Here is a 55527-nt window from a genome sequence, read left to right on the forward strand (position 1 = left end):
GGCAGCCGCGAGCGGCGGCCGCAGATGATGGTTGACGCGACGGAGCAGCTCGGCGCCCACGGCGCCCAGCGACTCGTTGACGCGCGGGACCTGGACGTCGATCGCGACCTCGCCGACGCCGCAGGCGCCCGCGAAGCGGCGCCACAGCTCGGAAGGGTCGGCCGCGGACCGCGGCACGGTGACGAGGTGCACGTGGTCCGCGGGCAGGGTCCTCCCCCACCGGTCGGCGACCTCGGCCGGGTCGGTGGTGCGCCAGCCCCACTCGCTCCGGCGGGCGTGCGGCGGCGGCGGCTCCCAGGCCTCGAGCGGGACGGTGAGGCCGAACTTGAGGCGCTCCTGCCAGGCCGAGGGAACCGAGCGCGCGAGATCGCGCGAGGTGATCACCACGTGCACGTCGATGCCGGCCAGGTCGGCCAGGGCCCGCTCGGCCTGCTCTGCCGACGCCGCCGAGAACAGCTCGTAGCTGAGGATCGCGGTCGGGCCGTTCCATGCTCGGATCTCCGCCACGAGGCGGCCCCACATGTCCTTCCGGTTCTCCGGCAGCTTGGACCACCGAGGGTCCTCGCGGACCTGGAGCGCGGCCTGCACCCGATCGGCCTGGTGGCGGCCCACGACGAGCACGCCCGCGTCCTTGAGCCGGCGGCGGTTGCCGTCCAGGATCCGCTGCACGTACGTGGTCCCCGACTTGGGGGCGCCCACGTGAAGGTAGAGGGTGCGGGTCACGCGGAGCTCTCCGATCGGTCGTCGGTCGTGGTGGACTGCGCGGCGGCTCCACGGGCAGGCCAGGAGATGGTCATGGCCCACGTCGTCGGCGGGACCGCCACGGTCGACGCGACGGTCCGCTCGGCCTCGGCGATCCCCTCGGCCCGTCGTACGACGCCGCCGGCAGCCTTCGCGGCCTCCACCATGTCACGGGGCGACACGGCCCAGAACCGGCCACCGGTCTCCTCACGGCGTCGGGCGATCGCGGGCCGGGCCCAGGCCTGGGACTCCAGGTGGAGCTCGCCGCCCCGCCGCAGCGCGAGCGGGACGAGCCGCCAGAAGTGGTCCCGGCCGTCGGGCGCCAACGACTCCAGAAGCTGCCGCGCGTACACCGCTTGGGGTCCCGAGTGGCGGGCGAGCAGCGCACCGCGGCTGAGGACGTCTCGGCCGTCGTACAGGTTGACGTATCCCCGGTCGAGCCGCTCGTGGGAGGGCCACCGCCGCGGGCCGGGCAGCGCGTAGTCGAGCGCCACCACGCTGAAGCCCTGCTCGGCGAGAAAGCGGGCATCCGAGCCGTCACCGGCGCCGATGTCGATCACGCGGGTGCCCAGTGGGAGCTGCTCGGCGACGGACGCGGCGAACGCCGAGGGGCGTCGCGCCTGCCCGGCGCTGGCCTTGTTGAACGCCGCCCATTCCCGGCGCTGGCGCCAGAGCTTCCCGAACCACTGGTCGAACCGGTCCTCGATCTCCCGGCCGGGCTGGTGCTGGAACGACGGGTCCGGGACCCGCCAGTTCGGTCCGTAGGAGATCTCCAGCAGCCGGGCCGGATCCGCAGGCCCCGGCAGCATGCGGCCCTCGAACTCGATCGGGGTGATCGGCAGGACCGCTGACCGCGGGACCGGCGCCCGGACGGTGGCGGTCTCGTAGAAGAGGCCGTCGAGGAAGAACGTGGTGTAGACGTCGATCCCGGCGCCGGCCCCGTCCGGCGTCGGCACCTGCACCGTGAGGAAGCTGCCGCTGCGGATCAGCACCCGCATGCCTGCCGCCCGCAGCGCGCGGCCGATGGCCCAGAGCTCTCGCTGGGCCTCGGCCGGCGTCCTCTTCTCGGTCAGGTAGCAGAGGTCGACGTCGGAGTCGTGACCGATCGCCCTGCCGTTGCGTGCTGCGCCGAGCAGGGTGCCGAACGAGATCCAGGCCGGCACCTGGCAGGTGTCCTGGAGGATGTCGAGGATCCGCTGCGACTCGTCGGCGAGCAGGCCCAGCAGGCCGTCCATCCGGGAGTCGAAGGGCCGCTGCAGCAGTCCCCACTTGTCGATGATGACCGGCAGGCCGTGCCGGTCGCGCAGCTCGACCTCGCGGTCGGAGTCGCTGAACACGATCCGCCCGTCGAAGAGCTCCTCGTCGCCGGCGACGACCCGCACCACCGACCACCCGTCGAGGAACGGGTGCATCCGCTTGGGCCAGCGGACGAGCAGGGCGCCCGGCTTGTCGACGGAGAAGGACCAGCCGCGGTGGTCCCCGAAGTACACGTCGGCGGCGCCGGAGAACGGATCGTGGAAGTGGATGCCCTCGCGGTCGACACGGATCCCACTGCCCTGCATGACCACCTGCGGAGAATAGCCGACGGGGCTCCGCTGACGCGGAGCCCCGTCGATGTCGGTGTCGGTCAGAGACCGGACTCCTTCATGAAGGAGTACGGGTCCACGCGGATCGCACGGCCGGCGACGTAGGTGCTCGCCACCGGAGCGAGGTTCACCGGCCCCCAGACACGCGGCCGGTTCTTGAACATGAAGTCGATCCAGTTGATGTAGGCGTTGGTGATCCCGCGGCCCGCGAACTCACCGACGACCTCGTCACTCACCAGCGGGACGGCGCTCCAGTTCGCGCTGCCGTTGACCACGACGCGGGCGTTGGTGCGGCCGGCGTACACGCCGCTGACGGCCATCACCTTCATGTGGACGTAGATGTCGTAGACGCCGTCGCGGTTGCGGTCGTAGGCGTACTGCAGGATCGGGACCCGGTTGGCCTTCAGCAGGCTGTGCACCCGGTTGCCCATGAGGGCGTAGACGACTCGGATGTCGCAGCCGGCACGGCGGAGCCGGACGAGCTTCTGTGCGAGGCGGATGCCGCGGTCCCCGTGGATCGCGGTCTGGGCGATCCGGATCTTGGTCCGTCCGTTGTAGCCCGCACCTCCGGTGGCACCCGTGCAGCGGATCCGGTTGAGGCGCCGCATGTCGGGATCGCCCATCTCCCGCGGGAGTGCGCCCTTGTAGGGGTAGAAGTCGATCGTGTTGGCGCCGAACTTGATCCGGCGGAAGCCCGCGCTGCCGACGTTCCGATCCTTCTTCATCTGGTCGAAGACGTACTTGAACCCGTCGTACATCGCCTTGTTGTCGACGAAGGTGTAGAGGTCGTTCCACTGGTCCTTCGCGGCCACGTCGGTGGCGTTGTTGGAGCCGTACATGGTGACGTAGCGGCGGGTCCGGACGTGGTCGAACAGGAAGAACTTCGAGTGCGGGATGCCCCGGGTGCCACGGCAGGAGCTGCGGCACGGCTTGAGCCAGCTCTGGTTCCGCCGGTTCTCCACGCCCTTCAGGGCACGAGACAGGCGCGCCGCGTCGGGGTTGGGGTGCTCGGAGGTCCAGTTGCTCCGGTCGATGATCACCTGGACGGAGACGCCTCGACGGTGCGCACGGATCAGCGCGTCGGTGTAGTTGCGGCCGCGGATGTTCCAGGCGGCGATCTTGATCTGGTCGCGCCGGACCGTGCTGTCGATGCTCCGGAGGATGTGCCGCCGGATCCGCGACGGGGAGGTGTTCTTGCGGCCGTACGGCTCGTTGAACCGCAGCCCGGGGCGCGGGCTGTAGTTGTCGGGCGCGGCCGCCGCGGCGGCGCGCGCGGGATCGGCCACGGTGGGCGTCACGGACGCCTCACTGGCGCCGGGCAGAGTGCCGAGGCTGACCACGACTGCGATCGTCGTGAACCAGAGCCCGAGGCCACGTGCGACTCGCCGCATCAAACATCTCCCTTGAGTAGAACCTCTGGGTCGCGCCCCAGATCGCGGCCCGCGCTACAGGAGAGGCGTTCGTGCCCCGACGCTCGCGAACCGGAACAGCCTAACCTGATGGGGGGACTGATTCGTGACTTCGGGCCGGTTCCCCGGTCAACCTGTGCAGGTGGCGAGCAGGTCCAGGTAGGTCTGGTCGTGGTTGCGGTCGGGGGTCGCCCGCACTGCCGGGCGGCCGGGGATCCCGTAGAACCGCTTGCCGTACTGCGCGAGGCTGGCGCCCATCGAGCAGCCGTGCAGGCTCTTGGAGACCCGGCCGTCGTCCTCGAGGCAGCCCCGGTAGGGCTTCGGGATCCGCTTGCCCTCGACCCAGACCTCGGCGCAGTCCGGGAGTGCGGGGGCGGCGGACGTGGTCTCGGCAGGAGACGAGGTGGCGGCGGTCGGGGTGTCGGTCCCGGCCGAGGAGGAGGGGGTGCTCGATGACGCCGTCGGTCCGCCGGCCTCGCCGGTGGTGTCGCCTCCGCATCCACTGAGGGCCAGGCTGCTGGCGAGGACCGCCGCGGGGACGACCCGCCACATGAGTCGCCGCATCATGGGCGGGACCCTATCAATCGCGGCGGCGCGCAGTACGGGTTCCGCGGTCGGTGATGGTGGCGTCGGCGTAGATCAGGTAGTGGTCGCTCATGCCGGTCGACTTGGTCGTGCCGTCCTGGTGGTATCCGGAGAACCTCACGTCGGCGGCGGTGCCGAGGATCCAGTCGATGCGCAGCGGACCGCCGGGGACGGTGCAGCCGCCGGAGTAGCCGCCGCCGTTGGCGGCGGTCATCCCGGCATCACGCGCCACCTCGCAGAAGAAGGTGGCCTTCTCGTTGAAGTCGCCCATCAGGAGCACCGGGTGTCCCGTCGCCTTCAGCTCGTTGACCAGGTCGACCTGGATCCGGGTCGACACATCTCGCTGGGCCTGCAGACCGTTGGGCGAGTGGTGGCTCACGATCACCCAGAACTGGCTGCCGGTGTTCTTGTCGCGCAGCAGCACGTAGGGGATCGGGACGCTCGGGATGCCGTTGAACGTGTGCGACCGACCCCCGCTGTCGACGAGCTCGAAGCGGTCGGTCCGCCACATGATCTGGACCCGGTAGCCGTCGCGACCCAGGGCGTCCTGCGGCCACATCTGCATGTTGCTCAGGCCGCTGATGAAGACCCCCCGCTGGTCGCGCTGGACCTCCTGGAGGCCCACCAGCTGGATGCCGCGGCTCTTGAGGAGCCCGACCTCTCGCGCGGCGCGGCTCAGTCCGCCACCGGCGTGGTTGCTGCCAAGGATGTTCAGGGTGGCGATGCGGAAGGACGACGTGGCGGAGCGGGACCGCTTCACCTCGGTCTCGACCTTCTCCACGAGCTTCTCGACCTGCGCCTGGTCGTAGCGGGCGGTCCCAACCTCGCCGTCGGCGCGGGCGGGTTCCTTCTCGGCGGCGACCGGCTCCTCGGCCGCGTCGCCCTCCTCGGTCGAAGCCTCCGCCGCCGGCGACGTCCCCACCTCGTGGGGGTCGTTCGCGCTGGTCGCCGCGGGCGAGGTGTCGACGAGGGTGCCGAAGGTGAGAGCCACGAGGCCGGCAACGACGGCGAGCGCCACGACGATCATCTCGGGCATGCTCATCGGATGGGCCTTGCGTGCCCGCACGCGATGCTCACCCACCCTGAACCCACCTCCATGTTCCGACCTGACGGTGTCCCCTCGGCCGGCGCCGTCGCAGGATAACCGCTGCGATTCGCCTCACACCAATCAGGCGGCCCGTCGTAACCGGCCCCGGCGACCGCTCACCGGTAGCGTGGTGCTTCGTGAGCACCACTCCCTCCCGCGTGTTCGCGGCCAGGCTGGTCGGGCTCCCGATCTTCGACCCCCAGGGGGATCAGGTCGGGAAGGTCCGCGACCTGGTCGTCACCATGCGCACCGAGGGCACCCAGCCGCGAGTGCTCGGCATGGTCGCCGAGGTGTTCGGCCGCCGCCGGATCTTCGTGCCGATGACGCGGGTGACCAACATCGACAGCGGTCATGTCTACACGACCGGCCTGCTCAACATGCGGCGGTTCGAGCAGCGCTCGACCGAGACCCTCGTGATCGGCCAGATGCTCGACCGGACGGTCACCATCAAGAGCACCGGCGTCACCGGCACCGTGTACGACGTCGGGATGGAGCCCGCTCGCACCCGGGACTGGGTGCTGAGCCGCGTGGCGGTGCGGGAGCCGGCCAAGGGCTTCCGCCGTCGCGGCCAGACCCACGTCGTGGAGTGGAGCGAGGTCGTCGGCCTGACCCGCGCCGACGAGCGGCAGGGGGCGACCCACCTCGTCGCTGCGCTCAACGAGATGCGACCTGCGGATGCGGCGAGCATCCTCCACGACCTGCCGCCCGATCGCCGCACCGCCGTGGCGCTGGCACTCGACGACGAGCGGCTCGCGGACGTGCTCGAGGAGCTGCCCGACGAGGACCAGGTGGAGATCCTGAAGGGCCTGGACTCCGAACGGGCCGCCGACGTTCTCGAGGAGATGTCCGCCGACGACGCAGCCGACCTGGTCCGCGACCTGCCGCCGGAGACCGCTGAGATCCTCCTCCAGCTCATGGAGCCGGACGAGGCCGAGGACGTCCGCCGGCTGATGAAGTACGTCGAGAACACAGCCGGCGCGATGATGACTCCGCAGCCGGTGATCCTCGGGCCCGACGCGACGATCGCCGACGCGCTGGCCCACGTCCGCAACCCCGATCTCACCCCGGCGCTGGCGGCACTGGTGTACGTCTGCCGTCCCCCGCTCGAGGCCCCCACCGGCAAGCTGCTCGGCATCGCGCACATCCAGCGGCTGCTCCGCGAGCCGCCCTCGACCCTGGTCGCCGGCGCCCTCGACGACTCGCTGGACTGGCTGCGGGCCGACGCGTCGATCGACGAGGTGGCCGCCCACCTGGCGACCTACAACCTCGTGGCCGCGCCCGTGATCGACGACAACGGCCGCCTGATCGGCGCGGTCACGGTGGACGACCTGCTCGACCACATGCTCCCGGCCAACTGGCGGGACCGCGCGCCCGGACGTCCGGGGAGCAGGTCGTGAGCGAGACCCGCCGCACTCGCGAGCGGCTCGACACGCCACGCGACGAGCGTCGGCACCTGGTCCGCCGGCCGTCGTACAACAAGGACGCCTTCGGGGTCTTCGCCGAGCAGTTCGCCCGGTTCATGGGCACCGCGACGTTCCTGCTCTACATGACCCTCTTCGTGATCGTCTGGGTCACCCTCAACGTGGTCGGCCTGTTCGGCCTGCACTGGGACCCCTATCCCTTCATCCTGCTCAACCTCTTCTTCTCCACGCAGGCGTCCTACGCGGCACCTCTGATCCTGCTCGCGCAGAACCGCCAGGAGGCGCGGGACCGCGTGATCGCCGAGCAGGACCGGCAGGCGGACGCGCGGGCGCACGCGGACATGGAGTTCCTCGCCCGCGAGGTGGCCTCGCTGCGGATGGCGGTGGGCGAGGTCGCCACCCGCGACTTCCTCCGCAGCGAGCTTCGGACGCTGCTCTCCGACCTCGACGACCGCGCCGACGAGCGTGCGCAGTCTCACGAGGACGGCGACGACGAGGACCAGCGGGGATCTGCCTAGACTCGGGTGTTGTGAGCACTGTGCAGCACGCCCCGACCGTCGAGCAGGTCATGACCGCGCTCGGCGGCGTCAACGACCCCGAGATCAAGCGGCCCATCACCGAGCTCGGCATGGTCGAGAGCGTCGACATCGCCGAGCGTGACGGCGCCGCCGTGGTGACGGTCAATGCGCTGCTCACCGTCGCGGGCTGCCCGCTGAAGGACACGATCACCCGCGACGTCACCGCCGCGGTGGTCGCCCTCGACGGCGTCGCCGACGTCAGGGTGAACCTGGGCGTGATGTCGTCCGAGCAGCGCTCCGGGCTGCACGAGACGCTCCGTGGCGGCCAGGCCCAGCGCGAGATCCAGTTCGCGCAGCCGGGCTCGCTCACCAAGGTCTTCGCGATCGCCTCCGGCAAGGGCGGCGTCGGCAAGTCCTCGGTCACGGTCAACCTCGCGCTCTCGCTGGCCAAGGCCGGTCGGAAGGTCGGCGTGGTCGACGCCGACATCTACGGTCACTCGGTGCCGGCGATGCTCGGCGTGGCCGACGCACGCCCCACTCAGGTCGACGACCTGATCATGCCCGTGCCGACATCGTCGGGAGTCTCCGTGATCTCGATCGGCATGCTCAAGCCGCGCCGCGACCAGGTGGTGGCCTGGCGCGGGCCGATGCTGGACCGAGCGCTCGTCCAGATGCTCTCCGACGTCTATTGGGGAGACCTCGACGTCCTCCTGCTCGACCTGCCGCCGGGCACCGGCGACGTGGCGATCTCGATGGGCCAGCACCTGCCGGGCGCCGAGGTCGTGGTGGTCACCACCCCGCAGGAGGCGGCAGCCGAGGTGGCCGAGCGTGCCGGCACCATGGCCTCGATGATGCACCAGCGGGTGGTGGGCGTCGTCGAGAACATGAGCTACCTGCCCTGCCCCCACTGCACCCCCGAGGGCAAGGAGCACCGGCTCGAGGTCTTCGGGTCCGGCGGCGGCGACCGGGTCGCGCAGACGCTGTCACAGCGGTTCGGGTACGACGTGCCGGTCCTCGGCCGGATCCCGCTCGACCTGTCGCTGCGCGAGGGAGGTGACTCGGGCAAGCCGATCGTCGAGTCCAACCCGACCGCCCCCGCGGCGGAGGCGCTCACCTCGATCGCCGACCGGCTGGACGGGCGGGGCCGTGGTCTGGCGGGCCTGCAGCTCGGCCTCACCCCCACCAGCAAGTTCTGATCGCGGCCTGAGCCGGCTGAGCGCGAGAGACGTCCAGTGTTCGACATCGGGTTCGGGGAGCTGGTGATGATCGCCTTCGTGGCGATCTTCGTCTTCGGGCCGGACAAGCTGCCCGAGCTCGCCAGGCAGGCCGGCAAGTTCCTGCGGCAGCTGCGGAACTTCGCCACCAACGCCCGCGACGAGCTGCGCGCCGAGCTGGGACCCGAGTACGCCGACCTGGACCTGGCCGACCTCGATCCGCGCGCCATCGTGCGCAAGCACCTTGCCGAGGCGATGGCCGAGCTCGACGAGATCGAGGACGCCATCAAGTCCGACGCCGACGACGACGCGCAGGTCCCCCTCGGGACAGGTGAGCTGCCGCCGTACGACGTCGACGCGACCTAGGGCGCCTCGGGGTCAGACGCGGGACTGGGCAGCGGCGAGGCCGCTGAACGCGATCAGGATCATCCGCCGGTCCTCGCCCTCGACGAGCTCGCAGAAGTCGCCGCCGACGCGCCGCAGGGTGCCCTCGTGCCGGCTCCCGTCGCGCAGGTGGACCAGGCAACGCTCCCCCGCCTCGGCGATCCGGCGCAGCGCCGAGCCCAGACCCAACCGGGTCAGCGGTGACCACGCCACCTCCGGCACCGATCGCACGGAGGCACCCTCGACGGTCCGGACGGCGTCGAGGTTGACGACCCAGTCCTGCTCGCCGGAGGACACCAGAACCCACTCCTCGGCCACCCGTTCGACCGTCCCGGTGACCGGGCCGCCGATGCCATGCACGCCGAGCGTGGCCTCGGTGCCGAGCGTAGCCATCAGCCGGCTGGCGAGTGTCACCTGCTGGTACTCGGCCCGGCTGCGGTCGGCCAGCTCGACGTCCCGCTCGGCTGCGTAGAGGGCGGAAGCCTGGCCTTCGAGGTCGTCGAACAACGCGAAAAGATCGTGCTCCCAACCCATGCCCCCACCCTCGCACGCTCGTGCCCGGCGACGCACAGCAGCAGCCTGTGGAGAGCCCGTTGCATTGGTCGTCAAATGCGGACAGACTGCGTCAAACAGAAGCAAACGCAAGGATATCTCGGGATGGGTCTGTTCGCACATGCCGCTGCGGTGCGCCTCCGGGCCGCACTGCTCTGGCTCACGGTGACCACGGTGACGCTCGGCCTGGGCCGGCTCTGCCTGCCGGAGGCTCGCCTCCTGCGGAGCCGGCTCGGGACGGACTTCACCACGCTGCTCGTCCAGCTCTGCGCGACGGCCACGATCGGTGCCGCCGTGTGGCTCTGGCTGGTGACCACCCAGGTCGTCCTCGCCGTTGCCCGGACCCCCGGACGGGTGGGCTCGCGACGGGCGGGGCGTGTCCGCTCCACCCTGGTGGCGGCCTGCGGCGTCGCCGCCCTGGCAGGTACGACGACCACCGCCGCGGCCGTGGGACAGGACGGGCTCGGGTCGCCCCAGCTCCCGGCACATGCCCTGGACGGGCTGCCACTGCCTGACCGGGTCACCGACGGGCCGCGCCGGACGGCCGACCAGGCCGACGCCGTGGTGCGGGTCCGTCCGGGCGACTCGCTCTGGGCGATCGCCGCCCGCCGGCTGGGTCCGGCTGCGGACGTGGCCGACGTGGCGACGTACTGGCGACGGATCCACGACCTCAACGCCGCCGTGATCGGCCCCGACCCCGACCTCGTCCAGCCCGGGCAGCACCTGCGGCTGCCGCACATCTGATCACATCCCAGGAGGCACCATGTCCGTCAACCACCCCGACCTGGTCGGCGTCCGGCTGGCGGTGCCGGTGGCGCCGACTCAGGGCACGCTCGCCCTCGCTCTTCTCCCCCGCCAGTCGCCACCACCCGGCGCGACCGGTGAGGCCCGTCCGGGAGCGGCCGTGGTCGACCTCCGGCTGCGGCGGTCGATCGAGGAGTGGACCCACCGGTTCGCCCAGGCCGCCGTCGAGATCGTCGGCGGTGACCGCCCGACCTCGCAGCTGATCCGCTGGACCTCACCCGACGTCTACGCCGACCTGCACCGCCGGGCCCTGCTCGTGGCGCGCGCCGGCGGGCACCAGCCCGGTCTCGCCCGGGTCCAGCCGGTCCGACCGCGGGTGCAGAGCGTGCACGCGTGCTTCATCAGCGACGCGATCGTCGAGTGCGGCGTGCACGTCAGGTACGGCGAGCGGTCCCGCGCGGTCGCCGCTCGTTTCGAGCGGATCGACCAGCGCTGGATCTGCACCGCCCTGGACTTCTCCTAGCCGTTGACCCGAGCCGCGTGGCCCGTCGGGCCGCCCGGCGCACCATGGCAACGCTTGTACTTCTTGCCCGAACCGCAGGGGCACAGGGCGTTGCGGCTGATGCCGGCGAACTCGTCGTCGGCGTTGGAGACCGTCCCTGAGGTGCGGACCTCCTCGTGGCCGGTCTCGTCCGGGGCGCTGTAGGAGAGGCTGGTCGGCTTCGGCGCGGGGTCGAGCCCCTTGGCCCTCACCTTCGGGGTCGAGGCCTTGAGCTCCGCGGAGATGGAGGCCAGGTCGACGCCGCCGGCGCCGACCGCGACCGGCGGCTCCGCCAGGGCACCTTCGTGCATCGGACCCGCGTGCCGCGAGCCGTCCGGGTGGAAGTGGAACTCCCCGTCCTCGTCGTCGGGCCCTTCCTCGACCTGGACCTCCAGGTTGAAGAGGAAGCCGACCGTCTCCTCCTTGATGCCGTCCATCATCGCCGCGAACATGTCGTAGCCCTCGCGCTGGTACTCGACCAGGGGGTCGCGCTGCGAGTACGCCCGCAGGTAGATGCCCTCGCGGAGGTAGTCCATCTCGTAGAGATGCTCACGCCACTTGCGGTCGAGGACCGAGAGCAGCACGCGACGCTCGAGCTCGCGCAGGACCTCCTCGCCGACCTCCTCCTCGCGGAGATCGTAGGCGGCGTGCGCGTCCAGCCGGAGCGTCTCGATCAGGTCGGACTTCTCGAGGGCAGCCTGGGAGCCGGCGTCCTCGACCAGGTCCTTCCACGACAGCGAGACCGGCCAGAACTGCCTGAGGTCGGTCCACAGCTGCTCGAGGTCCCACTCCTCGGAGAACTCGTCGAGCGCGCTGGAGACGAAGCCGGTGACGACGTCGTCGATGAATGTGCGGATCTGCTCCTCGAGGTTGACCCCCTCGAGCACCTCGCGACGCTCGCCGTAGATCACCTTGCGCTGGCGGTCCATCACGTCGTCGTACTTGAGGACGTTCTTGCGGGACTCGAAGTTCTGCGACTCGACCTGGCCCTGGGCGTTGGCGATCGCGTTGGTGACCCGCTTGTTCTCGATCGGGACGTCGTCAGGGATCTTCAGCAGGAGCAGCACCCGGTCGACCCAGTCGGACTTGAAGAGCCGCATGAGCTCGTCCTGCAGCGAGAGGTAGAAGCGACTCTCGCCGGGGTCACCCTGGCGACCGGAGCGACCACGCAGCTGGTTGTCGATGCGGCGCGACTCGTGGCGCTCGGTGCCGATGACGTACAGGCCGCCGAGCTCGACGACCTCGTCGTGCTCCTTCTCGACCTGCTTCCGGATCTGCTCGAGCATCTGCGGCCAGGCGGCGTCGTACTCGTCGGCGGTCTCACCGGTGGGCTCGAGGCCCTGCTTGCGGAGCTCGGCGTCGGCGAGGAACTCGACCGAGCCGCCGAGCATGATGTCGGTGCCGCGACCAGCCATGTTGGTCGCGACCGTGACAGCGCCCTTGTGCCCGGCCATCGCGACGATCTTCGCCTCCTCGGCGTGGACCTTCGCGTTCAGGACCGAGTGCGGGACGCCCTTCTTCTTGAGCGCGTTCGAGAGGTACTCGGACTTCTCGACCGACACCGTGCCGACCAGGACCGGCTGGCCCTTCTGGTGCCGCTCGACGATGTCGTCGACCACCGCGTTGTACTTGGCCTCCTCGGTCCGGTAGACGAGGTCGGCCTGGTCCGCGCGCTTCATCGGCTTGTTGGTCGGGATGGGGACCACGCCGAGCTTGTAGATCTTGTCGAACTCGGAGGCCTCGGTGAGCGCCGTGCCGGTCATGCCGGAGAGCTTCTCGTAGAGGCGGAAGTAGTTCTGCAGGGTGATCGTGGCGAGCGTCTGGTACTCCTCGCGGACCTTCACGCCCTCCTTGGCCTCGATCGCCTGGTGGAGGCCGTCGTTGTAGCGGCGACCCGCGAGCATGCGGCCGGTGTGCTCGTCGACGATGAGCACCTCGCCCTCCATGACGACGTACTCCTTGTCGTTGCGGAAGAGCTCCTTGGCCTTGATCGAGTTGTGGAGGAACGAGATCAGTGGCGTGTTCGCCGACTCGTAGAGGTTCTCGATGCCGAGGTGGTCCTCGACCTTCGTGATGCCGGCCTCGAGGACCGAGATGGTCCGCTTCTTCTCGTCCACCTCGTAGTCGACGTCGCGGGTGAGCTTCTCCGCGATCTTGGAGAACTCGCCGTACCACTTCACCTCGTCCTGCGTCGGACCGCTGATGATCAACGGGGTCCGCGCCTCGTCGATGAGGATCGAGTCGACCTCGTCGACGATGGCGTAGTTGTGACCGCGCTGGACGCACTCCTCGATCGAGGAGGCCATGTTGTCGCGCAGGTAGTCGAAGCCGAGCTCGTTGTTGGTGCCGTAGGTGATGTCGCAGGCGTAGGCCTCGCGACGCTCGGCGGGCCTCATGCTCGGCAGGATCACACCCACCGACAGACCGAGGAAGTGGTGGATCCGGCCCATCATCTCCGACTGGAACTTCGCCAGGTAGTCGTTGACCGTGACGATGTGGACGCCGTTGCCCTCGAGGGCGTTGAGGTAGGCCGGCAGGGTCGAGACCAGCGTCTTTCCCTCACCGGTCTTCATCTCCGCGATGTTGCCCATGTGCAGCGCGGCGCCACCCATGATCTGCACGTCGAAGTGACGCTGGCCGATGACCCGCTTGGCCGCCTCCCGCACGGTGGCGAATGCCTCCGGCATGAGGTCGTCCAGGGTCTCGCCGTCCGCGAGGCGCTTCCGGAACTCGTCCGTCATGCCCCGCAGCTCGTCGTCGGTCATGGCGACGAAGTCGTCCTCGATGGCGTTGACTGCCTTCGAGATCGCTTCGAGCTGGCGGAGGATCTTGCCCTCTCCGATACGGAGGAGCTTGTCGATGATCACTGGCACGGCGCCACTCTACCTAGCAGGGGTTACCCGTCGTCCCTCCGCGTGCGGTCGTACTCGGCGTAGGCCGCCGCACGCTCCCGCTCGATCTTCCGGCCGAGACCGTAGGCCGACCCCCAGAGGAGCGCGAAAACCGGTCCGAGGACCCACATGACCGGCACCAGGAACCCGAGGAGGATCGCCGCGGCCTGGATGCCGTGGCCGAGGGAGTAGGCCCACTCCGCGCGGAGCATCCCCGCGACGAGGACGCAGGCCAGCGCCAGCCCGAGGCCGACCGGAAGCGCGACCGCGGGCCGGACGTCGGAGAGCGAGATCATCACCGGCGTGCTCAGGCCGAGGGCGATCGCCTCGAGGGAGAGGACGGCGGCACACATCGAGCGACGCGGCGAGCGCTCGCGCTCGGGGACCGCCCCGGGCTCCACCGCCTCGGTCACTTGCGGCCTCCCAGGAGCACCCGCGCCTCGCCGACGGTGACCACGGAGCCGGTCACCAGCACGGCCCCGGCGCTCAGCGCGTCACTGCCACCGGACTCGGCACGTCCCGCAGCCTCGTCGATGGCGTCGGACAGTCGCGGCGCGACGCTGACCCGGTCCTCGCCGAAGACCTCGCGCGCGGTGACCGCGAGCTGCTCGGCGGGCATCGCCCGGTCGGCGGAGTTCTGGGTGACCACCACGTGCGCGAGGTGCGGCTCGAACGCCGCGAGCAGCCCCTCCGCGTCCTTGTCGCCCATCACGCCGATCACCCCGATGAGCGGGTCGAACTGGAAGGAGTCGTCGAGCGCGGCCGCCGTCGCCTCCGCACCGTGCGGGTTGTGCGCGGCGTCCAGCACGATGGTGGGGCTGCGCCGGATGACCTCGAGCCGGCCGGGTGAGGTCGCCTCGGAGAACGCCGTCCGGACGACGTCGTCCCCTAGCGGCTCCTCTCCCCCGAGGAACGCCTCCACGGCGGCGAGGGCCATCACGGCGTTCTGCGCCTGGTGGGCGCCGTAGAGCGGCAGGAACACGTCGTCGTACCGACCGCGGAGGCCTTGGAGCGAGATCGCCTGGCCGCCGACGGCCGGCACGCGGGACGCGATGCCGAACTCCAGCCCCTCGCGGGCGAGCGTCGCTCCTACCTCGACCGTCCGCTCGAGGAGGACAGCGGCGACGTCCGCGGTCTGCTGAGCGACGACCACGGTGGCACCGGGCTTGATGATGCCCGACTTCTCGCGGGCGATCGCGGCCGCAGTCGTGCCGAGGTAGTGAGCGTGGTCCACGGCGATCGGCGTGATCACCGCGACGTCCGCATCGATCACGTTCGTCGCGTCCCAGGATCCGCCCATGCCGACCTCGACCACCGCGACGTCGACCGGGGCGTCGGCGAACGCCGCGTACGCCATGCCGACCACGGTCTCGAAGAAGCTCAGGGGGTGGGCCTCGGAGGCGTCGACCAGGTGCGTGTACGGCGCGATCTCGTTGAACGCCCGGACGAACGCCTCGTCGTCGAGGGGCTCCCCGTCGATGCTGATGCGCTCGCTCATCTTCTCCACGTGCGGGCTGGTGAACCGGCCCGTCCGCAGGTCGAGGGCGCGAAGCAGCCCGTCGATCATCCGCGAGGTGGACGTCTTGCCGTTGGTGCCGGTCAGGTGGATCGACCGGTAGGCGCGCTGCGGGTCGCCGAGGAGCTCGGTGAACGCGAGGATCCGGTCGAGCGAGGGCTCCAGCCGGGTCTCGGGCCACCGGGACAGCAGGGCGTCCTCGGCCTCGGCGAAGGACTGGGCAGCACGCGCGGCAGGATCATTCATCTCGGTCGCAGTCTATTTGAGTCGTGGCGCTCGGCCACCATCCGCATCCAGCCGGCGACCTGGCGCATGAGGGGCTCCGCCGCGTCGAACAGGTCGGCGTGCCGCCAGAAGCCGTGCACCAGTCCGAGGTACCGGTTGGCGACGACCTCCACGCCCGCCTCGGCGAGCAGCACGGCCAGGTGCTCGCCCTCGTCGCGAAGCGGGTCGTGCTCGGCGGTGACCACCAGGGTGGGGGGCAGCGTCCCGAGCCTGTCGGAGCGGAGCGGCGCGAGGTCGGGGTGCAGGAGATCGGCTGCCGAGCCGGTGTACTGCTCCCAGTACCAGGCCGCCTCGGCGGGGTCGAACCCGTCGGCAGCGGTCCGGTAGGAGTCGAAGAACGCGGAAGGGTCGAGGAAGGGGTAGATGAGCGCCACTCCGGCGAACCGGCCCGGATGCCGCAGGGCCGCCACCAGTGCGAGGTTGCCGCCTGCGCTGTCGCCGTGCGCGAAGGTCGGCAACCCGGCGAGCTCCGGCTGGTCGCCGAGCCAGGCGACGGCGGCGGTGAGGTCGTCGGGCGCGGCCGGGAAGCGGTGCTCGGGCGGTCGCCGGTAGTCCACGCTGAGGACGGCCATGCCCGAGCGGTTGGCGAGTCGGCGTGCGACCGCGTCGTGGACGTCGATGTCGTTGAGCACGAAGCCGCCGCCGTGGGCGTGCAGCACGACGGCGTCGTATCCCTCGGGCAGGTAGAGCCGGGCCGGCACGCCGCCGGCGTCGACGTCACGGACCTCGGCCACCGGCTCCCGCGGCTGGGCGAGCGCCGCGGCGCGGTCCTGCTTCCGAGCGGTGTCGATGTCGAAGACCGGGTCGGTCACGGACGTCTCCGCGCGGGACTCCTCGACCGCCTTGCGAGCCTGGGGGTGCAGCGCCATGCCGGCACCCTACGAGGGCCCGGGTCAGCGTCGCGAGCCGGCGTACTCGGCAGGGGTCACGCCGAGCAGGCGTCGGAAGTGGCGAGTCAGATGGGCCTGGTCGTAGAACCCGGCCGCCGCCGCGACGTCAGCCGGCCGGTCTCCCGCGAGCAGCCGCCGCCGTGCGAGGTCGAGACGCCGGCCCGTGAGGTAGCGATGGGGCGGGATCCCGGTCTCCCGACGGAAGGCGCGCACCAGGTGGGTCGGGTGGGCGTCGAGCACCCGGCCCGCCTCCTCCAGCGTGATCCCGTCGACCACATGCGCGTCCAGCAGCTCGCGCAGCCGCCGGACGAGGACCGGCGCCCGCGCCTCCGGGACCTCCACCTGCTCGCGCGCCAGGTGCCGCGCGAGCCGGTCCACGACCAGGGCGAGCCGCGACTCCGCCTCGAGCTCGTCCCCAGGGGCGCTCACCGCCCGGTGGACGCGGTCGACCTCGGCCCGCAACGGCGGGTCCGCCCAACCGGGATGGTCCACGGCCCGGCCGACCAGGCCGACGTCGAGCTGTTCGGCATCGAGGTAGAGGACCCGCTTGTGGAACCCCTCGGGTGTGGCCGTCCGCCCGTCATGAGCCACCCCCGGCGGCAGGACCGTGACCAGCGACCGGCGCACATCGTGCTCATGGCGCTCGAGGTCGTACCGGATGGCTCCCGACTCGACCACGAGCAGGGTCCACGTGTCGTGGGTGTGCATCGGGTACTGGTGCCGCGGGAAGTGCGCGTGGAGCACCTCCGCGACGCCCGGCACGGCGGGCTGCCACGCGCGGATCCGAGGGCCCGGTTCCATGTCAGGAACGTACAAGACGCGGGTACGCCCGGCAGCCGACGCTGGAGGGGTGACCGAGACCGACATCCTCACCCCGCCGTTCGACACCAAGGTCGCCATCGTGGTCCGGGACGACCTCGAGGCCTGGCAACGACTCAACGTCACCGCGTTCCTCGCCAGCGGCATCGCTGCCGAGCATCCCCAGCTGGTCGGTGAGCCGTACGCAGACGCGGACGGCACGCCGTACCTCCGGCTGCTCGGGATGCCGGTGCTCGTCTTCGAGGGCTCCAAGGAGAGCCTCACGGCCGCTCGGGAGAGGGCCGTACGACGCCAGCTGCCCGTCGCGGTCTACACCTCGGACATGTTCCGGACCGGCCACGACGCCGCCAATCGCGCGGTGGTCGCCGCCGTTCCCGGCGCGGACCTGGACCTGGTCGGAGTCGCGGTGCACGGGCCACGGAACGCCGTGGACAAGGTCGTGAAGGGCTCCGTCCTGCACCCATGAGGCCTCAGGAGATGCGCAGCTCCACGGTGTCGACCACGGCGCGGTAGCCCAGGGCCAGGTAGAGCCGGTTGGACGTCGGGTTCGCCTGGTCGGTGAAGAGGGTGATTCGCAGCCCGCGGTCGCGGAGCATCCTCGACACCTCCGCGACGGCGTTGCTGGCCCACCCGCGGCCCCGCTCCTCCTTCGGGGTGAACACCGGGCCGACCCGGCTCACACCGAAGGCGGGCGGGTTGGCGGCGGTGAGGTGGACCGGACGGTCCCCTTCGTCGACCCAGAACCACAGCACGCCCTCCTCGAGCTTGCGCTCGACGTCCCCGATCGTGAAGTGCTCGGGGTCCTGGCCGGTGCCGGGCTTCCGGCCGGCCTGCTCGTCTGCGTCGAGCATGAACTGCCGGATCCAGCCGAGGGCGAGGCCGGCCTCGTCTCGTCGCGCCGGTCGCAGCCGCCCGGGCACGGGCTGCGGCTCGATCAGCCGGCCGAGCTCGAAGAGCCGGGTGTGCATGGCGACCTGGACCCTTGCCCCGGCGGCGTCGGCGATCCGGTGCGCGAAGACGTCCGTGGTCGGGCGCAGCCCGTTCGCGCCGGCGACATCCTCGTCCCGAGCGAGCACCGCATCGGCGAGCGCGACCGCGGCGTCGTCGGGCATCCTCAGGAGGTACGGCGGGTGCGGCGCGGTCCGCATCGCCAGGCCGGCGATCTCGCCACCGCGACCGGTCACCACCGCGAACCACGCGGTCGGCACCGGTGGGCGCTCTCGGCGATCCGCGGCCGCCGCGCAGCGATGGGCCACCGTCGCGACGATGGTGCCCGTCAGGGGGGCGACGGAGAGGTGTCCGCCCGCCCGCTCCAGGAACTCGGCGGCGTTCTCGGTGAACCAGACGTCGTACCCCGCGCGCATCGGCCGATCCTCCCGCTCCGGTCGCCCTGCCAGCAACCGGAATCAACCCGCGCGGCGATGAGTCCGCGGCTCGATGTCGGTCCACCCTGGCAACGTCACAGATCCCGCAAGCCCCACCCGACTGAAAGGCAGTCTCATGCAGCACACCTCCCCCGGCGCACCCTGCTGGATCGAGCTCGTCACGCCGGACCGGGACAGGGCCGTCGCGTTCTACGGATCCCTGTTCGGCTGGACCGCGGGCGAGGAGTCCGAGGAGTTCGGCGGTTACTCGATGTTCCTCAAGGACGACAAGCCGGTCGCCGGCCTGATGCCCGAGGTCCCGGAGCTGACCGGACCGCCGACCTGGTCCGTCTCGCTCGCGACGCCCGATGCCGAGAAGACCGCGGCCCGCGCCGTGGAGCACGGCGGCTCGGTCGTGGTGCCGCCCATGGAGATCGCCGACCTCGGCACCATGGTCGTGGTCACCGACTCCTCCGGCATGGGCCACGCCGGCTGGCAGGCCGACACCTTCCGCGGCATCGACACCTCCGAGCAGGTCGGTGAGCCGATCTGGTTCGAGGCTTACAGCCAGGCGTTCGCCACCACCCGCGACTTCCTCCGCGACGTGTTCGACTGGCGCATCCAGATGCAGGGGGACTCCGACGAGTTCCGGTATGCCACCAACGGTCCCCAGGAGACGGCGACGGCCGGGCTGATGGACGCCACCATGTTCGGCGAGGGCTTCCAGCCGACCTGGACCTTCTACGTGAAGGTCGACGACATGGACGCGACCGTCGCGAAGGTCGAGGAGCTCGGCGGCACCGTCCTCCAAGGGCCGGACGACACCCCGTACGGCGTGCTCACCGCCGTCGCCGACCCCAACGGTCAGGCGTTCAAGGTGATGGTCCCGCCGCGGGCGCCGTGATCGTCGTCGCCGGTCACCTGCTCCTCGATCCCGACGCCCGCAACGACTACCTCGCGGGCTGTCGGGAGGTCGTCGAGCAGGCACGCGCGGCGGACGGCTGCCTCGACTTCGCGATCTCGGCCGACCTGGTCGATCGCCGCAGGATCAACGTGCTCGAACGGTGGTCGTCCGCCGCAGCGCTCGAGGCGTTCCGCGGCGCGGGCACGAGCGACGACCAGGCATCCGTCGTCAGGCGGCTCAGTGTCGCCGAGTACGACGTCGCGGCCGAGCGGCGCCTCGGTTGACGGCGCCCGCGGACCGGACCGGTTACTGAGCCTCGTCCGGGAGGCCGACGCGCACGTCGTGGCCGGACCGGATCCGGCGGGCGACATCGACGATCCACGCCTCGTCGACCACCTTCAGGCCCCGATCCTGCATCTCGATCCGGAGCCGCTGCTCGACGTCGGTTCCGGCGTGCTCGGTGTAGATGCTGGACGTGGCGTCGACCGCCGCCTGAATCGCCGCACGCACGGCCTCGGGATGGGATTCGGGGTCGGTGATCGCGCTCATGGCACGGTAGTACCCACCATTTCGGCATCGACCCCTGCGGGTTCAGGCACCGAGCCGCTGCAGCTCCTCGTCGACGATCGAGGGGTCGAGCTTGGTGAACACCGGCGTCGGCTTCGCCACTGCCCGACCCACCTCGATCGGATGCCGACCCCAAGACGGGAAGCCCGAGTACTCGCCCGTGATGATCGGGTAGCGACGCTGCGGATCGTCCAGGTCCGTGACCTCCTCGACCCGCGGCATCGGCGCCACCCGCCCCTCGCCACCGAGAGCGCGATCCACCAGGTTCGCCGAGAACGGCAGGAAGGGGCTCAGGACGAGGTTGAGGTCGGCGACGCACTGCGCCGTCACGTGCAGGATCGTGCCGAGGCGCTCTCGCTGCGACTCGTGCTTGAGCTTCCAGGGCTCGTGGTCGGAGACGTACTTGTTCACCTCGCCGACGGCGCGCATCGCCTCACCGACCGCCTGCCTCATCCGGTTCCGGCCGATCAGATCGCCCACCGTGGCGAAGGCAGCCTCGGCGACACCAAGCACCGCCTCGTCCTCCGACGTCAGCGGCCCGGCTGCCGGGACCTCGCCGAAGTTCTTGGCGATCAGGCTCGCGGTCCGGTTGACCAGGTTGCCCCATCCGGCGACGAGCTCGTCGTTGGTACGACGCACGAACTCCGCCCAGGTGAAGTCCGAGTCCTGGTTCTCGGGCCCCGCAGCTGCGACGAAGTAACGGAACGCATCGGGCTGGTAGCGCTCCAGGAGGTCGCGGACGTAGATGACGACCTTCTTGGACGAGGAGAACTTCCGGCCCTCCATCGTCAGGAACTCGGAGGAGACGACCTCGGTGGGCAGGTTCAGCTCGCCGTACTCGCGCGGCGATCCTCCCTTGTCGCCCTTGCCTGCGTAGGCCAGGAGCTCCGCGGGCCAGATCTGCGCGTGGAAGGTGATGTTGTCCTTGCCCATGAAGTAGTAGGAGAGCGCCGCGGCCGCACCGTCGGGCGCCGGGTTCCACCACTCGCGCCAGCGGTCCGGCTCGCCCAGCCGCCGCGCCCACTCGATCGAGGCGGACAGGTAGCCGATGACGGCGTCGAACCAGACGTAGAGCTTCTTCGTCGGGTTGTCGCGCCATCCCTCGAGCGGGACCGTGATGCCCCAGTCGATGTCGCGCGTGATCGCACGCGGCCGGATCTCGTCGAGGATGTTCTTGGAGAATCGGATCACGTTGGGCCGCCACAGGCCGGTGGCCTCACGCTCGTCGAGCCACGCGCCGAGCGCGTCGGCGAGGGCAGGCAGGTCGAGGAAGAAGTGCTGGGTCTCGACGAACTCCGGCGTCTCCCCGTTGATCCGGGATCTCGGGCTCTTCAGGTCCTGGGGGTCGAGCTGGTTGCCGCAGTTGTCGCACTGGTCGCCGCGCGCCCCGTCGTACCCGCAGATCGGGCAGGTGCCCTCGATGTACCGGTCTGGAAGAGTGCGTCCGGTCGAGGGCGAGATGGCGCCGAACGTGGTCTGCTCGAGGAAGTAGCCGTTCTCGTAGACGCCGAGGAAGAGCTCCTGAACCACGGCGTGGTGGTTGCGTGTCGTCGTGCGCGTGTAGAGGTCATAGCTGAGACCGAGCGCGACGAAGTCCTCCACGATCATCCGGTGGTTCTGGTCGGCAAGCTCCTGCGGAGACAGCCCGGCCTCGTCCGCGGCGATCAGGATCGGGGTCCCGTGCTCGTCGGAGCCCGACACCATCAGCACGTCGTTGCCCATCATCCGCTGGTACCGGCTGAACACGTCGGAGGGCACACCGAAACCGGCCACGTGACCGATATGGCGTGGGCCGTTGGCATAGGGCCAGGCGACGGCGGAGAGGACATGGGTCATGGGCACGATCCTAGGGACCGGGGTTCCGCCATCGCCGACCCGATCGACCTAGCTGAAGTCGAGGCTCCCCGAGCGCGAGCGCTTGAGCTCGTAGAAGTACGGGAACTCGGCGACCGCCACGCAGCCGTCCCACAGCCTGCCGGCGGCCTCGCCGCGCGGGATCTTCGACAGGACCGGCCCGAAGAACGCGGAGCCGTTGACGTGGATGGTCGGGGTGCCGACGTCGTCGCCGACCGCGTCCATGCCCTCGTGGTGCGAGCGGGCGACCGCCTCGTCGAAGGAGGAGTCGGTGGCGGCGTCCAGCAGCTCGCGGTCCAGGCCGATCTCCTCGAGCACCTCCGCGATCAGGCCGAGGCCGCCGTCCTCCTCCTTCGCGAGCTGGCGGCCCTCGAGGTGGATCCGCTGACCGAACGCGTCGTACATCGGACGCAGCACCTTGTCGCCGTAACGCCCCTGCGCCGCGACCAGCACGCGGACCGGTCCCCAGGCCGGCGCCAGGAAGTCCCGGTAGCCCTGGGGGATGTCCTTGTCCTTGTTGAGGTACGCGAGGCTCATGACGTGCCAGACGACCTCGATGTCGCGGACCTGCTCGACCTCGAGGATCCAGCGCGAGCTGATCCAGGCGAACGGACAGGCGGGGTCGAACCAGAAGTCGGCGCGGTTCTTCGGGGGGGATTCAGTCATGCCCCGCCAACCTCAGGATGTGCGGCCCCATTCCCGCCCGACGCCGGTCAGCGAACCGTGACGGTCCCGATGGCTCGCCTGGCCGAGGGGACGACGGTCGAGCCGAGGAACCGCGCCACGACCTTGCGCTCACCCCGGTTCTGGGGAACCACGACCCGAGCCCGTCCGTCGACCAGCCGGACGGTGTCGGTCCACCTGCCGACCCGGATGTAGACCTTGCCCAGGACCGGCGCGATCCCCGGCGCGGTCACCCGCACCCGAACGACCGCGCGGCCCCTGCGTCCGTCGGTGGCCAGACGGACGATCCCCGGGCTGGTCACCCGAGCCGTCGCCGAGGGCGCGTCGGTCCATGGCGCGTAGTTCTTGCGCGTGAGGTTGACCTGCGTCGTCACCCGGGAGCCGACGTCCGCCGCGGTCAGCCGGTAGGTCGGCTGACTCGCCCCTGCGATCGGCACACCGTCGCGCATCCACTGGTAGGTCACGGTCGCGTCGGTCGGCGTGTAGGTGCCCGGAGTGGCAGTGAGGAGATGACCGAGCCGGGGCCTGCCCGTGACCGCGAAGGGGGCGCTCACCTCGATGTTGCCCATGAGCACCTCGCCGACCACGACCCTGGGCGCCCAGGCGGTGGTGTAGCCCTCGCTGCGCGCGACCCCGATCACCTTGATCGTCTTGCCGACCAGCTCGGGGGTCAGCACTCGCTTCGGTCCGTAGTGGTCCCTGAGCAGGACGCCGTCGGCGTACCAACGCCAGCGCGGGGCCGTCGGCGCCGCAGGCGCCCACGTGCCGGCCGTCGCGGTCAGCACCTCGTCGACGTACGGCGTGCCGGTGACGACGGGCGGGCTGGTGAGGTCGAAGGTGCCCTTGGCCACGGGCGCCAGCTGCCCGGTCAGCTGCGTGCCGTCGGTGTAGCCGGCGCGCTTGGCCACGACCCGGAATGAGATCCGCTTACCGAGCTCGGCCGGCGTGGGGACGTAGGCGGAGGAGGTGGCGCGCGGGATCGCGACTCCGTTGGCGTACCACTGGTAGGCGAAGCCGAGCGGCCTGACCGACCACGACCCGGCCGTTCCGGTGAGTCTCGTGCCGACCATCGGCGTCCCGCTGATCGTGGGCGGCGCCGTCGGCTTGAGGATCTTGTCGGCGAAGTGGATGAACCCGGTCGGCCAGCGCCCGCTGCTCTTGTGGATGCGGCGCCAGTGGAAGGTGCCGCCCCAGCTGTCCTCGGAGATGATGATCTCCGAGGCGGAGACCACCTTCTCGACGTAGGCCACGTGACCCGCCGAGCCGCTGCCGTTGGAGTAGCGGCCCCACCACGCGACCGCACCCACGTTGGGAGTCTGGTCGGTGATGCGACTCATGTACTTGCCCCACTCGCTGGCGTTGCCGCCCCCGGACCAGGGTCGAGCGGTGGACATGCCGGCCCTGATCATCCGGTAGGCCACGTAGTTGGTGCAGTTGTGGCCGGAGTACATGCGCCAGTACATGCGGTGGTTGACCGCGCCGTAGCCGGCGTCGGAGTAGCCCGCGCTCCGGCAGCCGGAGTAACCACTGCAGAGATAGGTGGTCCCTGCCGATGGAACGACGGGGAGCTCAACGGGCGCGGACGGCCCCGAGAGGACCAGGAGGGTCGCGAGCAGAGCGCTGGTGACGAGCGAGCTCCCCCAGCGCATGGCGATCCCCCGGCAGCGCATGACGAACACCATCGGGCACATTCGCCTCAGAGCGCAACAAAATCCCCTTAATTCCCACGATTCACCGGCGTGTCGCGTTGACTTTCCAGAATTACATCGTTGTGGTTTCCGGTTTACGCCGCTCGGGGACAGGTGAGCCCCGGTTGTCTGACAACCCGGGGCGGATGCAAGGATGACGGCCATGCCCGGCACCAACCTCACCCGCGACGAGGCGGCGACCCGCGCCGCCCTGGTCGACGTGACGTCGTACGTCATCGACCTCGACCTGACCCGCGCCACCGAGGAGGGCGTCGAGACCTTCGGCTCGACGACGACCCTGACCTTCACCTGCCGGGAGCCGGGCCAGGCGACCTTCGCCGACCTGGTGGACGCGACGATCCACGAGATCACGCTGAACGGGGAGAGCCTCGACCCCGCGACGTCGTACGTCGACAGCCGGATCACGCTGCCCGACCTGCAGGCCGAGAACGTCCTGGTCGTCGCGGCCGAGTGCGCCTACTCGAACTCCGGCGAAGGTCTCCACCACTTCGTGGACCCCGCCGACGGCAAGGTGTACCTGTACTCGCAGTTCGAGGTGCCGGACGCCCGCCGGGTGTACACCACCTTCGAGCAGCCCGACCTCAAGGCTCCGTTCACGTTCAACGTGACCGCGCCCGCCCACTGGAAGGTCGTCTCCAATGCCCCGACCCCGGTGCCCACACCGGCCGGCGACGGCGTGGCGCTGTGGAGCTTCCCGCCGACCCAGCCGATGTCGACGTACATCACCGCGGTCGTCGCCGGTGACTACTACGAGGTCCAGGACGTCTACGAGGGGAAGTTCGGCAGCATCCCACTGGGCCACTACTGCCGCCAGTCCCTCAAGGAGTTCCTCCACCGCGACCGCGAGGAGATCGTCACCCTCACCAAGCAGGGTTTCGAGTTCTTCGAGGACGCCTTCGAGTACCCCTACCCGTTCGGCAAGTACGACCAGCTCTACGTGCCGGAGTACAACATGGGCGCGATGGAGAACGCCGGCTGCGTGACGCTGCGCGACGAGTACCTCCCGCGCTCCCGCCAGCCGCGCTCCTTCTACGAGTTCCGCGCGTCGGTGATCCTGCACGAGATGGCGCACATGTGGTTCGGCGACCTCGTGACCATGCGCTGGTGGGACGACCTGTGGCTCAACGAGTCCTTCGCGGAGTGGGCCTGCTACCACGCCGAGGCGATGGCCACGACGTACACCGACGCCTGGACCGGCTTCACCAACGCCCGCAAGCAGACCGGCTACCGCGCGGATTCGCTGCCGTCGACGCACCCGATCGCCGCCGACAACCATGACCTGCACGCGGTCGAGGTGAACTTCGACATGATCACCTACGCGAAGGGGGCGGCTGTCCTCAAGCAGCTCGTCGCGTGGGTCGGGCTCGAGCCGTTCCTGGCGGGCCTGCGGCAGTACTTCCAGGACCACGAGTTCGGGAACACCGAGTTCAGCGACCTCCTCACGGCCCTCGAGAAGGCCTCCGGGCGCGAGCTCTCCAGCTGGGCGCGTGAGTGGCTGCAGACGGCGGGCACCAACACCCTCTCCCCCGAGTTCGAGCTCGACGCCGACGGCGCCTATACGTCGTTCGCCGTACGCCAGACCGCGCCCGTCGACCATCCGACCCTGCGGCGGCACCGGATCGGGATCGGGTTCTACAACAGCGTCGACCAGGATGCCGAAGCGGGCCGCCTGGTCCGCACCGACTACGTCGAGGTCGACGTCGACGACGAGACCACGACGATCCCGGAGCTGGTCGGCAAGGCGCAGCCCGAGCTGCTGCTCCTCAACGACCAGGACCTCGCGTTCGCGAAGATCCGCCTCGACGCACGGTCGCTGGCCACCGCCATCGACCGGCTCTCCGACCTCGACGACTCGCTGACCCGGGCCCTCATCTGGGGCGCCGCCTGGGACATGACCCGCGACGCAGAGCTGGCGGCCAGCGACTTCGCGGCGCTGGTGCTGGGCAACATCGACGCCGAGACCGACTCCTGGGGCGTCAGCCGGATCCCGGTCTACGGCGCCCAGGCGGTCAACCTCTACAGCGCCCCGGCGAAGCGGGCGGAGCTCGCCGCACGCTGGGAGCACGGCCTGCGCGAGCTGCTGGAGCGTGCCGAGCCGGGCACCGACCACCAGCTCACGTTCGCCCGCTCCTACGCCGCCGCGGCGCGCAGCGAGGAGGCCATCGCCGATCTCCAGGCTGTGCTCGACGGTTCGCTGGTGTTCGACGGCCTCGCTGTCGACCAGGACCTGCGGTGGGCCCTGATCACCCACCTCGCACGCGTGGGCCGGGTCGACGACACCCGGGTCGACGCCGAGCTCGAGAACGACAACACCATCTCGGGCCAGGAGAAGGCGGCGGCGGCCCGCGCCGCGATGCCCACGCCGGCCGCGAAGGAACGGGCCTGGAAGCAGGCCATGCTCGACCCGTCGGTCCCGAACGAGACCGCCCGCAGTGTCGTCTACGCGTTCATGCAGCCGGGCCAGGAGGCGGTCCTCGAGCCTTACGTCGACGCCTACCTCGCGGAGGCCGGGAACGCCTGGGACCGCCTGGGTTCCCAGAAGGCGTCCGTGGCGCTCGAGCACATCTTCCCACGGGTGCTCGCGACACAGGACACGCTCGACAAGGTCGACGCGTGGCTTGCGGAGAACGCCGACACGGTCAACCCGGGCGCCGTTCGCTACGTCCGCGAGGGCCGCGCCGACGTGGCCAGGGCACTCGCTGCACAGAAGAAGGACGCGGAGTAGCGCTCAGTCCTTGGCGAGCGTGCCGAGGAGGTCGATCCCCTCGGAGAGGCCACCGGCGAGGTCCCCCGCCGCGAAGCGGTCGATCATCACCGCGACCGCCTGGCGGGACTCCTCGTCGGTGAGCCGCCGGCGGACGTGGCCGCCGGTGACGATCTCGACCACCTGGCGCTGCGGGTCGACCATGACGAGCACGCTGCGGGAGGGCGCGACCAGGGTGTTGTGAAGACTGGTCGCGAACGCCCGCGCATCGCCCTCGGCGGTGCCGACGAACACCGAGATCTCGGCGCGGCAGGCCTGCTCGGCCCTGCGGATCGTCGCGTCGAGCGCCGCGCGCTCGGCGGCGGTCAGGGCGCCGTTGCTGCTCATGGCTGCTGGCTACCAGCTGCCGCCGGCGCCGCCGGCCTTCGAGTCCTCGGTGTCCGGGGCTGCGAGCTCGTCGGGCGCCTTCCGCGGGCCGCCGAGCCACTGGTTCTCCGGTTCGAGCGCGTCGGGGCTGAGGTCCTCGCCGCGGGCCAGGGCCGGGGCGACGAACAGCAGCGTGATCACCACGAAGACCAGCAACGGGATGCCACCGAGGACCAGCAGCGCCTCGAGGACGTCGATGTCCGGCTTGGGCTCCCAGTCCCCGTTGCGGGGCTCGGGGGTGTCGGCGGAACCCGGGCCCGCTGTCGCGAGAACGATCAGCGCGCTCATGCCCACCAGGGACAGGGCGCCGAGGACGCGTCGTACGGCATTGCTGGTCACGGGAAGAGGATATCGGCACCCGCGCCCGTACGGCCGGGTGGTCGGGTCGGCGGACTCGACCACCTTTGCGACACTGGGCGGATGCAGTCCTCCTACCTGTCCCTCCTCGCTGCTGAATCACCCTGTGACGACGGTGCCCAGGTCTGCGACCTGGCCTGGGACTGGACCGGGAACGCGCGGTTCGCCGAGTGGTCCGACGTGCTGATCGGGACCCCGCTCGCCATCATCGGGCTGCTCCTGTTGGCCTTCGCCATCCGCTGGCTGCTCCACAAGGTCGTCGACCGGATCGCCAACCGCGCCGAGAAGGGCATGCTGCCCGACCGCGCCGACGCGGCAGTGGCCGCCCGGCGCAAGCAGCGTGCGGGCACCATGAGCGGCGTCCTGAAGAGCATCGTCACCTTCATCGTGCTGGCCGTCGTCGGCACCATGGTCCTCAGCGAGCTCGGCGTCGACATCGCCCCGATCATCGCGAGCGCGGGCATCATCGGCATCGCACTCGGCTTCGGCGCCCAGTCACTGGTGAAGGACTTCCTCGCCGGCATCTTCATCTTCATCGAGGACCAGTACGGCGTCGGCGACGTCGTCGACCTCGGCGAGGCGACCGGGACGGTGGAGGTCGTGACGCTGAGGATGACCCGGCTTCGCGACATCAACGGCACGGTCTGGTACGTCCCCAATGGCGAGATCGTGAGGGTCGGCAACCAGAGCCAGAACTGGGCGCGTGCCGTCGTCGACGTCGGCGTCGGATACGGCGAGGACCTGGCCCGCGTACAGCGGGTCCTGCGAGAGATCGCCCACGACCTGTGGGAGGACGAGGACTTCCGCGGCCTGATCATCGAGGAGCCGGAGGTGACCGGCGTGGAGATGCTGGCTGCCGACTCGGTCACGATCCGGGTCATGGTGAAGACCGCGCCGCTCGAGCAGTGGGCCGTGGCGCGCGCCCTGCGGCAGCGGATCAAGGCGAGGTTCGACTACGAGGGGATCGAGATCCCGTTCGCCCAGCGCGTGGTGTGGCACCGTGAGGACCGCAGGCAGGGCCGTGGGGACGGCGCCGCGGGGGGCGCCGAGCCGGCCCCTGTCGGCACCGAGGGATGATGGTCAGCGTGAGCGACGAGGTGACCTTCTTCGACGAGATCGGCGGGTTCGAGACCTTCCGGCGGATCGTGTCGAGGTTCTACGAGGGCGTCGCCGAGGACGAGGTGCTCCGGCCGATGTATCCGGAGGCGGACCTGAGCGCCGCCGAGGAGCGGTTCCTTCACTTCCTGGTGCAGTACTGGGGTGGCCCGACGACGTACTCCGACCAACGCGGCCATCCACGGCTGAGGATGCGACACGCGCCGTTCTCGGTGAACCTCGAGGCGCGCGACCGCTGGCTGGGCCACTTCCGGGCGGCGCTGGACAGCGTGGAGCTGACACCCGAGCAGGACGCGCGCTTCTGGGACTACGTGACCCACGCCGCCACCTTCATGGTGAACACACCCGGCTGATCCGACTCGGCTCGTGCGGAAAAGAAAACCCGATGAGATGTAACGCCACGGGTACCTCGTGACGAGTACAGCATGTGGGGCCACACGGCTCCCTACCGTGACGCGTCACGGTGACCACTCTCAAAAGAGATGCAGATGACCCGGCCGGACTGGATCAAGACGCTGCGCGCAGACGTGCGCCCAGCTGATCCGGACCCGGCGCTGCTCGCGCAGTTGGTCCGACTGAGCCGAGGCTCAGTGGCTCCGGTTGCGCGACTGGGTCGGTCGGTTGGTGCTCGACTTGCGTTTGCGCTGGGGGGTGTGATCGCAGTCGGTGCCACCTCGTGGGCTGCAGGTGCCCTGCCAGGAACGGATTCTCCGTTCCGCCCTGAGGAGCACGTCACGCACCAACCGACCGGCCCTTCCCCTGGGAACGTCGGGACCCCACAGCCCGACGAGTCCGTGTCACCCGCCGGCGAGCCGACCCCCTCGCCGCCGGCGGGTGACTCTCGGGAGTCGCTGCCTCCCGACAGGCACATTCCGGCCCACGTGGGCGACCCGCCCGGGGTGCCGGTCGACCTCCCCGACACCCCCGGCTCCCCCTACATTCCCGACGTCCCGACGGTCTCCCCGCCGGGACTCGAGCACTTTCCGGGCGTACACCCGGTGGGTCCGCCTGATCGGGACCACGTCCCGGCAGCGCCCGCGCGCGACAGCGGCCCCGGCGAGCGCCGCTCCCCCCGGCCGCGGAATGCGCAGGTGGCCCCGGCCCGTTGACCACAGATGACGACGTCGTCGCCGCTGCGAAGCGAGGCGACCCCGATGCTTGGCGTGAGCTCTACCGGGCTCACGCCAATCGTCTATTGGTCTGGCTGCAGTCCCGTTGGTCCGGCGACGAGAGCCCGGAGGACATCGCGTCGGCCACCTGGCTCGTCGCGGCGGAGAAGATCGCGGGGTTCCACGGGAACAGCGAGGAGTTCGCCGGCTGGCTGTTCGGCATCGCGCGCAACCACGCGGCCAACGTCCGCCGCCGGGCGGCGCGACGCGACGCGGTCTCGTTCGAGGACGACGCTCAGGCGATCGCCCCGGGACCCGAGCCCGCCGCGAGCGGCGACGACTGGACCCGCCGCATCCTGGCCACCCTGCCCGAGCGCGAGCGGGACGTGCTGACCTGTCGCGAGGTGCTCGACATGGACGTAGCCACCACGGCCGCTGCGCTCGGGATCAGCCCGGTCGCCGTACGCGTCGCCCACCACCGCGCCCTGAAACGGCTCCGCGGCCAGGTGACCGACAGGCACACCGAGTGACCCGAGGGATGAGCGCCGGAAAGAGATCTCCGCAGGACGTAACAACGCACCGGGCCGCCTACATGTAGAGGGTGGAGGCAGGTCCCGCTCAGGCGTGGGGCTGACTCGAGCGAATCCCCCACTACTGATGGAACACACCACGTCATGACGAGTCAGCACCGGATCGAGAGGCTCCGCGTCGACGCACCGACGCTCGAGCCTGACTCGGCGCTCCTCGGCATGCTCGCCGACCTGAGCGCGAGCTCACGGCCGGCCACACCCCGAACGGCTCGGTCAACCGGACTCCGGATCATCGCTTCGACGGCCTCCGTGGCCGTCATTGCAGCGGCGACCTGGGCAGCGGGCATCCAGATCGGCGCGGAGACCCCACTCTCGCCCGCCGATCGCCCCTCCCAGCAGGAGATCTCCGGACAGCCGAGCCCTGGAGACGTCGGAACCCCACATCCCGACGTATCCGCGCCCGGCAGCCCCCCGTCCCCGGGGCTGCCGGGCACAAGCGCCACCGCCGCCGAGCGCGCGGTCGACCTTGCCGAGCCGGAACCCCCGGCCGAGACCCCCAGGCGCGCCGCGAAGTCGACGACGACGAACGGCAAGCTGACCGCCAACCCCGGCAAGGGCCGCCGTGCCGGCCAGCCGACCGAGCACGGCGCAGGCTTCGGGTACCCGCCCCCCACCCGTCACCCGCAGGGGCTCGGCACACCTCGGCGCGTCCGTCCTCACGACCAGAGCGCGGCGCCCCGCTCCTCGGTGTCGCGTGGCGCCGACGCGCGCCGGGGTGACAACCCTGGCCGGCGTGGCTGGGGCAAGAGGAATCGCTGAGACCCGGGCAGACGTCAGGCCAAGAACAAGCGACAATGAGTAGCGATGACCCGGTCAGCTGCCCGGGTCGCGTCGGCCATAGGGGGAGCACGTCCGTTGCGCACCGACGACGAGGTCGTCGCCGCTGCGAAGCGCGGCGACCCCAGCGCATGGGCTGAGCTCTACCGCGCGCATGCGGGTCGCCTGCTGGTGTGGCTGGAAGCGCGCTCCGTCCCGGGCGGCGAGGCCCCTGACGACCTGGCCGCGGCCACGTGGCTGGTCGCCGCTGAGCGGATCGCCGACTTCTCAGGCACCTCCTCGGACTTCGCGGGCTGGCTGTTCGGCATCGCGCGCAACCACGCCTCCAACGCGTGGCGCCGCTCCAGCACCCGCGCGCGCGGCCTCGAGGCACTCGGGACGGGGTCCGAGCAGCATCTGCCCGGCCCGGAGCACCGCCTGATCGCGGACGAGTGGGTCCAGCAGGCCCTGGCCGGTCTCCCGCCCAAGGAGCGCGATGTCATCGCCTGCCTGGAGGTCCTGGACCTCGACATCGCGACCACGGCAGAGGCGCTCGGGATGAGCGCGGTCGCGGTCCGGGTGGCGCGGCACCGGGCGCTGAGGCGGCTGCGCGGGACGCTGGTCCACCACAGCTCGTGGTCCGCGCACGTCGAGCCCACCGCGACAACGGACTAGAACGCGTTCTATTCTCCTCGGCATGACGCTGCTCGTGTCCGACGAGAACCGGGTCCGCACCCTCGTCCTGGACCGCCCCGAAGCCCTGAACGCCTTCAACGAGGAGCTGTACGACGCCCTGACGGACGCGCTCCTCGCAGCCGCCGACGACTCGTCGGTCGCAGTGGTGCTGCTGAGCGGGAACGGTCGGGCCTTCAGTGCGGGCACCGACCTGCTCGAGATGCAGCAGATCGCCACGGACCCCGGCTTCGAGCGCGGCAAGCACGGGTTCGTCGGCCTGGTCGACGCGCTCGTGGACTTCCCCAAGCCGCTGCTCGTCGCGGTCAACGGCCTTGCCTTGGGCATCGGGGCGACCATCCTCGGCTTCGCCGACCTGGCCTTCATGTCCACCTCTGCGCGGCTCAAGTGCCCGTTCACGTCATTGGGCGTCGCGCCGGAGGCGGCGTCGTCGTACCTCTTCCCGGCGCTGGTCGGGCGGCAGGACGCCGCGTGGGCGCTGCTCTCGGCCGAGTGGATCAGCGCGCAGGAGGCGCGGGAGATGGGACTGGTCTGGCGCCTGTGCGAGCCCGAGGACCTCCTGCCCGAGGCGCGGCGTCACGCTGGTCTGCTGGCGGCACGGCCGATCTCGTCGCTGGTGGCGGTGAAGCACACCATGACCGAGCCGCACCGGGCGGCGATCCGCGCGGCGCGCGAGCGGGAGAACGCCGCATTCGCCGAGCTGATGGGTGGCCCGGCCAACCTCGAGGCACTCACGGCGTTCGCGGAGGACCGTCAGCCCGACTTCACGGGGCTGCCGGCGGGATGGTGAGAGGTGCCCCGAGCACCTCCGCGATCGCCTCGCGGTAGCCCTGCGGCGGCGCGACCGACCGTTGTGCCCCCTGGTCGAAGAAGACCAGGACCACACGCGAGCGCGCCAGCACCCCGTGGCGGCCGGTGTCGCCGGACGCGTCGACGAGCTCCGACTCGATGGTCATCGACCGGGTTCCGATCCTGGAGACCACCGACCAGCAGTCGTAGGGCTCGGGGCGCAGCAGCATCGGCGCGACGTACTCGAGGTCGGTCTGGGCGACGACGACGTTGATCCGCGGGAAGTCTCGCAGCGCGTCCTTGAGCTTCAGGAAGACGCCGATCCGCGCCTCCTGGAAGTACTCGAAGTACTTCACGTTGTTGACGTGGCGGTAGATGTCGATGTCGGAGAACCGGACGTGCACCGGGTACCGCTCCGCCCGGTCACGCGGGACGTCGACGAGGACCGGCCTGGACCGGGGCCCGGCCTCCTCCGCGTAGGGCGCCAGAGCGTTCCGCTCCTGGTCGGTGAGCCGTCGAGGCTCGCCGGCGTGATGAACGAAGGGCGCGAGCACCGAGCGCGCCCGCAGGTAGACGGCGCGGGTGCCGTCGGGACGCTCGTGGAAGATCTCGTGGTCGAGGGTGAAGCTCACCGCTCGGACCTCCGTCACCCACGACTCGACCACGGCCGGCTCCAGCCCGAACATCATCGGCGCAAGGAACGTGACCTCGTGCCGGACGACGACGTAACCCTCGTTCTCCTGCCGCTCGACGCCGGCGGCGGCGAGCAGATCGTCGAAGAGCGCGCCGCGCGCCTCCTGGAGGTAGTCGACGTAGCGCACGTTGTTCACGTGGCCGAGCTGGTCCAGGTCGGCCCAGCGCAGAGGGCAGTGATAGCGATGCCGCACGGGTGCATCGTTCCACGGCGCCTTCGGCCGGTGGGTGCGGACCCGGCCCCTACGGACCGGATGTGGGATTCGCCACGACTGCAACGTGTTGCAGGGCGGCCGCACTAGTCTGGGCGGATTCCCGACTTCGCCCACTCACCGAGGAGTGTCCATGCCTGAGGCCGTCATCGTTTCTGCCGCCCGAACCCCGATCGGACGCGCCAACAAGGGCTCCCTGAAGGAGTTCCGGCCCGACGACCTCACCGCGTTCATCGCCAAGGCGGCGCTGGACAAGGTCTTGGCCCTGGACCCCAACGAGGTCGACGACTTCCTGCTCGGCTGCGGCCTCCCCGGCGGCGAGTCGGGCAACAACATGGCTCGCGTCGTGACCTCCCTCATGGGCTACGAGATTCCCGGCGCCACCATCACCCGTTACTGCTCCTCCTCGGTGCAGACCTCCCGGATGGCGTTCCACGCGATCAAGGCCGGCGAAGGCGATGTGTTCATCTCAGCCGGTGTCGAGACGGTGTCGCGGTTCCAGTTCGGAACGTCCGACCACATCCCGAACACCAAGAACCCCCTCTTCGAGGACGCCCAGCAGCGCACCCAGGAGTACGCCCAGGGCGGCCAGGACTGGCACGACCCGCGGGAGGACGGGCTGCTGCCCGACATCTACATCGCGATGGGTCAGACGGCGGAGAACGTCGCTCGGATGCGCGGCCTCAAGCGCGAGGACCTCGACCACTTCGGCGTGCGTTCGCAGAACCTCGCGGAGAAGGCGATCAACGACGGCTTCTGGGAGCGCGAGATCACGCCGGTGACGCTGGCCGACGGCACCGTCGTCTCGAGCGACGACGGCCCGCGTGCCGGCGTGACCTACGACGCGGTCAAGGACCTGAAGCCCGTCTTCCGGCCCGATGGTGTCGTCACCGCCGCGAACTGCTGCCCGCTCAACGACGGCGCCGCCGCGGTCGTGATCATGTCCGACACCAAGGCCGCGGAGCTCGGCCTGACCCCGCTCGCCCGGATCGTCTCCACGGGCGTCTCGGGCCTCTCCCCCGAGATCATGGGCCTCGGCCCGGTCGAGGCCAGCAGGAACGCGCTCAGGTACGCCGGCATGACCATCGACGACATCGACCTGGTCGAGATCAACGAAGCCTTCGCCGCGCAGGTCCTGCCGTCCGCCGAGGACCTCGGAGTCGACATGGACAAGCTGAACGTCAACGGCGGCGCGATCGCGATCGGCCACCCGTTCGGCATGACCGGCGCGCGGCTGCAGAACACGATGCTCAACTCACTGCAGTGGCACGACAAGTCGACCGGCCTGATCACGATGTGCGTCGGTGGAGGCCAGGGCATGGCGATGATCCTCGAGCGGATCGCCTGAGCCTTGTCGGTGGGCCGTAGCCTCCGTCGCATGAGCGCGGAGGTTCGGCCCGCAGTCGTTCTGGCGGACGTGCGCACCCTGGTCGGCCCGAAGCGGCCCGACGCCAGCGTCTGCTGGTGCCTCAGCTACCGCATCCCGTCGAAGGTCAACAAGGAGCTCGTCGGCCCGGCACGCGGCGAGTACGTCGCCCGGCTGCTGCAGCAGGGCCCGCTCGGCGTCCTCGCGTACGACGACGGCGAGCCGGTCGGATGGGCGGCCGTCGCGCCCCGTGCCGACACCTCCTTCGCTCGCAGCCGCAAGATCCCCCGGGTCGACGACCTTCCGGTCTGGTCGCTGTGGTGCATCCGGGTTCGCCCCGGCCACCGAGGCAAGGGCCTGTCGCACACCCTGATCCGCGGCGCCGTGGAGTTCGCGCGCGAGCGGGGCGCTCCGGCGGTCGAGGCCTACCCGCTCGACAACCAGGGAGCCAGGGTCGACCTGACGATGGCCTACGCCGGTCTTCGTCCGAACTTCGAGGCCGCCGGGTTCCGCTACGTCACCGACACGTCGTCGGTGCTCAGTGGCCACCCGCGCGTCCTGATGCGGTACGACCTGGCCTGAACGGCGAGGTCGGCGATAGCGCCACCCTGTGGATAAGGGTCACCTACACTGGCGCGGTGGATCATCGAGACTCCGAGCCCGCGTCGTCAGACGGCGAACCTCGTTGGCTCGACGACGGACAGCAGCGGACGTGGCGAGCGTTCATGCTCGGCACCACGCTGCTGCTCGACCGGATCGACGTGGACCTGCGACGCTCGCACGGCATCTCCGCCGTGGAGTACGAGATCCTGGTCCGCCTCTCCGAGGCCGGAGGGCAGCTCCGGATGGCGCGTCTGGCGGCTGCGCTCGCCCATAGCCGCAGCCGGGTCACCCACACGGTGAAGCGGATGGAGGGTGCCGGCCTCGTGCTGCGCACCGAGTCACCCGAGGACGGCCGGGGTGTGATCGCCCAGCTCACCACGACGGGATCGAAGCTGCTCGCCACGGCGGCGCCGAGCCACGTCGAGACGGTGCGGCAGTACTTCGTCGACCTCGCCGACCAGGAGGACTTCGCCGCCCTGGGGCGAGTGATGGACGCAGTCGCCGACCGGCTGATCGCCGACCACCCGGAGCGCGAGCTCCGCCGGTAGCGCGGCGCGTTCCGGCCCGCGAGCTCAGTCGCGGGTGAGGCGGCGGTGGGTCACCCGGTGCGGGCGAGCCGCCTCGACACCGAGGCGCTCCACCTTGTTCTCCTCGTACGACGCGAAGTTGCCCTCGAACCAGAACCACTCGCCCTCGTTCTCCTCGGTGCCCTCCCAGGCGAGGATGTGGGTGGCGACCCGGTCGAGGAACCACCGGTCGTGCGAGGTGACCACGGCGCATCCGGGGAAGTCGAGCAGCGCGTCCTCGAGCGCCGAGAGGGTCTCGACGTCGAGGTCGTTGGTCGGCTCGTCGAGGAGCAGCATGTTGCCGCCCTGCTTCAGCGTGAGGGCGAGGTTGAGCCGGTTGCGCTCACCACCGGAGAGCACGCCGGCCTTCTTCTGCTGGTCGGGGCCCTTGAAGCCGAACGAGGCGACGTAGGCGCGGCTGTTCATCTCGAAGTTGGCGACCTTGATGAAGTCCAGTCCGTCCGAGACGACCTCCCAGACGTTCTTCTTGGGGTCGATGCCTCCGCGGCTCTGGTCGACGTAGGAGATCTTCACGGTCTGGCCGACCACGAGGTCGCCCGAGTCGGGCTTCTCGCTCCCGGTGATCATCCGGAAGAGGGTCGTCTTGCCGACGCCGTTGGGGCCGACGATGCCGACGATTCCAGCGCGCGGCAGCGTGAACGAGATGTCGTCCCACAGGGTCCGGTCGCCGAACCCCTTGTTGAGGTTCTGTGCCTCGAGGACCACGTCACCGAGCCGCGGGCCGGGTGGGATGTTGATGTCGGCGCTGTCGATCTTGCGGGCGCGGTCGGCCTCGGCCGCCAGCTCCTCGTAGCGGGCCAGGCGGGACTTCGACTTGGTCTGCCGCGCCTTCGCGTTGGAGCGAACCCATTCGAGCTCCTTCTCCAGCATCTTGGCTCGCTTGGCGTCCTTGGCGCCCTCGATCTTGAGGCGATCCTTCTTGGTCTCCAGGTAGGTGGAGTAGTTGCCCTCGTAGCCGTGGATCTGGCCGCGGTCGACCTCGGCGATCCACTGGGCGACGTTGTCCAGGAAGTACCGGTCGTGGGTGACCGCCAGGACCGCGCCGGGGTAGGACTTCAGATGGCCCTCGAGCCACTGGACCGACTCAGCGTCGAGGTGGTTGGTGGGCTCGTCCAGGAGCAGCAGGTCGGGCTGCTGCAGCAACAGCTTGCACAGCGCGACCCGGCGACGCTCGCCGCCGGACAGCGTGTCCACGAGAGCGTCCGACGGCGGGCAGCGCAGCGCGTCCATCGCCTGCTCGAGGCGGCTGTCGAGGTCCCAGGCGTTGGCGTTGTCGAGCTCGGTCTGCAGCTCGCCGGTCTCGGCCATCAGGGCGTCCTGGTCCGCGTCGGGATCACCCATCTCCATGTAGGCGTCCTCGAGGCGCTTCATCTTCGACTTGATGTCGGCGACCGCCTCCTCGACGTTCTCGAGGACCGTCTTGCCCTCGGTCAGCGGCGGCTCCTGCTGGAGCATGCCGACCGTCGCGTCGGGGTCGCGGACGATGTCGCCGTTGTTGGGATGGTCGAGCCCGGCCATCAGCTTGAGCAGCGACGACTTGCCCATGCCGTTGGGCCCGACGACACCGATCTTGGCGCCGTGCAGGAACGACAGCGTCACGTTGTCGAGGACAACCTTGTCGCCGTGGGCCTTCCGTACGTTGCGCAGGGACAGCACGTATTCCGCCATGGGGGCAAGGCTACGCAGCGGTCGGCCACCGACCGTGCCCGGGGTCGGGGCCCGGACACGGCCGGCCCGTGCGGCCAGGCGTGTGCTGGACGAGGGTCCTCAGGCGGCCTCCTCGGTGTCGTCCGGGGTGGGTGGGTTCTCCGTGGCCTGCCCGACATAGGGATCCTCCGGCGGGTAGACCGTGGGGCCGAAGTCCGGCGGCTCGGGCGTGGTGCGAGCGGGCGTCTCCGCCGATCGCACCACCCGACGGAACCGACTGGTGCCGCGCGTCAGGTCATGCCCGATGGTGGTCGCCTCGATCTCGAGCGCGACGACCTCGACGCCCTGCTTGTTGATGTAGGTGCGGTGGTTGAGCCTGCCGTGGATGAGGACCGGGTCGCCCTTGGCGAGTGAGTGCTCGGCGTTCTCGGCGAGCGCCCGCCACGCGCTCACGCCGTACCACTGCGTCTGACCGTCGACCCACTCACCGGTCGACTGCTTGAAGCGTCGGGGCGTCGCCCCCACACGGAAGTTGGCCACCGCTGCCCCACCGACCATGCGCAGCGAGGGCTCGTTGCCGATCCAGCCCTGGATGGTGACCATCGTCTCGTTGGTCATCACTGATTCCTCTCGTCGTCTGCCGGGCCACCTGCGTGACCGGTCACGAACGAGTCCACGCCCCGATCCCGACAGGGCGACAGGAACCGGCGGGAGGCCTGTGCACATCCACGTACGACGACAGGGCTGTGGACGCCATCCGGCCCTCTCGGGGGCGGATGAGGCGCTGGATGTCGCCCTAGGACCTGGCGGCGGTGATCCCGCGGCGGAACTCGCCGTAGGCAGTCAGCTCCGCGCTGATCGGCCTGGCGACCTCCTGCTCGAGGGCGCGCCGCACGACCCCGCGCAGCCGCTCGTCGGCCGCCTGCGCGCGCCTGCGTGCGACCGCGGGAACCGCGAGCCTGCCGACGAGCGCGAGCAGCAGCCCGAGCGCGAGTCCTCCGGCGGCCAGGATCGGCGGCAGCGCGAGACCGCTGACGGCCGGCAGGTCGTCGAGAGAGCCCTGGACCGCGGCGACGCCCCACCATGCCAACCCGCCGACGAGCGCCAGCAGCAGCAGCCACTGCAGAGTCCGGACCAGGGTGACCCAGAAGGGCAGCCGTTCTTCGAGGTCGACCTCGGCGAGCTCGGTGTCGAGGCGGTCGTCGATTCCGACGAGCCGCGCGGACGCGACCTTCTGGATGCTGGCCGCCCAGGTGGGAGCCATGCCGTCGGTCACATCGTCGGCAACACGGCGCACAGCGGTGTCCACCATGCCGCGGTCGAGCGGCGCGACCTGGGGCGCCTGGTTCGAGCTTTGTCCCTTCCGTCCGGTGAGCGGTGCGAACAGCGGCCAGGCCACGGCCCGACGTGCCCTGCCGCCCAGGGTCCGCTGGACGCCCTCGACGACGGCGGACACGCCCGCGGCGTCGGCGACGACGTCCTCGAGCTCGCGGATCCGCTGGACCGGCAGCTCACGCGGGGGCGCCGTGCCTCCCGCTGCCTCGAGCCGACCTGCGGCCGCGACGATGTCAGCCTCGACCCGCGCAGTGGTGCCCTGCTTGTGCTGGACCCGCCGCTTGATCTCGTCCCGCAGGTCTTCCAGGCCGATCCCCTCCCTGGCCGAGATCGCCAGCACGGGGACGTCGGGCAGACCGTCGGCGGCGAGCAGACGCCTCACGTCGTCGACCAACGACTGGCGCCGGTCCTCGGGGACCGTGTCGATGTGGTTGAGCGCGACGAGCATGACGTCCTGATGGGTCGCCAGGGGCTTGAAGTAGCGGTCGTGGACCGCGGCATCGGCGTACTTCTGCGGGTCGAGGATCCAGACCAGCAGGTCGGAGACCGCCACGAGGCGGTCGACCTCGAGGTGGTGCGCGACCTCGGTGGAGTCGTGGTCGGGGAGGTCGAGCAGGACGACGCCGTCGAGCTCCTTGTCGTGGCGCTGCGTGTCGAGCATGGAGTCACGCATGGTCTGGTGGCGCGGCGGGATGCCGATCCACTCCAGCAGCTCCTCGGCGCCCTCACTTCCCCAGACGACGCCGGTCGCCCACGACGTGGTGGGACGACGGGTGCCGACCGAGGACAGCTCGAGGCCGGTCAGTGCGTTGTAGGTCGAGGACTTGCCGGACCCGGTGGCGCCGGCGATGGCGACGACGGTGTGCCGAGCGGAGAGGCGAAGCCGGGCGGTCGCCTTGTCGGCGGCGGCAGCGACGTCGTCGAGCAGCCCGTCGTCGATCCGACCGCGGGCCGCGGTCGCGGCGTCGCGGAGTCCCTTGACCCGCTCGCCGATCGCCGTGCCCCGTGTCGCAAGGTCCCCTGGTACCTGCACCGCGTCCTCAGGACGTTCCGTCACAGGTGTCCACCCGTTCCCTTCTTCGCAGCGGCGAACCGCAGGTCGTCGACCCGGCGCGCGGCTTGGCGCAGTTGGTCGGGCGCGTCGGGCTTGAGCTGCCACTGCGCCGCGGGGGAAAGGTACCGAGCCCTCTCCTCGCCCAGCAACGTGGTCAGCCGGCGCGCGAGCGTCCCACGCGCCTGATCGACCAGCCGTCCCGCGGCGCCGGGGCCCAGGATCGTCTCGAGCAGCCCGTTGCCCATCCGAATCGAGTCGGCCGCCGGACCTGACGGCGTCGAGCCCGCGAGAGCGACCACCGCAAGGGTCACGGCGAGCCCACGGACGCCGACGGCGAGGAACCTCGCGCTGTGGCGCGCTTCCCCGGCCTCGTGCTTCACGAGATCCTGGAGCTCCTCGTGCCAGGCACGGATCTCCTGCTCGGTGCGGCGACGCAGCCCCCGACCCGCGCGCGAGAGGTCGCTCGGGGTCACGGCCAGCAGCGCGTCGCCGTACTCCTTCTCGCGCCACGCGGCCGCAGCGGCGGCAGCGACACGCTCCGAGTGGTCGGCGACGAGAGTCTCCAGAGCCATCTCTATGGCGACGCCCACCCGCTCGGCCTGCTGCGGCTTGCCCTTGATCGCGTTGACCAACCGCTCACGGACGAAGCCGACCTTCGCCTCGAGCGTGCGGACCAGCTCGCCGCTGCCGACGAACTCCTGCCAGCGGGCCAGCAGGTCGCCGCGCAGGAGGGTCCCGTCGGAGCTCGCCGCGAGCAGCGCGGCCTGCGCGTCGTCGTACACCCTGTCGGCGAGAGCGAGGAGGTCGGCGATCGCCTCGACCTGCAACGCTGCGGAGTCGGCGATCGGGAACGACTTGCGGGTGACGGTGCGGACGGCGCCGGCGACGGTCTGGTTGACGATCTCCCGGCGGGCGGCGACGTCCGCGGCCAGCGCCTGGAGCCAGCTCCGAATGTCCGCTGCGTACGACGCCGGCAGCATGCCGTCGTCGGTGACCGTGCCGTGGGCGACGGAGAACAGCGGGCTGTCCTTCAGCCCGCGGGCGGCCATCATCCGGGCCAGGTGCACCGAGACGGTCCCGACGTCCTCGGCCGGAGTCCGGCTCAGGACGAGCGCGACGGCGGTGCTGCGGTCGACGGCGAGCTTGAGGTGGTCCCACGGCACCTGGTCGGAGTAGCGGGCGGCCGAGGTGACGAACAGCCAGAGGTCTGCCGCCGCGAGCAGCTGGCTCGCGAGCTCACGGTTGCGGGTCTCGACGGAGTCGACGTCCGGTGCGTCGAGGATCGCCAGTCCCCTGGGCACGTTCGCGCTCGGCACGAGCTGGATCGCATGCTGGTCGTTGGTCGGCTCCGTCACCCGCTTGAGGTCGGGCAGCAACCGCTCCGGGCCGAACCACTGACCGTCGTCGGGATGGTGGACGAGGACCGGGGACATCGTGGTCGGGCGCAGCAGGCCGGGGTTGGTCACCTTCTCGCCGACCAGGGTGTTGACGAGGGTGGACTTGCCGGCGCCCGTCGACCCTCCGACCACGACGAGCAGCGGCGCGCCGAGGTCGGTGAGCCGCGGGATGATGTAGTCCTCCAGCTGCTCGATCACCTGCTCACGGGCGGCCCGGAGCGCGCCGACGCCCGGCAGGTCGAGCGGTAGCGGGGCGCTCTTGAGGGCGCTGTGCAGCCTGATCACCTCGGTCAGCATCTTGCCGCCGAGGCTGTCGCCCGCGTGCTCAACGCCGGTCGAGGCCTGGTGTCCGGGAGTCATCGCTGGGGTACCACCTGTCCGGGGAATGCGATGCGGGGCCGGGCCGCCTGGATACGGCCGAGGAAGTCCTGCCCGCGCAGCTGCCAGTCCGCGGGAGCGGTCCCGCGGAGCAGGCGGTGATGCAGGTAGCCGAGCTCGATCGCCGCCTGCTGGTACTCGCGCATCGCGCGCTCCGCCTCGGGGCCACCGACGTCGCGGGCGTACCGGCGGGCCTGGCGGCGGGCGCGCAGATCGACGACCCAGCCGATGTCGGTGGCCGGGATGAGCTCGCGTCGGGCCGCGTCGGTGAGCGCCGTGCGCAGCACGTGTGCCTCGGTCTCACGGGCCCAGTACGCGAGGCCGACCATGGCGATCAGTGCGGGCGCCATGATCACGACGTAGACGAGGACGAAGCTGCCGAAGCCGTGCACGGTCGAGCCGTTCCACAGCGCGTGCGCGAGGACGGCGGCGAGGTAGCCCAGCACCGGTGCCGTGAACCGCACCCCGCGGGAGCGGGCGGTGACCGCGAGGCCGATCCCGACGCCGAGGAACGCGGTGAAGAGAGGGTGTGCGAACGGGCTGAACACGCAGCGCAGCACGAAGGTGGTGGTGACCGCCTCGACGCCGCCCGGCCCGAGGCCGTCGGTGCCGTTGTAGGCCGCGGCGAGGTAGAGGATGTTCTCGGTGAAGGCGAACCCGATGCCGACCATGCCCGCGTAGACGAGGCCGTCGAGGATGCCGTCGAGCTCGGCGCGTCGCCAGAGGAGCAGCAGCAGGAGGAAGAGTCCCTTGCAGGCTTCCTCGGTGATCGGCGCGACGATCGCCAGTGAGGTGGTGTCGCCCCACCCCACGACCAGCCCGCCGAGACCCTGGACCACCACGGCGGCGACGGTCGCGACGAACGCACCCCAGAGCAGGCCGAGCAGCAGGTTGCGCTTCGGCTCGGGCTCGTAGCGGTCCAGCCACAGATAGGCCGCCAGCACCGGTCCGACCGGCAGGGCGGCCAGGCCGGTCGCGAGCAGCGTGATGCCCGGGGCGCCGCTGAGCGCCAGCACGAGGAGCGTCGCCAGAGCCCCGAGGATCACCGCCACGGTCACCACGACCGTGAAGGCGACGCTGTCGCGGGGCGCGGTTGACATGGGGGGAAGCCTATCGGGAGCGCGTCGTGTGGCCCGGATCGCCGCGTAGAGTGGGAAGGGTGACTGAAGACACCCCCCTGCAGACCCCGGAGACGGAGCTCAAGACCGAGCAGCACGATCCGGCCGTGCCGGAGGCGTACGCGGCGTTCATGCGGACCGGGTGGGACGACCACGAGGCCGACCTACCGCGGCATCCGGTGGCGGACCTCGCAGCGGGTCGCCGGTCCCGGCTCGCCGAGGCGTTCCCGGGCGAGCGGCTGGTGCTCCCTGCGGGCGGCTACAAGGTCCGCGCCTACGACACCGACTACCGGTTCCGCGCCGACACGGCGCACACGTACTTCTGCGGCAACCAGACATCCGACGCGGTGCTGGTGATCGAGCCCGACGGCTCGTCCGTGCTCTACGCCCGGCCGCGGTCGGGCCGCGACAGCGACGAGTTCTTCCGCGACCGGCAGTACGGCGCGCTGTGGGCGGGCAAGCGACCCTCCGCGGGTGAGCTGGAGGCGTCTCTCGGGCTGCCGGTGCGGCATCTCGACGCCCTTCCGGAGGCCCTGACCGGTGGAGTCAAGACGCGGATCCACCGTGGCGTGTCGGGCGGCGTGGACGCACTGGTGCCCTCGGACGAGGGTCGTGACCGCGAGCTCGCGCGGGTCGCCTCGGAGATGCGCCTGGTCAAGGATCCGTGGGAGCTGCGCGAGCTGCAGGCGGCGGTCGACGCGACCCTGCTCGGCTTCGAGGACTGCGCGCGGGAGTGGTCCCGGGTCGTCGAGCACGGTGAGCGCTGGCTGGAGGGCACCTTCTTCCGTCGTGCCCGGACGATGGGCAACGACCTGGGCTACGACTCGATCGTCGCCGGCGGGTCGCACGCCACGACGCTGCACTGGATCGAGAACTCCGGACCGATCGTTCCCGGCGAGCTGGTGCTGTGCGACATGGGCGTCGAGGGCCACAACCTCTACACCGCCGACGTGACCCGGACCCTGCCCGTCTCCGGCTCCTTCTCCCCACTCCAGCGTGAGCTCTACGAGCTGGTGCTGGCGGCGCAGGAGGCCGCGATGGTCGCGCTCCGGCCGGGCGCCAGGTTCCTCGCCGGCCACGACGCGGCGATGGGGGTGCTGGCGCACGGGCTCAGCGAGATGGGTCTGCTGCCGGTATCGGCCGAGCAGGCACTCTCCCCCGACTCCCGGGTCTACGCCCGCTGGACGCTGCACGGCACCAGCCACATGCTCGGCATGGACGTGCACGACTGCGGCCAGGCGGCGCCCGACTCGTACCGCGACGGCATCCTCGCCGAGGGCATGGTGCTCACCGTCGAGCCGGGCCTCTACTTCCAGGCCGACGACCTGCTCGTCCCCGAGGAGCTGCGCGGCATCGGCATCCGGGTCGAGGACGACGTCGTGGTGACCTCCGACGGCATCCGCAACATGTCCGACGGGCTGCCGCGGACACCAGACGCGATCGAGGAGTGGATGGGCCGGCTACGGGGCTGACTGCCCCTCACCCGCCGCCGACCGTCTCGATCGCCCGGTGGATCCGTGCCCGGTGATCCCGGCAGATCGGCAGGTCGCCTGCGTGGTTGTAGCCGTGCACGGCACCGGCGATCACGTGCAGCTCGGTCGGCACCCCGGCCTTGATGAGCCGGTGGCCGTAGGCGACGTCCTCGTCGACGAACAGGTCGAGCTCGCCCACCTCGAGGTAGGTCGGTGGCAGGCCGTGCAGGTCCTCCGCGCGTGCGGGCGAGGCGTACGGCGAGATCCCCGGCGCGCCGGGCTCCTCGCCGAGCAGCGAGCGCCAGCCGAAGCGGTTCGAGGCCGGTGTCCACAGGAGCTGCCCCGCGAACGGGCTGAGTTCGGCGTCGGGGCGGGCCGTGCGGTCGTCCAGCATCGGGTAGACCAGCAGCTGTTTGGCGATCGGGAGCTCGGCTCGGTCGCGGGCCAGCGTGCTGAGCGCCGCGGCCAGTCCCCCGCCCGCGCTCTCGCCGGCCACGATCACCCGGTCGCGGTCGATGCCCAGCTCCTCGGCGTGCTCGTGGACCCACGCGAGCCCGGCGTAGGCGTCCTCGACCGGCGCCGGGTGTGGATGCTCGGGGGCCAGCCGGTAGTCCACCGACACGCCCACGACGCCGAGCTCCGCGGCCAGGTCCGCCAGCAGCGGGACGTCCTGCTCGGCCTGGCCCGCCAGGTAGCCGCCACCGTGCATCCACACGACGGCGGTCCCGGGCACGCCGTCGTCTCGGACGGGCCGAGGGCGGACGACCACCAGCGGGACGTCGTACTCCTCGTGGCGGGAGGCCGCCCTCGTCCGAGTGACCTCGCAGCCGGGGTGCTCGAGCGGGATCGACGCGATCAGCCGGCCGAGCAGCGCCCTGGTCTCGGCGAGGGCCGGCTCGTCCATGTCGGACGGCGGCAGCGCCTCCACGAAGGCGAGCAGGTCGGGGTCGAGCAGGTGGTGCGGGCGCACTCTTCGCAGCGTACGACGTCTCGGTGCGGCCAACCCGGCGCGGATGGGATACTGGCTGCCGTCCTTGCCCCCGTAGCTCAGCTGGATAGAGCAGGAACCTTCTAAGTTCTTGGCCGCAGGTTCGAATCCTGCCGGGGGTGCTCTGCCCGACACGTTGCCGACCGTTATCGCGCCCACCCGATGGGGTACCGCGCTGCACATGGCCAACCTCGTGATCACCACCGCAGCTGACGCCGCCGGGCGTGTCCTCTCGAAGATCACCAGCGGCCTCGCCGCGGTCCGGCACAGCGACAAGCCGCTGCACCCCGAGGGCGAGCTGTTCGCCGGCCGCCTGGTGCGGCACGGGTCCGACGAGGCGCATGGCGTGCCCTGGTTCGACCAGCCCGGTGAGGACGAGGTGCTGGTCCGTGTCTCGCGCGCGATCGGCCTGCCCGGCCCGATCCCGGACGTGCACGGGCTCGCCCTCCGGATGCGCAAGGGACAGACCCGGTACGGCGACGTCCTGCTCGCCACGACGGGATGGGACCCGCTCACGCGGCACCTGTTGATGCCGTCCTGGAACCCCGACTGGCCGATGACCACCCTGCTCCCCTACAAGAGCCCGGTGGGACCCGTCGTGATCGGTGCCCGCCCGATCGACGAACGCGGGTACGAGCTGTGCTGGGCGCCGGTGGGCAGAGGCTGGCACGCCCTGGGTGAGCTCACCCTGGACGATCCGCTGCCGCAGCAGGACGAGGTCTCGTTCGACCCGGTCCTCAACACGCTGCCGGGGCTGGCGCAGTACACCTGGGTCGAGCGGCTGCGCGAGCGGTCCTACGCGACGGCCCGCGCCTCCCGTCGGGCGAGGTGAGCGGGGTGTCGGCGCGCCTCCCCGAGCCGAGGAGAGATCGGTCCTACAAAGGGACTGGCCCCGCGGGAGTATGAGCTCCGCGGGGCCTGATCATTCTCTCGGTCAGCGGAACGCCGAGTGCCCCGTGAGAGCCTGGCCGATCACCAGCTGGTGCACCTCGCTGGTGCCCTCGTAGGTGAGCACCGACTCGAGGTTGTTGGCGTGCCGCATCAGCGGATACTCCAGCGTGATGCCCGCTGCGCCGAGCAGGGTGCGGCACTCCCGCGCGATCGCGATCGCCTCGCGCACGTTGTTGAGCTTGCCGAGGCTGACCTGCTCGGGCGTCAGCCGGCCCTGGTCCTTGAGCCGGCCGAGGTGCAGCGCCAGCAGCATGCCCTTGCCGAGCTCGAGCGCCATGTCGGCCAGCTTCGCCTGGGTGAGCTGGAAGGCGGCGAGCGGCTTGTCGAAGATCTCCCGGTCGCCGGCGTAGGCGATCGTGGTCTCGAGGCAGTCGCGGGCCGCGCCGAGGGCGCCGAACACGATGCCGAACCTGGCCTCGCTCAGGCACGAGAGCGGGCCGGAGAGGCCACGCGCGCCGGGCAGCATGGCCGGGGCCGGGAGCCGGACCTCGTCGAGTGCCAGCTCCGCGGTGACCGAGGCGCGCAGCGACATCTTCCTCGTGATCTCGGAGGCGGAGAACCCCGGCGTGTCGGTCGGCACGACGAAGCCACGGACGCCCTCCTCGGTCTGCGCCCAGACCACCGCGACGTCGGCGACCGAGCCGTTGGTGATCCACATCTTGTTGCCGCTGAGCACCCAGTCGTCGCCGTGCCTCCGGGCGCGCGTCCGCATGCCCCCCGGGTTCGACCCGAAGTCCGGCTCGGTCAGGCCGAAGCAGCCGATCGCCTCCCCCGCCGCCATCCGCGGCAGCCACTCCTGCCGCTGCTCCTCCGAGCCGTGCTGCCAGATCGCGAACATGGCCAGCGAGCCCTGCACCGAGACCAGGGAGCGCAGACCCGAGTCGCCGGCCTCCAGCTCCATGCAGGCCAGGCCGTACGACGTCGCCGTCGTGCCGGCACAGCCGTAGCCCTCCAGGTGCATGCCCAGCAGTCCCAGGCCGCCGAGCTCGCGGGTCAGCTCACGAACCGGCACCTGCCCGGCCTCGTACCACTCCGCCAGGTGCGGCTTGAGTCGCGACTCGACGAACCTGCGGACCGTGTCGCGGATGGCCCGGTCCTCCTCCTCGATCAGCGAGTCGGTGTCGAAGAGGCCGAGCGGCGTGGACGGCATGGGATCTCCTGGTTCCTCTAGTCGGCGACCAGGTCGGACTGATCGACCGCGTGGTCGTCGATCTCCTGGAGGATCCGGCCCGTGACGTCGTCCGGCGCGAACGACGCTCGCACGGCGGCCCGGGCGAGCTCGGCCACCCCGGCCTCGTCGAGGGCGAGCAGGTCCGCCGCGATCTCGTACTCGCGGTTCAGCGTCGTCCCGAACATCGGCGGGTCGTCGGAGTTGATGGTCACGACCACTCCGGCGTCGACGAAGCGCGGCAGCGGGTGCTCCTCGAGCGAGGCGACCGCCCGGGTCGCCACGTTGGAGGAGGGACACACCTCGAGCGGGATCCGGTGCTCGGCGAGGTAGGCCAGCAGCTCCGGGTCCTGGGCGGCGGAGGTGCCGTGCCCGATCCGCTCCGCGCCCAGCTCCCGGATCGACGCCCAGATCGTCTCCGGTCCGGTGGTCTCGCCGGCGTGCGGCACCGATCGCAGCCCTGCGGCGCGAGCGGCGTCGAAGTGCGGCTTGAACTGCTCACGCGGAACGCCGATCTCCGGCCCACCGAGCCCGAACCCGATCAGTCCCTCGGGCCGGTGCCGGAGCGCGAACTCCACGGTGGCGTCGGCCGCCGGCAGGCCCGCCTCGCCGGGGATGTCGTAGATCCACCGCAGCACGATCCCGAAGTCACGCTCGGCCGAGACCCGCGCGTCCTCGATCGCCTCGGTGTACGCCTCGATCGGCATCCCCCGGTCGTGGTGCCCCGGCAGCACCGAGGTGTACGGCGTGCACGTCAGCTCCGCGTAGCGGACCGCCTGGCCGATCGCGAGCTCGCGACCGATCTCGTAGGTCAGGTACCGCACGTCCGCCGGCGTCCTGACCAGGTCGACGACCGCGAGGTAGACCTCGACGAAGTGGGCGAAGTCGCGGAACGCGAAGAAGTCCCTGAGCCGCTCCGGGTCGGACGGCACCGTCCCGGGGTGCCGCTCGGCCAGCTCCGAGACGATCCGTGGAGAAGCGGACCCGACGTGGTGGACGTGCAGCTCGGCCTTGGGCAGGGTCGCGATGAAGTCCCTCATCCTCACCTCACTCGACCTGCGCGATCAGGTTGGCCGCCAGATCGTCGACGTTGCGGCCGTCGTCGAACACCTGCCCGTCGAGCAGGACCGTCGGCGTGCCGGTGACGCCGGCCTTCTTGGCCTCCGCCGTGGCCTGCTCGACCCACGCCTCCTGGGCGAGGCTCTCGATGCCGTCACGCACGTCGGTCTCGGTGGCCCCCGCCTCGACGGCCAGCTCGACCAGGTCGTCGTCGGTCACCGAGTCGGGGTCCGACTCCGGGGGCTGGTGCTCGTAGAGCAGGTCGTGCAGCCTCTTGGCGACCTCTGGTCCGGACTTCTCGAGCACCACCGCGAACGCGTTGGTCGCCCGGATCGGGTAGTCGCCGAAGCTGGCGCTCAGCAGGTCGAACGGTCGGTACTCCACGCGCACCTTGCCGTCGGCGGCGAGGCTCGCCAGGTCCTCGCGGGTGGCCGCCTCGAGCTCGCCGCAGTACGGGCACAGGAAGTCCTCGTAGATCACCACGGTGTGCGGTGCGTCCTCGGGTCCGATCGCGACGCCGTAGTCGCTGGGCTGGCCCGCGGCAGCCTCGAGGTCCTTCTCGCTCTGGTTCTGCTGCCAGACGCTGAAGGCGATGATGCCGCCGACCAGCAGCAGCATCGCCACGGCGGCGCCACCGATCGTCAGCAGGCGGCGCCGGCGCTCCTGCCGCTCCTGGGCTGCCCGCATCTCAGCAGCCTTCTGCGCTCGCAGGGCCGCCTTCGAGCTCGACGACATCAGTTCTCTCCTTCTTCGGGACCCACAGCGGCGCCGACGCGGTCGCCGGGGCGGTGGTCGAACAGTACGGAATCCAGCGCGAACCGCGTTCGTCGTACGAGCACGACGAGCAGCGAGGCGGCCAGCAGGGCGGCATCGCGGGCGATCTCCCACGGGTAGTCCGACGAGGCGCCGGCCTCGGCGCCGCCGCCGCCGAAGCAGCCGCAGTCGATCTCGATGCCGCGCGCCCAGACAGAGGCGATCCCGACGATGAACGCCGAGAACAGCAGCACGGACACCGTCGCGGCGGCGCGGGTGAACACCCCGACGACCAGCGCGAGACCGACGACGACCTCGATCGCCGGCAGCGCCAGACCCACCACCTCGGCGGCGGACGACGGGAGCAGCTCGTAGGCCCGGACGGCGGCGATGCTCGCCTGGGGCTCGGTGATCTTCAGCCCGCCGGCGAGGATCCACACGCCGCCCGTCACCAGCCGGGCGAGCAGACCGACCCATGCCAGTGCCCCGTTCACGCCTCCGAGGCTAGTGGCCCCCGCTGAGCGACTCCTGAGAGCCGCCGCCGGTGACGGAGGTACGGCGTAGGGTGCACCTTCGTGAACGAACGACTGGTCTGGATCGACTGCGAGATGACGGGGCTCGACCTCGTGAACGACGCACTGATCGAGGTGGCCGCCCTGGTGACCGACTTCGACCTGAACGTGCTCGGCGAGGGCATCGACATCGTCATCAAGCCGCCTGCCGAGGCGCTCGCGCAGATGATCGAGTTCGTCCGCACCATGCACGAGACGTCGGGCCTGCTCGACCAGCTCGAGCAGGGGGTGACCCTGCAGGAGGCCGAGGAGCAGGTGATGGCCTATCTGGCCGAGCACTGCCCCAAGGACAGCCGGCCGCCGCTCGCGGGCAACTCGGTCGCCACCGACCGCGGTTTCGTGGCCCGCGACATGCCGCGGCTGGACGCGTTCCTGCACTACCGGATCGTCGACGTCTCCTCGATCAAGGAGCTGGCACGGCGCTGGTACCCCAAGGCGTACTTCAACTCCCCCACCAAGCGCGGCAACCACCGGGCCCTCGCCGACATCCAGGAGAGCATCGAGGAGCTGCGGTACTACCGCGACACCATCTTCGTGCCGCTTCCCGGCCCGGACTCGGACGCGGCGAAGGAGGCCGCCACCCGGCACGGCGGCTCGATCACCGGGCTCGGCCTGCCGCCGGAGGCGGCCGAGACGCCCATCGAGGGCACCGATTCCTAGTTAGGTCCGGGTAGCCACTACACTCGTCCCCGGCCGAAAGGCCGATGGTGGGTATAGCTCAGCTGGTAGAGCGCCGCGTTGTGGTCGCGGATGTCGCGGGTTCAAGTCCCGTTACTCACCCCAAGGGTTGCAGCCGGACTCCTCGGAGTCCGGCTGCACCTGTTTTTACGGGGTACCGCCACAGCATGACCATCAACCGCAGCCATCTCCGGCCGACCGCCGCCGGCGTCGCGCTGCTGGCGGCCGTCACGCTCGGCGCCTGCGGCAGCGACGGCGACTCGGTCCAGAACGACCCGGTCGACGACAGCTCCGAGACCACGCCGGGCGAGGACGAGAACCAGGACGCGCCCGACTACTGAGCCGCCGTACGCCGGTCAGGTTCGTGGCAGGTGGGCGGGCGCACGGTGGGCCCATGACCACTACTGCCGTGCACCATCCATCCTGCAGTCGGTACCAGCCACGACGAGCGCCGGGGCGGAGCCACGCACGTGGTAGCTCCGCCCCGGCGCATCTGACACCGCAGCCGCCGAGGCGCGACTAGTTGGCCTCGCCGCTCTCGTTGGCGTCCTGGTGACCCGGCAGGTGCGGGTTGGCGTCCACCCCCTGGTCCGGACCGTCCGCGGTCTCCGCGGCCCCCTCCGCCTCGCCGCTCTCGTCGGCGTCCTGGTGACCGGGCTCGTTCGGGTTGGCGTCGGGACCCTGGTCCGGACCGTCCGCCTTCTCCTCGGCCCCGTTCGACCCCGACTGGACCACCGACGAGCTGGCCGGTGCGTGGGTGTTGCTGTCGGCCTGGGCGGCCATCACCCCGCCGATTCCCAGGCTCCCGACCACCGCTGCGGCGGCGATCAGCGCCGCGTTGCGCCTGATGCTTCCCATGATCTGCTCCCTTCGTCGACCGCACGGTGCGGACTGACGGTGTCAGCCTGCGAGGAAGGGGCTGTGAGGACGCTGAGCGTCCCTGAGAGGCCCACAGCCGACGTCGCGTCACAGCGCCCTCTCAGCCGCGAGGGGGAGCATCGAAGAGGACTGTTCGAAGAATGGGGAGGGCGACCGTGCGGGTTCTGTTGGTAGAGGACGAGGTCCAGCTCGCCGAGACCGTTCGCCGCGGACTGGTCGCCGACGGCTTCGTCGTCGACGTGGCCCACGACGGTGTCACCGGCCTGCATGCCGCGGAGGACTCGGCGTACGACGTCCTGGTGCTCGACATCATGCTGCCCCGGCTCAACGGCTACGACGTGTGCCGCCGGCTCCGGGAGGCGAGCATCTGGACGCCGGTGCTGATGCTGACCGCCAAGGACGGCGAGTACGACCTGGTCGACGCCTTCGACCTGGGAGCCGACGACTACCTCACCAAGCCGTTCTCGTTCGTGGTCCTGGTGGCGAGGCTGCGCTCGCTCATCCGTCGAGGCGGCCCCGAGCGTCCTGCATCGTTGGTGGCCGGGGACCTGACCCTCGACCCGCGCTCGCGTGCCGTGCAGCGCGGAGGAGTCGACATCGCGCTGACCCCGCGTGAGTTCGGGCTGCTCCACTACCTCATGCGGCACCGCGGCGAGGTGGTCTCGAAGCTGGAGATCCTCGAGAGCGTCTGGGACCTCCACTACGACGGCGACGACAACGTGGTCGAGGTCTACGTCGGCTACCTGCGGCGCAAGATCGACCAGCCGTTCGGGCGCAGGGCCATCGAGACCGTCCGCGGGGCGGGGTACCGGCTGGTGGGCAACGGTGGCTGAGCGACGCCTCCGGTCCCGGGTCGGCGGGGTCCGACTGCGCACGTCGATGGCCGCGACGCTGGTCGTCGCCCTCGTGCTGGCCGCCGCCTCGATCGCCTTCGTCGTCCTCCAGCGTCACCAGCTGCAGGCGTCGCTCACCGACGTCGCGCGCCAGCAGGCGAGCGACGTGGCCGGACAGGTGTCCCAGGAGGGCTCGGCCGTGGACCTGATCGGCGGAGGGGGCGACCAGTCCCTGATCCAGGTCCTCGACGGTGGCGGCTCAGTGGTGGCGGCCAGCCCGACGGTCGAGGGCGAGCGCCCCGTGCTGGACCTGAGGCCGGCGCCCGGCGAGGTGACCGTCCGGCTCACCGACCACCTGCCCGTCGGCGAGGGCGAGACCTTCGCCGTGGTCGCTCGCGGAGTGACCGGCCCGGACGGCCCGATGGTGGTGCTGGCGGCGCAGAGCCTGGAGACCGTCCAGGAGTCCACCGCGGTGGTCGGTGAGCTGCTCCTGATCGGGCTCCCGCTGGTGCTGCTGGCCGTCGCGCTGACGTCGTACTGGCTGACGGGGCGGGCCCTCGCCCCGGTGGAGGCGATCCGGCGTCAGGTCGCGACGATCGACGGCACGTCCGCGCTGGCAGCCCGCGTCCCTGTGCCGGCCGGTGGGGACGAGATCGCCCGGCTCGCGCGCACCATGAACTCGATGCTCACTCGGGTGCAGGCGGGAGCCGAGGCGCAGCGGCGCTTCGTCGGCGACGCGTCCCACGAGCTCCGGAGCCCGCTCGCCACGATCCGCGCGGCTCACGAGATCCAGGCACTGCACCCGGAGGTGACCGACTGGCCGTCGGTCTCGAGTGAGGTGCTCTCGGAGCTGGACCGGGTCGACCGGCTCGTGGCGGACATGCTGCTGCTCGCCCGGTCCGACGAGCACGGCCTGGCCCTCCAGCTGCGGGAGGTGGACCTGGACGACCTGGTGCGGTCCGAAGCGGGTCGCCTGGAGCGGGCGGGCCTGCCCGAGGTCGTGGTCAGCGCACCTCCGGTCCGGGTGCTCGGGGATCACCACCATCTGGCGCGCGCCCTGCGCAACCTCACCGACAACGCAGCGCGGCACGCCCGGCGGCGGGTCGAGCTCAGGCTGGGTTCCGACGCTTCCACCGCGTGGATCGACGTCGTCGACGACGGAGCCGGCGTGCCGGTGTCGGACCGAGACCGCATCTTCGAACGCTTCGTGCGACTGGACCGGAGCCGCGCGCGGCACAGCGGCGGCACCGGGCTCGGGCTGCCGATCGCTCGGCAGATCGCCCGCGCCCACGGCGGCGACCTGGTCGTCGGCGACCACGAGGGGGGCACCGTCTTCACCCTCTCGATCGCCCGCGACCGGGCGGAGTCGCGACCGGCTGAGCAGCGAGGAGACGCGTGATGGACCCGGACTCGGTGCCGATCGAGGAGTTCGAGGCGATGGTCGTGGAGGCGCTCGACTCCCTCCCGGAGTTCGTCCTCCCGATGATGCGCGAGATCGCGGTCCTGGTCGAGGACGAGCAGCCGGCGGAGGAGCGGCAGCGGGGCCAGCTGCTGCTCGGCGTCTTCCGAGGCGTCCCGTGGACAGCACACGGCGGTCGGATCCCCGGCACGCTACCGTCCACGATCACGCTGTATCGGATCCCGATCCTGGCCGTGTGCCGCCGGCCCGAGGACGTGCCACCCAGAGTGCTCAAGGTGCTCGGCCACGAGGTCGGACATGCGGTCGGCCTCGGTGAGGCCACGTTGCGTGACCTGGGTTGGCACTAGGAGAGGTGAGAGCGCGAGGGTCGGAGTCTGCGAGGACGATGCTGCGATCCGGCGGCTCCTGTCCCATGCCCTCGACTACGCCGGCCACGAGGTCCTTCTCGCCCACGACGGCGGCGAGGCCCTGCGCCGGTTCGGCGCCGACCAGGCCATCGACGTCCTGGTCATGGACATCGGGCTCCCGGACTCGGACGGTCGAGACGTCACCCAGGCGCTGCGCTCGGCCGGCCAGTCCGCTCCCGTGGTCTTCCTGACCGCCCTCGGGGCCGTGCACGACCGCCTCTCCGGCTTCAGCGCGGGTGGCGACGACTACGTCCCGAAGCCGTTCGACGTCAAGGAGCTGATCGCGCGGATCGAGGCTCTCGGCAGGCGCGGCAGGCCAGCGCTTCCACGCCCGGCCGGCCTTCTGCTGGACCCCACCCGGCACTCGGTCCGCTCGGCGACGGCGGAGGCGCTGCTGACGCCGACGGAGTTCCGGATGCTCGCCGCCATCACCTCCCGACCTGGTGAGGTCGTACGACGACGAGCGGTCGTGGCGGCCGCCTGGCCCGACGGCTCGATCGTCAGCGAGAACACGGTCGACTCGTTCATCCGCCGCGTCCGGGTCAAGCTCGCCGCGATCGACTCGCCGGTCACGCTGGAGACGGTCCGCGGCGTCGGGTTCCGGCTGACGTGAGGCCACGACTGGGCTCCTTGGGACTCGGGTCCTTCCGCAGCCAGATCATCGTTCTCACCGCGTGCGTCACCGCGTTCGCCATGGCCCTGCTGACCCTGGTCCTGCAACTGCTCCTCGCCGACCTGACCCGGCGGAACGTGGATGCGCTCCTCGAGGATCGCGCCGACGCGGTGGCCAGCTCGGCCGTCGCCACCTCGACCGGGGACCGGCTGGTCGTGCCGGACGCCGACCTCGACGCCGGGGTCGTGGTCTACGACGACCAGGGGCGGCAGGTCACCGGCACCGCCACTCGCGGCCTCCAGCGGGAGTACGACGCGCTCGGCACGACCGACCGCCGCGAGTACCGCGACATCGACGACGAGATCCGGCTGATCGCCGAGCCGTTCGCGACCGACTCGGGCAGCCGTGGAGTCGTGGTCGTCTCCGAGCGGCTGGCCCCCTACGAGCAGGCCGAGCGCTACGCCCTGATCGTCAGCCTGGTGACCGGGCTCCTGGCGACGGGTGCCGCAGCCGCGATCGCGGCGTGGGTGACGACGCGC

The 55527-nt window shown here is 70.8% G+C and carries 57 protein-coding genes, 2 tRNA genes and 1 pseudogene (1 of these 60 only partly in view); 30 read left to right on the plus strand and 30 right to left on the minus strand.

Annotated elements, in window-relative coordinates; genetic code table 11:
- The 5 genes and pseudogenes from E7Z54_RS07330 to E7Z54_RS07350 all read right to left on the minus strand — a co-directional run.
- Positions 1-723, minus strand: a pseudogene (locus E7Z54_RS07330) (hypothetical protein); the annotation flags it as partial.
- Entirely contained in the window at positions 720-2309 is a 1590-nt protein-coding gene (locus E7Z54_RS07335) for a class I SAM-dependent methyltransferase (protein ID WP_136432410.1), read from the minus strand. The gene E7Z54_RS07335 and the pseudogene E7Z54_RS07330, both read right to left, overlap by 4 nt.
- A gap of 59 nt (positions 2310-2368) precedes the next feature.
- Positions 2369-3718 (minus strand): phospholipase D-like domain-containing protein, encoded by a 1350-nt coding sequence (locus E7Z54_RS07340; protein ID WP_136432412.1) that lies wholly within the window; start codon positions 3716-3718, stop codon positions 2369-2371.
- A 147-nt stretch (positions 3719-3865) separates the two neighbouring features.
- On the minus strand, positions 3866-4303 hold the full coding sequence (locus E7Z54_RS07345) for a hypothetical protein (protein ID WP_136432414.1): 438 nt from the start codon (positions 4301-4303) through the stop codon (positions 3866-3868).
- A 13-nt stretch (positions 4304-4316) separates the two neighbouring features.
- Complete coding sequence (locus E7Z54_RS07350; RefSeq protein ID WP_136432415.1) at positions 4317-5363, minus strand: endonuclease/exonuclease/phosphatase family protein; 1047 nt, start codon at positions 5361-5363, stop codon at positions 4317-4319.
- A 182-nt stretch (positions 5364-5545) separates the two neighbouring features.
- On the opposite strand from E7Z54_RS07350, the gene E7Z54_RS07355 reads away from it, so the two are divergent.
- From E7Z54_RS07355 to E7Z54_RS07370, 4 genes are read left to right on the plus strand one after another with little or no spacing between them, the layout of a single operon-like run.
- Positions 5546-6805: a magnesium transporter MgtE N-terminal domain-containing protein gene (locus E7Z54_RS07355; protein ID WP_136432417.1), complete on the plus strand. Its 1260-nt coding sequence runs from the start codon at positions 5546-5548 to the stop codon at positions 6803-6805.
- Complete coding sequence (locus E7Z54_RS07360) at positions 6802-7347, plus strand: DUF1003 domain-containing protein (protein ID WP_136432419.1); 546 nt, start codon at positions 6802-6804, stop codon at positions 7345-7347. The genes E7Z54_RS07355 and E7Z54_RS07360 overlap by 4 nt, the downstream gene beginning before the upstream one ends.
- A gap of 50 nt (positions 7348-7397) precedes the next feature.
- Positions 7398-8543, plus strand: a complete 1146-nt coding sequence (locus E7Z54_RS07365; protein WP_136432516.1) for an Mrp/NBP35 family ATP-binding protein — start codon at positions 7398-7400, stop codon at positions 8541-8543.
- A 36-nt stretch (positions 8544-8579) separates the two neighbouring features.
- Positions 8580-8927: a sec-independent translocase gene (locus tag E7Z54_RS07370; RefSeq protein WP_136432421.1), complete on the plus strand. Its 348-nt coding sequence runs from the start codon at positions 8580-8582 to the stop codon at positions 8925-8927.
- Between the two features lie 12 nt (positions 8928-8939).
- Here E7Z54_RS07370 and E7Z54_RS07375 read toward each other — a convergent pair whose 3' ends face one another.
- The gene (locus E7Z54_RS07375; RefSeq protein ID WP_136432422.1) at positions 8940-9479 is read right to left on the minus strand and encodes a hypothetical protein; all 540 of its coding nucleotides are present in this window, start codon (positions 9477-9479) and stop codon (positions 8940-8942) included.
- Between the two features lie 123 nt (positions 9480-9602).
- Between E7Z54_RS07375 and E7Z54_RS23730 the strand changes: the two genes are divergently transcribed.
- Positions 9603-10241 carry a LysM peptidoglycan-binding domain-containing protein gene (locus tag E7Z54_RS23730; RefSeq protein WP_206056064.1) on the plus strand — a complete coding sequence of 213 codons (639 nt, stop codon included), beginning with the start codon at positions 9603-9605 and terminating at the stop codon, positions 10239-10241.
- A 19-nt stretch (positions 10242-10260) separates the two neighbouring features.
- Positions 10261-10764, plus strand: a complete 504-nt coding sequence (locus E7Z54_RS07385) for an Rv3235 family protein (RefSeq protein WP_136432424.1) — start codon at positions 10261-10263, stop codon at positions 10762-10764.
- Here the strand turns inward: E7Z54_RS07385 and secA are convergent.
- From secA to E7Z54_RS07410, 5 genes are read right to left on the minus strand one after another with little or no spacing between them, the layout of a single operon-like run.
- Positions 10761-13655 (minus strand): preprotein translocase subunit SecA, encoded by a 2895-nt coding sequence (gene secA / locus E7Z54_RS07390; RefSeq protein ID WP_136432425.1) that lies wholly within the window; start codon positions 13653-13655, stop codon positions 10761-10763. The two genes, E7Z54_RS07385 and secA, sit on opposite strands and share 4 nt — an antisense overlap.
- A gap of 23 nt (positions 13656-13678) precedes the next feature.
- Positions 13679-14086: a DUF4233 domain-containing protein gene (locus E7Z54_RS07395; RefSeq protein WP_240769563.1), complete on the minus strand. Its 408-nt coding sequence runs from the start codon at positions 14084-14086 to the stop codon at positions 13679-13681.
- Entirely contained in the window at positions 14083-15435 is a 1353-nt protein-coding gene (gene folC / locus E7Z54_RS07400) for a bifunctional tetrahydrofolate synthase/dihydrofolate synthase (protein WP_136432427.1), read from the minus strand. Before folC ends, E7Z54_RS07395 begins: the two co-directional genes overlap by 4 nt.
- Positions 15432-16343: an alpha/beta hydrolase gene (locus E7Z54_RS07405; RefSeq protein WP_136432429.1), complete on the minus strand. Its 912-nt coding sequence runs from the start codon at positions 16341-16343 to the stop codon at positions 15432-15434. Before E7Z54_RS07405 ends, folC begins: the two co-directional genes overlap by 4 nt.
- Before the next feature lie 24 nt (positions 16344-16367).
- Positions 16368-17165, minus strand: coding sequence for a helix-turn-helix transcriptional regulator (locus tag E7Z54_RS07410; protein WP_136432431.1), 798 nt, complete (start codon positions 17163-17165; stop codon positions 16368-16370).
- A gap of 49 nt (positions 17166-17214) precedes the next feature.
- On the opposite strand from E7Z54_RS07410, the gene E7Z54_RS07415 reads away from it, so the two are divergent.
- A complete protein-coding gene (locus tag E7Z54_RS07415) occupies positions 17215-17649 on the plus strand; it encodes a DUF2000 domain-containing protein (protein WP_240769564.1) in 435 nt (144 codons plus the stop codon).
- 4 nt (positions 17650-17653) lie between these two features.
- Here the strand turns inward: E7Z54_RS07415 and E7Z54_RS07420 are convergent, their stop codons facing one another.
- Positions 17654-18547, minus strand: coding sequence for a GNAT family N-acetyltransferase (locus E7Z54_RS07420; protein ID WP_136432435.1), 894 nt, complete (start codon positions 18545-18547; stop codon positions 17654-17656).
- A 136-nt stretch (positions 18548-18683) separates the two neighbouring features.
- Here E7Z54_RS07420 and E7Z54_RS07425 point away from each other — a divergent pair, with 136 nt between their 5' ends.
- Together E7Z54_RS07425 and E7Z54_RS07430 are read left to right on the plus strand one after the other, a co-directional pair.
- The gene (locus tag E7Z54_RS07425) at positions 18684-19451 is read left to right on the plus strand and encodes a VOC family protein (protein WP_136432437.1); all 768 of its coding nucleotides are present in this window, start codon (positions 18684-18686) and stop codon (positions 19449-19451) included.
- Positions 19448-19735: a putative quinol monooxygenase gene (locus E7Z54_RS07430; RefSeq protein ID WP_136432438.1), complete on the plus strand. Its 288-nt coding sequence runs from the start codon at positions 19448-19450 to the stop codon at positions 19733-19735. The genes E7Z54_RS07425 and E7Z54_RS07430 overlap by 4 nt, the downstream gene beginning before the upstream one ends.
- Positions 19736-19757: 22 nt before the next feature.
- Here E7Z54_RS07430 and E7Z54_RS07435 read toward each other — a convergent pair whose 3' ends face one another.
- The 4 genes from E7Z54_RS07435 to E7Z54_RS07450 are packed head-to-tail and all read right to left on the minus strand — an operon-like array spanning position 19758 to position 24238.
- The gene (locus tag E7Z54_RS07435; protein ID WP_136432440.1) at positions 19758-20000 is read right to left on the minus strand and encodes a hypothetical protein; all 243 of its coding nucleotides are present in this window, start codon (positions 19998-20000) and stop codon (positions 19758-19760) included.
- A 42-nt stretch (positions 20001-20042) separates the two neighbouring features.
- A complete protein-coding gene (gene metG / locus E7Z54_RS07440) occupies positions 20043-21854 on the minus strand; it encodes a methionine--tRNA ligase (RefSeq protein WP_136432442.1) in 1812 nt (603 codons plus the stop codon).
- A gap of 48 nt (positions 21855-21902) precedes the next feature.
- Positions 21903-22538, minus strand: a complete 636-nt coding sequence (locus E7Z54_RS07445; RefSeq protein WP_136432444.1) for a DsbA family protein — start codon at positions 22536-22538, stop codon at positions 21903-21905.
- A 47-nt stretch (positions 22539-22585) separates the two neighbouring features.
- Positions 22586-24238 carry a CHAP domain-containing protein gene (locus E7Z54_RS07450; protein ID WP_168798211.1) on the minus strand — a complete coding sequence of 551 codons (1653 nt, stop codon included), beginning with the start codon at positions 24236-24238 and terminating at the stop codon, positions 22586-22588.
- A gap of 169 nt (positions 24239-24407) precedes the next feature.
- Here E7Z54_RS07450 and pepN point away from each other — a divergent pair, with 169 nt between their 5' ends.
- A complete protein-coding gene (gene pepN, locus E7Z54_RS07455; RefSeq protein ID WP_136432448.1) occupies positions 24408-26990 on the plus strand; it encodes an aminopeptidase N in 2583 nt (860 codons plus the stop codon).
- A gap of 3 nt (positions 26991-26993) precedes the next feature.
- Here the strand turns inward: pepN and E7Z54_RS07460 are convergent, their stop codons facing one another.
- On the minus strand, positions 26994-27356 hold the full coding sequence (locus E7Z54_RS07460) for a TPM domain-containing protein (protein WP_136432450.1): 363 nt from the start codon (positions 27354-27356) through the stop codon (positions 26994-26996).
- 9 nt (positions 27357-27365) lie between these two features.
- Positions 27366-27734: a hypothetical protein gene (locus E7Z54_RS07465; RefSeq protein WP_136432452.1), complete on the minus strand. Its 369-nt coding sequence runs from the start codon at positions 27732-27734 to the stop codon at positions 27366-27368.
- A gap of 81 nt (positions 27735-27815) precedes the next feature.
- Here E7Z54_RS07465 and E7Z54_RS07470 point away from each other — a divergent pair, with 81 nt between their 5' ends.
- The 6 genes from E7Z54_RS07470 (at position 27816) to E7Z54_RS07495 (ending at position 32806) form a co-directional block, all read left to right on the plus strand.
- Positions 27816-28829: a mechanosensitive ion channel family protein gene (locus tag E7Z54_RS07470; RefSeq protein WP_136432454.1), complete on the plus strand. Its 1014-nt coding sequence runs from the start codon at positions 27816-27818 to the stop codon at positions 28827-28829.
- An 8-nt stretch (positions 28830-28837) separates the two neighbouring features.
- Positions 28838-29221, plus strand: coding sequence for a globin (locus E7Z54_RS07475; protein ID WP_240769565.1), 384 nt, complete (start codon positions 28838-28840; stop codon positions 29219-29221).
- Positions 29222-29973: 752 nt separating this feature from the next.
- Positions 29974-30507 (plus strand): RNA polymerase sigma factor, encoded by a 534-nt coding sequence (locus tag E7Z54_RS07480; RefSeq protein ID WP_136432458.1) that lies wholly within the window; start codon positions 29974-29976, stop codon positions 30505-30507.
- 144 nt (positions 30508-30651) lie between these two features.
- Positions 30652-31326, plus strand: a complete 675-nt coding sequence (locus E7Z54_RS07485) for a hypothetical protein (RefSeq protein WP_136432460.1) — start codon at positions 30652-30654, stop codon at positions 31324-31326.
- 45 nt (positions 31327-31371) lie between these two features.
- Complete coding sequence (locus E7Z54_RS07490) at positions 31372-31998, plus strand: RNA polymerase sigma factor (RefSeq protein ID WP_136432461.1); 627 nt, start codon at positions 31372-31374, stop codon at positions 31996-31998.
- A gap of 22 nt (positions 31999-32020) precedes the next feature.
- Positions 32021-32806 carry an enoyl-CoA hydratase/isomerase family protein gene (locus E7Z54_RS07495; protein ID WP_136432463.1) on the plus strand — a complete coding sequence of 262 codons (786 nt, stop codon included), beginning with the start codon at positions 32021-32023 and terminating at the stop codon, positions 32804-32806.
- Here the strand turns inward: E7Z54_RS07495 and E7Z54_RS07500 are convergent.
- A complete protein-coding gene (locus E7Z54_RS07500; protein ID WP_136432464.1) occupies positions 32781-33692 on the minus strand; it encodes an acyl-CoA thioesterase in 912 nt (303 codons plus the stop codon). The genes E7Z54_RS07495 and E7Z54_RS07500 overlap by 26 nt on opposite strands.
- Before the next feature lie 151 nt (positions 33693-33843).
- On the opposite strand from E7Z54_RS07500, the gene E7Z54_RS07505 reads away from it, so the two are divergent.
- Genes E7Z54_RS07505 through E7Z54_RS07515 form a run of 3 tightly spaced genes read left to right on the plus strand, consistent with a single transcriptional unit; the run spans position 33844 to position 36227 of the window.
- Entirely contained in the window at positions 33844-35058 is a 1215-nt protein-coding gene (locus E7Z54_RS07505; RefSeq protein ID WP_136432466.1) for an acetyl-CoA C-acetyltransferase, read from the plus strand.
- Positions 35059-35088: 30 nt separating this feature from the next.
- Positions 35089-35658 carry a GNAT family N-acetyltransferase gene (locus tag E7Z54_RS07510; RefSeq protein ID WP_136432468.1) on the plus strand — a complete coding sequence of 190 codons (570 nt, stop codon included), beginning with the start codon at positions 35089-35091 and terminating at the stop codon, positions 35656-35658.
- 56 nt (positions 35659-35714) lie between these two features.
- Positions 35715-36227 (plus strand): MarR family winged helix-turn-helix transcriptional regulator, encoded by a 513-nt coding sequence (locus E7Z54_RS07515; protein ID WP_240769566.1) that lies wholly within the window; start codon positions 35715-35717, stop codon positions 36225-36227.
- A gap of 24 nt (positions 36228-36251) precedes the next feature.
- Here the strand turns inward: E7Z54_RS07515 and ettA are convergent, their stop codons facing one another.
- The 5 genes from ettA to E7Z54_RS07540 form a co-directional block, all read right to left on the minus strand.
- A complete protein-coding gene (ettA, locus tag E7Z54_RS07520) occupies positions 36252-37934 on the minus strand; it encodes an energy-dependent translational throttle protein EttA (RefSeq protein ID WP_136432470.1) in 1683 nt (560 codons plus the stop codon).
- Between the two features lie 99 nt (positions 37935-38033).
- Positions 38034-38531, minus strand: coding sequence for a single-stranded DNA-binding protein (locus E7Z54_RS07525; protein WP_168798213.1), 498 nt, complete (start codon positions 38529-38531; stop codon positions 38034-38036).
- Between the two features lie 178 nt (positions 38532-38709).
- Positions 38710-40305: a GTPase gene (locus tag E7Z54_RS07530; protein WP_240769567.1), complete on the minus strand. Its 1596-nt coding sequence runs from the start codon at positions 40303-40305 to the stop codon at positions 38710-38712.
- Positions 40302-42059 (minus strand): dynamin family protein, encoded by a 1758-nt coding sequence (locus E7Z54_RS07535; RefSeq protein ID WP_240769568.1) that lies wholly within the window; start codon positions 42057-42059, stop codon positions 40302-40304. Before E7Z54_RS07535 ends, E7Z54_RS07530 begins: the two co-directional genes overlap by 4 nt.
- Entirely contained in the window at positions 42056-43177 is a 1122-nt protein-coding gene (locus E7Z54_RS07540) for a PrsW family intramembrane metalloprotease (protein ID WP_136432474.1), read from the minus strand. The genes E7Z54_RS07535 and E7Z54_RS07540 overlap by 4 nt, the downstream gene beginning before the upstream one ends.
- 59 nt (positions 43178-43236) lie before the next feature.
- Between E7Z54_RS07540 and E7Z54_RS07545 the strand changes: the two genes are divergently transcribed.
- Positions 43237-44667 carry an aminopeptidase P family protein gene (locus E7Z54_RS07545; RefSeq protein WP_240769569.1) on the plus strand — a complete coding sequence of 477 codons (1431 nt, stop codon included), beginning with the start codon at positions 43237-43239 and terminating at the stop codon, positions 44665-44667.
- 7 nt (positions 44668-44674) lie between these two features.
- On the opposite strand, the gene E7Z54_RS07550 is transcribed toward E7Z54_RS07545, so the two are convergent.
- Positions 44675-45637 (minus strand): alpha/beta hydrolase, encoded by a 963-nt coding sequence (locus E7Z54_RS07550; protein ID WP_136432476.1) that lies wholly within the window; start codon positions 45635-45637, stop codon positions 44675-44677.
- A gap of 66 nt (positions 45638-45703) precedes the next feature.
- Between E7Z54_RS07550 and E7Z54_RS07555 the strand changes: the two genes are divergently transcribed.
- Positions 45704-45777 (plus strand) — tRNA-Arg (locus E7Z54_RS07555).
- Between the two features lie 59 nt (positions 45778-45836).
- A complete protein-coding gene (locus E7Z54_RS07560) occupies positions 45837-46487 on the plus strand; it encodes a hypothetical protein (protein ID WP_136432478.1) in 651 nt (216 codons plus the stop codon).
- 102 nt (positions 46488-46589) lie between these two features.
- Here the strand turns inward: E7Z54_RS07560 and E7Z54_RS07565 are convergent, their stop codons facing one another.
- The 4 genes from E7Z54_RS07565 to E7Z54_RS07580 are packed head-to-tail and all read right to left on the minus strand — an operon-like array spanning position 46590 to position 50080.
- A complete protein-coding gene (locus E7Z54_RS07565) occupies positions 46590-47756 on the minus strand; it encodes an acyl-CoA dehydrogenase family protein (protein WP_136432480.1) in 1167 nt (388 codons plus the stop codon).
- Positions 47757-47773: 17 nt separating this feature from the next.
- On the minus strand, positions 47774-48814 hold the full coding sequence (locus E7Z54_RS07570) for an adenosine deaminase (RefSeq protein ID WP_136432482.1): 1041 nt from the start codon (positions 48812-48814) through the stop codon (positions 47774-47776).
- Between the two features lie 7 nt (positions 48815-48821).
- Positions 48822-49568 (minus strand): DsbA family protein, encoded by a 747-nt coding sequence (locus E7Z54_RS07575; protein ID WP_136432484.1) that lies wholly within the window; start codon positions 49566-49568, stop codon positions 48822-48824.
- Entirely contained in the window at positions 49568-50080 is a 513-nt protein-coding gene (locus E7Z54_RS07580) for a MauE/DoxX family redox-associated membrane protein (RefSeq protein ID WP_136432486.1), read from the minus strand. Before E7Z54_RS07580 ends, E7Z54_RS07575 begins: the two co-directional genes overlap by 1 nt.
- 81 nt (positions 50081-50161) lie before the next feature.
- Here E7Z54_RS07580 and orn point away from each other — a divergent pair, with 81 nt between their 5' ends.
- The 3 genes from orn to E7Z54_RS23030 all read left to right on the plus strand — a co-directional run bounded on the left by orn (position 50162) and on the right by E7Z54_RS23030 (position 51177).
- Positions 50162-50818 (plus strand): oligoribonuclease, encoded by a 657-nt coding sequence (gene orn / locus E7Z54_RS07585; protein WP_136432488.1) that lies wholly within the window; start codon positions 50162-50164, stop codon positions 50816-50818.
- A gap of 47 nt (positions 50819-50865) precedes the next feature.
- Positions 50866-50941: transfer RNA gene (locus tag E7Z54_RS07590), tRNA-His, on the plus strand.
- Between the two features lie 62 nt (positions 50942-51003).
- A complete protein-coding gene (locus E7Z54_RS23030; RefSeq protein ID WP_168798214.1) occupies positions 51004-51177 on the plus strand; it encodes a hypothetical protein in 174 nt (57 codons plus the stop codon).
- A 178-nt stretch (positions 51178-51355) separates the two neighbouring features.
- On the opposite strand, the gene E7Z54_RS07595 is transcribed toward E7Z54_RS23030, so the two are convergent.
- Positions 51356-51694, minus strand: coding sequence for a hypothetical protein (locus tag E7Z54_RS07595; RefSeq protein ID WP_136432490.1), 339 nt, complete (start codon positions 51692-51694; stop codon positions 51356-51358).
- 176 nt (positions 51695-51870) lie between these two features.
- Between E7Z54_RS07595 and E7Z54_RS07600 the strand changes: the two genes are divergently transcribed.
- The 5 genes in view from E7Z54_RS07600 to E7Z54_RS07620 are tightly spaced (each overlapping or abutting the next) and all read left to right on the plus strand, a layout consistent with a single transcriptional unit that may run on beyond the window.
- Complete coding sequence (locus tag E7Z54_RS07600) at positions 51871-52548, plus strand: response regulator transcription factor (RefSeq protein ID WP_136432492.1); 678 nt, start codon at positions 51871-51873, stop codon at positions 52546-52548.
- A complete protein-coding gene (locus E7Z54_RS07605; protein ID WP_136432494.1) occupies positions 52541-53947 on the plus strand; it encodes a sensor histidine kinase in 1407 nt (468 codons plus the stop codon). The genes E7Z54_RS07600 and E7Z54_RS07605 overlap by 8 nt, the downstream gene beginning before the upstream one ends.
- Complete coding sequence (locus E7Z54_RS07610) at positions 53947-54315, plus strand: metallopeptidase family protein (RefSeq protein WP_136432496.1); 369 nt, start codon at positions 53947-53949, stop codon at positions 54313-54315. Before E7Z54_RS07605 ends, E7Z54_RS07610 begins: the two co-directional genes overlap by 1 nt.
- Positions 54296-54988, plus strand: a complete 693-nt coding sequence (locus tag E7Z54_RS07615; RefSeq protein ID WP_240769570.1) for a response regulator transcription factor — start codon at positions 54296-54298, stop codon at positions 54986-54988. The genes E7Z54_RS07610 and E7Z54_RS07615 overlap by 20 nt, the downstream gene beginning before the upstream one ends.
- Positions 54985-55527, plus strand: partial view of a sensor histidine kinase gene (locus E7Z54_RS07620; RefSeq protein WP_136432500.1) — the beginning only. Its footprint extends 774 nt past the window's final position; only the first 543 of its 1317 coding nucleotides appear in the window; it begins with the start codon at positions 54985-54987; its stop codon lies beyond the right edge, outside the window. Before E7Z54_RS07615 ends, E7Z54_RS07620 begins: the two co-directional genes overlap by 4 nt.

It is taken from the genome of Nocardioides sp. (assembly GCF_004803405.1).
Taxonomy (GTDB): Bacteria; Actinomycetota; Actinomycetes; order Propionibacteriales; family Nocardioidaceae; genus Nocardioides; species Nocardioides vastitatis.

What these genes read in the sequence shown, in the direction of transcription:
- E7Z54_RS07410 (WP_136432431.1), bottom strand. Translation starts at nt 17,165, where the DNA reads ATGGAACCGGGCCCTCGGATCCGCGCGTGGCAGCCCGCCGTGCCGGGC.
- E7Z54_RS23730 (WP_206056064.1), top strand. Translation starts at nt 9,603, where the DNA reads ATGGGTCTGTTCGCACATGCCGCTGCGGTGCGCCTCCGGGCCGCACTG.
- E7Z54_RS07565 (WP_136432480.1), bottom strand. Translation starts at nt 47,756, where the DNA reads ATGCCGTCCACGCCGCTCGGCCTCTTCGACACCGACTCGCTGATCGAG.
- E7Z54_RS07460 (WP_136432450.1), bottom strand. Translation starts at nt 27,356, where the DNA reads ATGAGCAGCAACGGCGCCCTGACCGCCGCCGAGCGCGCGGCGCTCGAC.
- pepN (WP_136432448.1), top strand. Translation starts at nt 24,408, where the DNA reads ATGCCCGGCACCAACCTCACCCGCGACGAGGCGGCGACCCGCGCCGCC.
- folC (WP_136432427.1), bottom strand. Translation starts at nt 15,435, where the DNA reads ATGAATGATCCTGCCGCGCGTGCTGCCCAGTCCTTCGCCGAGGCCGAG.
- E7Z54_RS07525 (WP_168798213.1), bottom strand. Translation starts at nt 38,531, where the DNA reads ATGACCAACGAGACGATGGTCACCATCCAGGGCTGGATCGGCAACGAG.
- E7Z54_RS07495 (WP_136432463.1), top strand. Translation starts at nt 32,021, where the DNA reads ATGACGCTGCTCGTGTCCGACGAGAACCGGGTCCGCACCCTCGTCCTG.
- E7Z54_RS07575 (WP_136432484.1), bottom strand. Translation starts at nt 49,568, where the DNA reads ATGTCGTCGAGCTCGAAGGCGGCCCTGCGAGCGCAGAAGGCTGCTGAG.
- E7Z54_RS07345 (WP_136432414.1), bottom strand. Translation starts at nt 4,303, where the DNA reads ATGATGCGGCGACTCATGTGGCGGGTCGTCCCCGCGGCGGTCCTCGCC.
- E7Z54_RS07450 (WP_168798211.1), bottom strand. Translation starts at nt 24,238, where the DNA reads ATGGTGTTCGTCATGCGCTGCCGGGGGATCGCCATGCGCTGGGGGAGC.
- E7Z54_RS23030 (WP_168798214.1), top strand. Translation starts at nt 51,004, where the DNA reads ATGACCATCAACCGCAGCCATCTCCGGCCGACCGCCGCCGGCGTCGCG.
- E7Z54_RS07340 (WP_136432412.1), bottom strand. Translation starts at nt 3,718, where the DNA reads ATGCGGCGAGTCGCACGTGGCCTCGGGCTCTGGTTCACGACGATCGCA.
- metG (WP_136432442.1), bottom strand. Translation starts at nt 21,854, where the DNA reads ATGACCCATGTCCTCTCCGCCGTCGCCTGGCCCTATGCCAACGGCCCA.
- E7Z54_RS07485 (WP_136432460.1), top strand. Translation starts at nt 30,652, where the DNA reads ATGACGAGTCAGCACCGGATCGAGAGGCTCCGCGTCGACGCACCGACG.
- E7Z54_RS07560 (WP_136432478.1), top strand. Translation starts at nt 45,837, where the DNA reads ATGGCCAACCTCGTGATCACCACCGCAGCTGACGCCGCCGGGCGTGTC.
- E7Z54_RS07535 (WP_240769568.1), bottom strand. Translation starts at nt 42,059, where the DNA reads ATGACTCCCGGACACCAGGCCTCGACCGGCGTTGAGCACGCGGGCGAC.
- E7Z54_RS07595 (WP_136432490.1), bottom strand. Translation starts at nt 51,694, where the DNA reads ATGGGAAGCATCAGGCGCAACGCGGCGCTGATCGCCGCCGCAGCGGTG.
- E7Z54_RS07540 (WP_136432474.1), bottom strand. Translation starts at nt 43,177, where the DNA reads ATGTCAACCGCGCCCCGCGACAGCGTCGCCTTCACGGTCGTGGTGACC.
- E7Z54_RS07435 (WP_136432440.1), bottom strand. Translation starts at nt 20,000, where the DNA reads ATGAGCGCGATCACCGACCCCGAATCCCATCCCGAGGCCGTGCGTGCG.
- E7Z54_RS07420 (WP_136432435.1), bottom strand. Translation starts at nt 18,547, where the DNA reads ATGCGCGCGGGGTACGACGTCTGGTTCACCGAGAACGCCGCCGAGTTC.
- E7Z54_RS07610 (WP_136432496.1), top strand. Translation starts at nt 53,947, where the DNA reads ATGGACCCGGACTCGGTGCCGATCGAGGAGTTCGAGGCGATGGTCGTG.
- E7Z54_RS07510 (WP_136432468.1), top strand. Translation starts at nt 35,089, where the DNA reads ATGAGCGCGGAGGTTCGGCCCGCAGTCGTTCTGGCGGACGTGCGCACC.
- E7Z54_RS07570 (WP_136432482.1), bottom strand. Translation starts at nt 48,814, where the DNA reads ATGAGGGACTTCATCGCGACCCTGCCCAAGGCCGAGCTGCACGTCCAC.
- E7Z54_RS07470 (WP_136432454.1), top strand. Translation starts at nt 27,816, where the DNA reads ATGCAGTCCTCCTACCTGTCCCTCCTCGCTGCTGAATCACCCTGTGAC.
- E7Z54_RS07365 (WP_136432516.1), top strand. Translation starts at nt 7,398, where the DNA reads ATGACCGCGCTCGGCGGCGTCAACGACCCCGAGATCAAGCGGCCCATC.
- E7Z54_RS07375 (WP_136432422.1), bottom strand. Translation starts at nt 9,479, where the DNA reads ATGGGTTGGGAGCACGATCTTTTCGCGTTGTTCGACGACCTCGAAGGC.
- ettA (WP_136432470.1), bottom strand. Translation starts at nt 37,934, where the DNA reads ATGGCGGAATACGTGCTGTCCCTGCGCAACGTACGGAAGGCCCACGGC.
- E7Z54_RS07445 (WP_136432444.1), bottom strand. Translation starts at nt 22,538, where the DNA reads ATGACTGAATCCCCCCCGAAGAACCGCGCCGACTTCTGGTTCGACCCC.
- E7Z54_RS07490 (WP_136432461.1), top strand. Translation starts at nt 31,372, where the DNA reads ATGACCCGGTCAGCTGCCCGGGTCGCGTCGGCCATAGGGGGAGCACGT.
- E7Z54_RS07505 (WP_136432466.1), top strand. Translation starts at nt 33,844, where the DNA reads ATGCCTGAGGCCGTCATCGTTTCTGCCGCCCGAACCCCGATCGGACGC.
- E7Z54_RS07405 (WP_136432429.1), bottom strand. Translation starts at nt 16,343, where the DNA reads ATGGCGCTGCACCCCCAGGCTCGCAAGGCGGTCGAGGAGTCCCGCGCG.
- E7Z54_RS07350 (WP_136432415.1), bottom strand. Translation starts at nt 5,363, where the DNA reads ATGAGCATGCCCGAGATGATCGTCGTGGCGCTCGCCGTCGTTGCCGGC.
- E7Z54_RS07425 (WP_136432437.1), top strand. Translation starts at nt 18,684, where the DNA reads ATGCAGCACACCTCCCCCGGCGCACCCTGCTGGATCGAGCTCGTCACG.
- E7Z54_RS07385 (WP_136432424.1), top strand. Translation starts at nt 10,261, where the DNA reads ATGTCCGTCAACCACCCCGACCTGGTCGGCGTCCGGCTGGCGGTGCCG.